This is a genomic window from uncultured Megamonas sp. (assembly GCF_958438645.1).
GTDB lineage: Bacteria > Bacillota > Negativicutes > Selenomonadales > Selenomonadaceae > Megamonas.
Map to the genome: position 1 here is coordinate 230,687 of NZ_CAUBSM010000001.1, position 57,671 is coordinate 288,357.

Annotated in this window: 49 protein-coding genes and 1 tRNA gene (2 of these 50 running past the window's edge); 19 read left to right on the forward strand and 31 right to left on the reverse strand. The window is 32.2% G+C overall.

Annotated features, from left to right (window positions below):
- A protein-coding gene (locus Q5I67_RS01115) for a trimeric intracellular cation channel family protein (RefSeq protein WP_296899325.1) crosses the window boundary here: on the reverse strand, positions 1-432 show its 5' portion. The gene continues 201 nt to the left of window position 1, outside the view; 432 of the gene's 633 nt are visible here — the first part of the coding sequence; its start codon is at positions 430-432; its stop codon lies beyond the left edge, outside the window.
- 205 nt (positions 433-637) lie between these two features.
- Between Q5I67_RS01115 and Q5I67_RS01120 the strand changes: the two genes are divergently transcribed.
- Positions 638-2,266, forward strand: a complete 1,629-nt coding sequence (locus Q5I67_RS01120; RefSeq protein WP_302486103.1) for a bifunctional UDP-sugar hydrolase/5'-nucleotidase — start codon at positions 638-640, stop codon at positions 2,264-2,266.
- 216 nt (positions 2,267-2,482) lie between these two features.
- On the opposite strand, the gene Q5I67_RS01125 is transcribed toward Q5I67_RS01120, so the two are convergent.
- From Q5I67_RS01125 to Q5I67_RS01135, 3 genes are all read right to left on the reverse strand, one after another.
- Positions 2,483-3,061 (reverse strand): hypothetical protein, encoded by a 579-nt coding sequence (locus Q5I67_RS01125; RefSeq protein ID WP_302486104.1) that lies wholly within the window; start codon positions 3,059-3,061, stop codon positions 2,483-2,485.
- Positions 3,062-3,251: 190 nt separating this feature from the next.
- The gene (locus Q5I67_RS01130; RefSeq protein ID WP_302486105.1) at positions 3,252-3,617 is read right to left on the reverse strand and encodes a hypothetical protein; all 366 of its coding nucleotides are present in this window, start codon (positions 3,615-3,617) and stop codon (positions 3,252-3,254) included.
- A 127-nt stretch (positions 3,618-3,744) separates the two neighbouring features.
- Positions 3,745-4,236 carry a YajQ family cyclic di-GMP-binding protein gene (locus Q5I67_RS01135; protein ID WP_117585011.1) on the reverse strand — a complete coding sequence of 164 codons (492 nt, stop codon included), beginning with the start codon at positions 4,234-4,236 and terminating at the stop codon, positions 3,745-3,747.
- 311 nt (positions 4,237-4,547) lie between these two features.
- Between Q5I67_RS01135 and Q5I67_RS01140 the strand changes: the two genes are divergently transcribed.
- The 5 genes from Q5I67_RS01140 (at position 4,548) to Q5I67_RS01160 (ending at position 8,041) form a co-directional block, all read left to right on the forward strand.
- Positions 4,548-5,531, forward strand: coding sequence for a zinc ribbon domain-containing protein (locus tag Q5I67_RS01140; RefSeq protein WP_302486106.1), 984 nt, complete (start codon positions 4,548-4,550; stop codon positions 5,529-5,531).
- 37 nt (positions 5,532-5,568) lie between these two features.
- Positions 5,569-5,967, forward strand: coding sequence for a hypothetical protein (locus tag Q5I67_RS01145; protein ID WP_115151070.1), 399 nt, complete (start codon positions 5,569-5,571; stop codon positions 5,965-5,967).
- Between the two features lie 25 nt (positions 5,968-5,992).
- Positions 5,993-6,280 (forward strand): zinc ribbon domain-containing protein, encoded by a 288-nt coding sequence (locus Q5I67_RS01150; RefSeq protein WP_302486107.1) that lies wholly within the window; start codon positions 5,993-5,995, stop codon positions 6,278-6,280.
- Between the two features lie 244 nt (positions 6,281-6,524).
- Positions 6,525-7,184: a DUF805 domain-containing protein gene (locus Q5I67_RS01155; protein ID WP_302486108.1), complete on the forward strand. Its 660-nt coding sequence runs from the start codon at positions 6,525-6,527 to the stop codon at positions 7,182-7,184.
- Positions 7,185-7,207: 23 nt separating this feature from the next.
- On the forward strand, positions 7,208-8,041 hold the full coding sequence (locus tag Q5I67_RS01160) for a hypothetical protein (RefSeq protein ID WP_296897801.1): 834 nt from the start codon (positions 7,208-7,210) through the stop codon (positions 8,039-8,041).
- Positions 8,042-8,108: 67 nt separating this feature from the next.
- Here the strand turns inward: Q5I67_RS01160 and Q5I67_RS01165 are convergent.
- Positions 8,109-8,195 (reverse strand) — tRNA-Leu (locus tag Q5I67_RS01165).
- 127 nt (positions 8,196-8,322) lie between these two features.
- On the opposite strand from Q5I67_RS01165, the gene Q5I67_RS01170 reads away from it, so the two are divergent.
- Positions 8,323-8,850 (forward strand): hypothetical protein, encoded by a 528-nt coding sequence (locus Q5I67_RS01170; RefSeq protein WP_302486109.1) that lies wholly within the window; start codon positions 8,323-8,325, stop codon positions 8,848-8,850.
- Positions 8,851-8,894: 44 nt separating this feature from the next.
- Here the strand turns inward: Q5I67_RS01170 and Q5I67_RS01175 are convergent, their stop codons facing one another.
- The 6 genes from Q5I67_RS01175 to metG all read right to left on the reverse strand — a co-directional run bounded on the left by Q5I67_RS01175 (position 8,895) and on the right by metG (position 15,418).
- A complete protein-coding gene (locus Q5I67_RS01175; protein WP_296897805.1) occupies positions 8,895-9,650 on the reverse strand; it encodes an exodeoxyribonuclease III in 756 nt (251 codons plus the stop codon).
- Between the two features lie 3 nt (positions 9,651-9,653).
- Entirely contained in the window at positions 9,654-10,517 is an 864-nt protein-coding gene (gene rsmA / locus Q5I67_RS01180; protein WP_302486110.1) for a 16S rRNA (adenine(1518)-N(6)/adenine(1519)-N(6))-dimethyltransferase RsmA, read from the reverse strand.
- 24 nt (positions 10,518-10,541) lie between these two features.
- Positions 10,542-11,108, reverse strand: a complete 567-nt coding sequence (gene rnmV, locus Q5I67_RS01185) for a ribonuclease M5 (protein WP_117585005.1) — start codon at positions 11,106-11,108, stop codon at positions 10,542-10,544.
- Between the two features lie 217 nt (positions 11,109-11,325).
- On the reverse strand, positions 11,326-12,315 hold the full coding sequence (locus Q5I67_RS01190; protein ID WP_302486111.1) for a 3D domain-containing protein: 990 nt from the start codon (positions 12,313-12,315) through the stop codon (positions 11,326-11,328).
- A gap of 389 nt (positions 12,316-12,704) precedes the next feature.
- Positions 12,705-13,469 (reverse strand): TatD family hydrolase, encoded by a 765-nt coding sequence (locus tag Q5I67_RS01195; RefSeq protein ID WP_302486112.1) that lies wholly within the window; start codon positions 13,467-13,469, stop codon positions 12,705-12,707.
- Complete coding sequence (gene metG, locus Q5I67_RS01200) at positions 13,469-15,418, reverse strand: methionine--tRNA ligase (RefSeq protein WP_302486113.1); 1,950 nt, start codon at positions 15,416-15,418, stop codon at positions 13,469-13,471. The genes Q5I67_RS01195 and metG overlap by 1 nt, the downstream gene beginning before the upstream one ends.
- Before the next feature lie 129 nt (positions 15,419-15,547).
- Between metG and Q5I67_RS01205 the strand changes: the two genes are divergently transcribed.
- A complete protein-coding gene (locus tag Q5I67_RS01205) occupies positions 15,548-16,555 on the forward strand; it encodes a hypothetical protein (RefSeq protein WP_302486114.1) in 1,008 nt (335 codons plus the stop codon).
- A gap of 85 nt (positions 16,556-16,640) precedes the next feature.
- Here Q5I67_RS01205 and rsmI read toward each other — a convergent pair whose 3' ends face one another.
- The 16 genes from rsmI to Q5I67_RS01285 form a co-directional block, all read right to left on the reverse strand.
- The gene (rsmI, locus tag Q5I67_RS01210) at positions 16,641-17,498 is read right to left on the reverse strand and encodes a 16S rRNA (cytidine(1402)-2'-O)-methyltransferase (protein WP_296897201.1); all 858 of its coding nucleotides are present in this window, start codon (positions 17,496-17,498) and stop codon (positions 16,641-16,643) included.
- An 18-nt stretch (positions 17,499-17,516) separates the two neighbouring features.
- Positions 17,517-18,272 carry a tRNA1(Val) (adenine(37)-N6)-methyltransferase gene (locus Q5I67_RS01215; RefSeq protein ID WP_302486187.1) on the reverse strand — a complete coding sequence of 252 codons (756 nt, stop codon included), beginning with the start codon at positions 18,270-18,272 and terminating at the stop codon, positions 17,517-17,519.
- Positions 18,262-19,089, reverse strand: a complete 828-nt coding sequence (locus tag Q5I67_RS01220; protein WP_008538724.1) for a stage 0 sporulation family protein — start codon at positions 19,087-19,089, stop codon at positions 18,262-18,264. The genes Q5I67_RS01215 and Q5I67_RS01220 overlap by 11 nt, the downstream gene beginning before the upstream one ends.
- Positions 19,090-19,118: 29 nt before the next feature.
- Positions 19,119-20,129 carry a DNA polymerase III subunit delta' gene (gene holB / locus Q5I67_RS01225; RefSeq protein WP_302486115.1) on the reverse strand — a complete coding sequence of 337 codons (1,011 nt, stop codon included), beginning with the start codon at positions 20,127-20,129 and terminating at the stop codon, positions 19,119-19,121.
- Entirely contained in the window at positions 20,113-20,472 is a 360-nt protein-coding gene (locus Q5I67_RS01230; RefSeq protein ID WP_302486116.1) for a hypothetical protein, read from the reverse strand. Before Q5I67_RS01230 ends, holB begins: the two co-directional genes overlap by 17 nt.
- A gap of 150 nt (positions 20,473-20,622) precedes the next feature.
- Positions 20,623-21,297, reverse strand: a complete 675-nt coding sequence (locus Q5I67_RS01235) for a thymidylate kinase (RefSeq protein ID WP_296923365.1) — start codon at positions 21,295-21,297, stop codon at positions 20,623-20,625.
- A complete protein-coding gene (locus tag Q5I67_RS01240; RefSeq protein ID WP_302486117.1) occupies positions 21,297-22,751 on the reverse strand; it encodes an aminotransferase class I/II-fold pyridoxal phosphate-dependent enzyme in 1,455 nt (484 codons plus the stop codon). The genes Q5I67_RS01235 and Q5I67_RS01240 overlap by 1 nt, the downstream gene beginning before the upstream one ends.
- 104 nt (positions 22,752-22,855) lie before the next feature.
- Entirely contained in the window at positions 22,856-23,011 is a 156-nt protein-coding gene (locus tag Q5I67_RS01245; RefSeq protein ID WP_302486118.1) for a hypothetical protein, read from the reverse strand.
- Positions 23,012-23,063: 52 nt separating this feature from the next.
- Positions 23,064-24,182, reverse strand: a complete 1,119-nt coding sequence (locus Q5I67_RS01250) for a type III PLP-dependent enzyme (RefSeq protein WP_302486119.1) — start codon at positions 24,180-24,182, stop codon at positions 23,064-23,066.
- A gap of 198 nt (positions 24,183-24,380) precedes the next feature.
- A complete protein-coding gene (gene tkt / locus Q5I67_RS01255; RefSeq protein ID WP_302486120.1) occupies positions 24,381-26,366 on the reverse strand; it encodes a transketolase in 1,986 nt (661 codons plus the stop codon).
- Between the two features lie 275 nt (positions 26,367-26,641).
- Positions 26,642-30,805 carry a DNA-directed RNA polymerase subunit beta' gene (gene rpoC / locus Q5I67_RS01260; protein WP_302486121.1) on the reverse strand — a complete coding sequence of 1,388 codons (4,164 nt, stop codon included), beginning with the start codon at positions 30,803-30,805 and terminating at the stop codon, positions 26,642-26,644.
- A gap of 170 nt (positions 30,806-30,975) precedes the next feature.
- Positions 30,976-34,653 carry a DNA-directed RNA polymerase subunit beta gene (gene rpoB, locus Q5I67_RS01265; protein WP_296922399.1) on the reverse strand — a complete coding sequence of 1,226 codons (3,678 nt, stop codon included), beginning with the start codon at positions 34,651-34,653 and terminating at the stop codon, positions 30,976-30,978.
- Positions 34,654-35,320: 667 nt separating this feature from the next.
- The gene (locus tag Q5I67_RS01270; protein WP_296896020.1) at positions 35,321-36,040 is read right to left on the reverse strand and encodes an amino acid ABC transporter ATP-binding protein; all 720 of its coding nucleotides are present in this window, start codon (positions 36,038-36,040) and stop codon (positions 35,321-35,323) included.
- On the reverse strand, positions 36,027-36,692 hold the full coding sequence (locus tag Q5I67_RS01275; protein ID WP_296896007.1) for an amino acid ABC transporter permease: 666 nt from the start codon (positions 36,690-36,692) through the stop codon (positions 36,027-36,029). The genes Q5I67_RS01270 and Q5I67_RS01275 overlap by 14 nt, the downstream gene beginning before the upstream one ends.
- Before the next feature lie 93 nt (positions 36,693-36,785).
- Positions 36,786-37,577 (reverse strand): basic amino acid ABC transporter substrate-binding protein, encoded by a 792-nt coding sequence (locus tag Q5I67_RS01280; protein WP_296896009.1) that lies wholly within the window; start codon positions 37,575-37,577, stop codon positions 36,786-36,788.
- A 113-nt stretch (positions 37,578-37,690) separates the two neighbouring features.
- Positions 37,691-37,978, reverse strand: coding sequence for a zinc-ribbon domain containing protein (locus Q5I67_RS01285; protein WP_008538738.1), 288 nt, complete (start codon positions 37,976-37,978; stop codon positions 37,691-37,693).
- A 312-nt stretch (positions 37,979-38,290) separates the two neighbouring features.
- Between Q5I67_RS01285 and Q5I67_RS01290 the strand changes: the two genes are divergently transcribed.
- From Q5I67_RS01290 to holA, 8 genes are all read left to right on the forward strand, one after another.
- The gene (locus Q5I67_RS01290; protein WP_302486122.1) at positions 38,291-39,748 is read left to right on the forward strand and encodes an LCP family protein; all 1,458 of its coding nucleotides are present in this window, start codon (positions 38,291-38,293) and stop codon (positions 39,746-39,748) included.
- A 127-nt stretch (positions 39,749-39,875) separates the two neighbouring features.
- Positions 39,876-41,822, forward strand: a complete 1,947-nt coding sequence (locus tag Q5I67_RS01295; protein WP_302486123.1) for an ATP-binding cassette domain-containing protein — start codon at positions 39,876-39,878, stop codon at positions 41,820-41,822.
- Positions 41,823-41,861: 39 nt separating this feature from the next.
- A complete protein-coding gene (locus Q5I67_RS01300) occupies positions 41,862-44,027 on the forward strand; it encodes an ATP-dependent RecD-like DNA helicase (RefSeq protein ID WP_302486124.1) in 2,166 nt (721 codons plus the stop codon).
- 32 nt (positions 44,028-44,059) lie between these two features.
- Positions 44,060-44,758, forward strand: a complete 699-nt coding sequence (locus tag Q5I67_RS01305; protein WP_302486125.1) for a ComF family protein — start codon at positions 44,060-44,062, stop codon at positions 44,756-44,758.
- Entirely contained in the window at positions 44,755-45,885 is a 1,131-nt protein-coding gene (locus tag Q5I67_RS01310; protein WP_302486126.1) for a CDC27 family protein, read from the forward strand. Before Q5I67_RS01305 ends, Q5I67_RS01310 begins: the two co-directional genes overlap by 4 nt.
- Before the next feature lie 45 nt (positions 45,886-45,930).
- Positions 45,931-46,524 carry a ComEA family DNA-binding protein gene (locus Q5I67_RS01315; protein ID WP_302486127.1) on the forward strand — a complete coding sequence of 198 codons (594 nt, stop codon included), beginning with the start codon at positions 45,931-45,933 and terminating at the stop codon, positions 46,522-46,524.
- Positions 46,525-46,658: 134 nt separating this feature from the next.
- Positions 46,659-48,968 carry a DNA internalization-related competence protein ComEC/Rec2 gene (locus Q5I67_RS01320; RefSeq protein WP_302486128.1) on the forward strand — a complete coding sequence of 770 codons (2,310 nt, stop codon included), beginning with the start codon at positions 46,659-46,661 and terminating at the stop codon, positions 48,966-48,968.
- Between the two features lie 24 nt (positions 48,969-48,992).
- A complete protein-coding gene (gene holA / locus Q5I67_RS01325; RefSeq protein ID WP_302486129.1) occupies positions 48,993-50,009 on the forward strand; it encodes a DNA polymerase III subunit delta in 1,017 nt (338 codons plus the stop codon).
- A 53-nt stretch (positions 50,010-50,062) separates the two neighbouring features.
- On the opposite strand, the gene rpsT is transcribed toward holA, so the two are convergent.
- Positions 50,063-50,329, reverse strand: a complete 267-nt coding sequence (rpsT, locus tag Q5I67_RS01330; RefSeq protein WP_018999578.1) for a 30S ribosomal protein S20 — start codon at positions 50,327-50,329, stop codon at positions 50,063-50,065.
- A 275-nt stretch (positions 50,330-50,604) separates the two neighbouring features.
- Between rpsT and Q5I67_RS01335 the strand changes: the two genes are divergently transcribed.
- The 3 genes from Q5I67_RS01335 to Q5I67_RS01345 all read left to right on the forward strand — a co-directional run bounded on the left by Q5I67_RS01335 (position 50,605) and on the right by Q5I67_RS01345 (position 54,545).
- Positions 50,605-51,975 carry a GDSL-type esterase/lipase family protein gene (locus Q5I67_RS01335; RefSeq protein WP_302486130.1) on the forward strand — a complete coding sequence of 457 codons (1,371 nt, stop codon included), beginning with the start codon at positions 50,605-50,607 and terminating at the stop codon, positions 51,973-51,975.
- A 108-nt stretch (positions 51,976-52,083) separates the two neighbouring features.
- Positions 52,084-53,256 (forward strand): FprA family A-type flavoprotein, encoded by a 1,173-nt coding sequence (locus Q5I67_RS01340; RefSeq protein ID WP_302486131.1) that lies wholly within the window; start codon positions 52,084-52,086, stop codon positions 53,254-53,256.
- A 128-nt stretch (positions 53,257-53,384) separates the two neighbouring features.
- On the forward strand, positions 53,385-54,545 hold the full coding sequence (locus Q5I67_RS01345; protein ID WP_193525981.1) for an MFS transporter: 1,161 nt from the start codon (positions 53,385-53,387) through the stop codon (positions 54,543-54,545).
- Between the two features lie 56 nt (positions 54,546-54,601).
- Here the strand turns inward: Q5I67_RS01345 and Q5I67_RS01350 are convergent, their stop codons facing one another.
- From Q5I67_RS01350 to Q5I67_RS01360, 3 genes are all read right to left on the reverse strand, one after another.
- Positions 54,602-55,618, reverse strand: coding sequence for a Na/Pi cotransporter family protein (locus Q5I67_RS01350; RefSeq protein ID WP_302486132.1), 1,017 nt, complete (start codon positions 55,616-55,618; stop codon positions 54,602-54,604).
- A gap of 225 nt (positions 55,619-55,843) precedes the next feature.
- Entirely contained in the window at positions 55,844-56,491 is a 648-nt protein-coding gene (locus Q5I67_RS01355; RefSeq protein WP_302486133.1) for a hypothetical protein, read from the reverse strand.
- Between the two features lie 137 nt (positions 56,492-56,628).
- Positions 56,629-57,671, reverse strand: partial view of an ABC transporter permease gene (locus Q5I67_RS01360; protein ID WP_302486134.1) — the 3' portion only. 181 nt of this gene lie beyond the right edge of the window; the window shows 1,043 of its 1,224 coding nt (coding positions 182-1,224); its start codon lies beyond the right edge, outside the window; its stop codon occupies positions 56,629-56,631.

Sequence of the window (57,671 nt, forward strand, 5' to 3'; positions counted from 1 at the left end):
ATCTCGAATAATACCACCACCTACTGCTGTTATCAAGCCTAAAGTAACAGCAAGTAGCGGATATTCTGGATAAGCATTAAATCCTATAGTCGTCCCTGTAACTGTAAAAGATGCTAAGCCTAATGTATCCGCCAACAAATACATTTTACTGAGTTTTCTTCTCGACATATATCTTAAAATTTGACTGCGATAAATAAAAAATACCATAAATGTTGTAACTGTAGTCAATACAATATACAAAGAAGTTTTAAATGAATTTGGTGGTATATTTCCCACCAAAATATCACGAATTATACCACCACCAATAGCAGTACTTAAAGCCAATACCAATATACCAAAAATATCCATTCTTCTTGATATACCTACCAATGCACCTGAAACAGCAAAAGCAATCGTTCCCGCTATTTCAAAAAACATCCATAAAAAAACCATAACTTGCCACCTTTCATTTTTAAATTTCCAACTAATATTAATTTCTGCATACATTATATAATAATAAACCAAATTAGCAAATTATCATAAATTATCACTATGATATTATTGAATATCTATATTTTTAATCATTAAATTATTATCTAAAAAACAATGTTCATATATAATATCTATATAAATATTTTTTATATAAAGGAGGTTTACTATGTCAATTTATCCATTAAAAATTCGTCAATTATTTCTTGTTTTACTTACTTTTTGTTTTATTTTTATACCAAATTCTGCATGGGCTATACAAAAAGATATCGTCATCTTATACACCAATGATGTTCATTGTGCTATCGAAGATAATCTAGGATATACTAAACTAGCTCAATACAAAGAAGATTTACAACAAGATACACCATATATTGCTTTAGTCGACGCAGGTGATGCCATTCAAGGTGCTCCTATCGGCAAATTATCCACTGGCGAAGCTATCACCAATATCATGAATAAAATAGGCTATGACTTTGCTATTCCTGGCAACCATGAATTTGATTATGGTATGGATAGATTTCTTATTTTAAACGACAAATTATCTTGCGGTTATTATAGTTCTAATTTAGTAAATACAATTACAGGAAAAAATTTATTGCCAGCTTATAAAATTTTCCAATTTGATGATAAAAAAATAGCTTTAATCGGTGTTACAACACCTGAAACTCTCAACTCTTCTACACCTGCTTATTTTCAAAATGATAAGGGCAATTTTATTTATTCCTTTAATGAAGACGCTACTGGCAAAAAATTATATACTAATATCCAAAATACTGTAGATACAGTGAAAAAACTAGGCGTAGATTATGTCTTTTTAGTAGCTCATCTAGGCATGAGTGGTATCACACCTCGTTGGAGTAGCCTTGCTGTAGCTCAAAATACACAAGGTATTGACGCTATCATTGATGGTCATTCTCATGAAGTTATTCCTACTTTTATAGCTAAAAATAAACAAGGAAAAAATGTTCTCATCACTCAAACAGGCACTAAACTTCAAAATATTGGTAAATTGACCATCACACCACAAGGTAAAATCTCCACTGAATTAATCAATGATTTAACAAAAACTAATCAAAAAACCACCGACTTAATCAATGAAGAAAAGAATAAATATGCACCTTTGCTCAATCAAATAATCGGAACAAATACAGTAAAACTCACCACTAACGATCCTAATACTAATACACGCTTAGTCAGAAATGGCGAAACAAATCTCGGTGATTTTGTAACTGATGCTTATAGAGTAATTTTAAATACTGACGTAGCAATCTGCAATGGTGGAGCAATCCGCAATGAATTACCTATGGGCGATTTTTCCTATAATGATATTTTGACAACGTTTCCATTTGGCAATATGTGTGTAGTCCTAGAAATCACAGGACAACAACTATTAGACGCTTTAGAAATGGGTGTTATCCGCTATCCTGAAGAATTTGGTGGATTTATGCAAATCTCTGGTGCTACTTATACCATTAATAGCAAAATCCCATCATCTGTAATAACTGATGAAAAAGGTAATTTCATAAAAGTAGATGGTGCTTATCGTGTTCAAGACGTAAAAATAAATGATAAAGATTTAGATTTAAATAAAAAATATACCATTGGTGGAACTTCTTATATCTTGAAATTCGCTGGCAATGGTATGACAATGTTCAAAGACAGCCCTATACTTCAAAATGAAGAACTATCCGAAACAGATGTAATTATCGAATACATTCAAAATTATCTTAATGCCACTATCGGCAATGAATATGCCAACCCATATGGTCAAAATCGCATAACAATCATCAAATAAGAAAAGCAGGTATTATTTACCTGCTTTTACATTTCATTATACACTTTTTCTATTAAACTTTTAGCCTTTTCAAAACTTTGTTCATCTTTAATAATTATTTCTAAATCACCAGTTCCATAATGCCCTATATTTCTCATATCCCTGGTAAATCCTTCTTTTAATTTAATCTTATCAACTATTAAATCAAGCCTTTTTCTTAATATATTAATTTAAAAATTAATGTTGAACTATTCCATAATCTTTATAACCGAACCAATTGCTATTTTCATCCCAGAAGAAATGATATTCTTGTGCTTTTGGATGTTTAGATATTATGCTATATGCTAAAATAAGTTCTCCATTTTCTACATATATATATCCTTCAGCATGTTTTCCTAAAGGATTATAATAATTTATTGGATTTACATATAGTTGCCATGCCTCTTTTTGTTCATCATAACCCATCAAAAGCGACAAATCTGAATCACCCATACTATTTATACTTCCCGATATAATATAAGCATATTTTCCTGTTTCTGTATCATATACTTGCTTTACTCTTACATATTTTACATTTGGTATTTGGGCAGCATAAATAGGTTCTCCATCTTTACCTGCAATTAAATATCTTTCATTATCTTTTGTCAAAAATGCAATTTGAATGGTTTTATTATTTTCTGGAAAACTAAATTCTATGCCATTACCTTCTACTTTTCCATATTTATCTGCGGAAACAGAAAATGAACTTGCATATGTTACTCCAACAAAGGCTAACATCAAGCCACAAACTAATAAACAAATACGCATAAATTTCATGATTATGCCTCCCTTATAATTTATAATTTCTACTTTTACTATACTATATATATCTAAAAAATCCTTATCCTCAAAGGACAATTTATATATTTTTTTATACTATTATGTACTAAATAAATATTATTAGTCCTTCTTTATTCTCAAAACAAAACCACTATTTAAATATTAAAATAGTGGTTTTAGCTTTCATTTATCCAACTCTAACATAATCTGCTGAATATCCTGTAGATATATTATTTAACATCATATAATTAGGATTGTTATTGTCAAAAGTTAAAGTACTTATACTACGTCCACCATTTACACTGATAGTGACAACTGTATAATTGCCATCATTAGATACACTTCTTACACTATATGAAGCTTTGCCAAAATCTCTATCCGTTATACTCATTATACTGCCATCTCTACCTTGCCATGTTCCTTCAATTAATTCATATCCACGAGAAATATTTTCTTGATAAGCATAAGCTGATTGCATAGGTATTATCGCTTCACAAAATATTACTGAAAATGCACATAAAGTTATTAAACAAAATTTTTTCAATATATTCATTTTTATTCCTCCCTTATCAACTATTATGCTACTAAAAATATTAAAATTCCATAATCTACAAAGACGAAAATCTTCACTACTAAAAATAAATACAAAAAAACCACCGCATAAAACGGTGGTTAATTTTTTATCTCATATTGATGAATTGTAAATCAATACCAAAATCGCCAGCTTTTAAAGTCTGTATAACTGCTTGCAAATCATCTTTTTTCGCACCAGAAACACGAACTTGTTCACCTTGCATTTGTGTATTAACTTTTAATTTTGTAGCTTTTATCGCAGCGATAATTTTCTTTGCATTTTCTTTAGAAATACCCTGTTTAATAGTCAAAGTCTGACGAACAGAACCTTTTGCTGCATCTTCGATTTTACCAAGTTCTAAAGAACGTAAAGATAAACCTCTCTTTGCCATGCGTGCACGTAAAATATCAATGATAGCATTTAATTTATAATCATCTTCTGCTGCGATTTTAATTGCTTTATCTTCTAATTCAATGCTTGCAATACTACCACGGAAATCATAACGCTGAGAAATTTCTTTTTCTGTTTGGTTAACAGCATTGCTCATTTCTTGCATATCAACTTGAGATACAATATCGAATGAACTATCTTTTGCCATTTATATCACTCCATTTTTAAAATTCGTGCTTATATTTTATCATATCACTAGATATAAAAAAAGGCTCTAAAAGTCCAAAAAATATAGTAAAGTTAAATATTCACTTAAATGAATTTGTTATTTATATTTTTTATCCATTACATATAAAACTCTAAACATTTTATTCCCATCAATGAATATTTCCATACAATTAGTTCATGGGAATTTATATTTTTTAGTAGCATAATTATTTTATAGAATGTATTTTTATAAACTCATATATTCAAAAAATTATCAATGATCAAACTCAATTCATAAAAGGAGTCTTTTTTATGTATAAATTCTGTACCCATTGCGGAGCTAAAATGCCTGCTGAAAATGCTTTTTGCACTCACTGTGGCACTAAATTTACTCAAATCACGCCACCACCTCAGCCCACTCAAATACCTCAACCATCTCAACAAAATACAATTTCTCAAAAACCTAATTACAATACACAAAATCAACAACCATCTACTAATAACACCCAACCTCAACAAATCAACAATGTAAACACTAATAATTTACAAATGGCTTCACAAGAATTTACTCTAGGTCAACAATATATGGATATAAACAATCCTCAACATAACTATATTAAAGCAATCAATCACTTTCAAAAATCGTCTTTACTCGGCAATCAAAATGCTAAATTTTATATGGCTATGGCTTACTTATATCAAGCTATGGATATATTAAAACAAAGTGCTCCCCTACAAAATAATCCTTCATTTTCTACTTCTACTAATAATTTTTCTTCTCAAGCATCATTTTTCCCTCAAAATCCAAATAATCATGGCAATCAACAATTTGCTTTTAGTCCAAATAATCAAGCCAATCAAAACAATGATAATAACAGCACATTAAAAAATGTTGGGAAATATGCCGCAGCTGCCGCTGTCGGTGCTATGGCTAGTTCTATGCTCCACTCTGCCTCTACAGCTAGTGCTGCACCTCATACAGATACAAATATCAACACACCAGATCCTGCTAATACAATCAGCCCAACAATAGATTCTAGTGACGATTATATTCAAACACCAGAAGAATTTGTTACTAATGTAGTTGACCCATTAAGCACAGCTAGTGAACAAATAACACCAGCTGATATAAGCGATGATGGTACAAATCATGTCGACAATTTAGATAATAACTCCGACTCCACTGCAGCACAGGAAATAGAACCTTCAACTGATGAAGATATTTCTTCAGATAATAATGGTGATGATTCTAGTATTTCAGATACTTTCAGCAATTTATTTGATGATTTATGGTAAATAAATTTAATTAAAATATTTTTAAAGGAGTTTTCATATGAATAAACATTTTAAATCTCCCAAATTAATATTACTAATAATAACATTATCTTTAATGAGTATATTAATTGCTGGTTGCGGTGATGATAAATACGTACAATCTGTAAAAAATGGAACAATGTATATGGCTCCTAATGTTCCTGTAGGTAAAGCTTTTGATCAGTTCTTTAAAAATGGCAAATGGAAATCTTTCGTTTCCGATAAAAATGATCGTATTGTTGAATTTACTGGTGATTGCAACTGGAACAATAAACCCGCAAAATTAACTGCTCAATTTAAATTATATAAAGATAATAGTTTTGAACTAGCGTATTTAGATATAAATGGCAATCCTACAACTGTTTTAGATGGATTAGATATCATGCAAAAAATACTACATCAATATAGAGCAAAATAAAATATAAATACTGTAGGTGTAAACAATGGAAAGTGTATTAAAATCATTATTTAAACATGAATTAAAAGTTATTTTAGCTCCTTATACCGATATTATTGTTATTCTATTTATAATAGGTCTTATCGGCTATGCTATTTATTATTTTTATAATAAAACTAATACAAAAGAAATAAAAAATAGTGATATTAACAATAATAATATAAATATTCCCTTAAAATGCCCTAATTGTGGTTTAGAAGTCTCTCCAGAAGATAAATTTTGTTTAAAATGTGGAACAGCTTTAACATCAAAAACCATACCATCATCAAAATAATGATAATAGCTTAAATTATTATATTAATAAAAAACTAAAATAACTTATTTTTACATTCATAACCAAATCATAATATGACATTTCTTATTAATTATTCAAAAAAAGAGGTAATTTATCTCTTTTTATTTTTTGTATAAAAATGTACTTATAGTGTCAATATCAGCCCTTATAAGAATGGTATTTTTATATTAAATGCGTTATGGTAAATTTGATAGAATTAATATTTTTAAGGGAGATGAAAATCATGGCAAAATTTTGTCCAAAATGCGGAACAAAATTAAATGATGATGCAATTTTTTGTGGTTCTTGCGGATATAAAATCCCAGAAAATGATGCTAATAATACTGTAGTTCAAACAGAAAATAATATTCATCAAGAAACTTCTGCAGAAAAAATACTAAATACAAATAATTTAAATAATGATGATATTTATATCACAGACAAAACCTTTGCAAATATGTTTTTCAAAAAAGATGGTCGTTTAAATAGATGGCGTTACTTTAAACGTATGCTATTAGTATCTATCATAAGATTTATAATCATAATCGGACTTGTTATTATTATGGCTGATGATTTTGGAAATACCTCAACAGGTGAAGATGTTTTTATCACCATAGTGTCACTTTGCTTTTTAATTCCAGAATATTTTCTAACTGTTAGACGACTTAAAGATTTAAACACTAAAGATTTATCTTGGGCATATTGGTTAGCCGGTGTAGATGCCTTATATATTATTTTTGGCGATTCAATGACCAACACAAATTCAATGACTAGTATATTTAAAACATATTTTATTTTAATTGTATATTTAGGTATCTTTTTATATCTATTATTAAAAAAAGGCACACAAGGAAAAAATCAATATGGAGCTGATCCATTAGGAATAACTGATAAAAATAAATAAAAATCAAGAAAGGATTTTCTTTTATGGGAGAAAAAATAGAATTAATATTTATATTTATCTTAACAATCGTTCTTACCATAGCAGTTTATGCTTGGTGGAACAGAAGATACACTATGGTAACCACCGGTGGCATCGAAGGGCGTGCCCAAGCACACTTTTCCAATTTATTAACTGTATTAATCGTATGCTTTGGCATAAGCTTATTTTTAGTACATGGCATTTTTAAAATATTAAGTTCGGAAATATTTTGGTTTATACTAATCGCCATCATTGGATTATATTTTTTCTTATCAAAAGACGATAAGAAAAAACTTCTTGAAAGTTTAGAAAAAAATGATCAATATCTAAAACAAATCATATATTATATGCCAGATGATAAAGGAGTAGAAGCTGAAGCCATAATATTTTATGATACAAATAATTATAATCAAAATGGAGTAAATGGCACATACTTTGAATTTTTTAAAGAAGATACTAAAAAAGAAAATATTTCAAGTGTATCTTATAAACATATAGTTTTTAAAAATGAAAACTCAGAAGATTATTGTTATATATTTGAACCAATAAAAGAATTAAATTTTCAGCCAGAAAAATATGATTTAAATAAATATACTTCAGATTATATAAGTAATATACTTACACTTTGTAAAGATAAAACTAATTCTTCAAATGATATTATTTATCTAAGTAAACACGTAAAATTCAATCCTAATTCTAATGCAATAGTAGCTTTGCAATATAATTTTATCAAAAACAATATTTTATCTACAACAAATAACGAATGGATATGTCCTAATTGTGGTCAAATAAATAATGATTTGTTTTGTGCTAAATGTGGGCAAAAAAATATTAAATAATATAAATTTTTATTCTAAACGACAAAAAAGGCTTTACGGAAAACCCGTAAAGCCTTGATTTTACTAGTGGTGCCGAAGGCCGGACTCGAACCGGCACGTAGGGGACTACGCTTGATTTTGAGTCAAGTGCGTCTGCCAATTCCGCCACTTCGGCATGCTGTGTTAAACAACATTAATATTATATCATTCTATAAATATACTGTCAATATAAATTATCGACTTAACTTAATTAAATATATCTATTATAATATTGATATATTTTAATATGAAAGGAATTTTTTATGTCTTTAAAATCCATTTTTTTCACTTTAATAATTTTTCTATCTTGTATTATTTACTTACCTTCCATAAGTTATGCTCAAAATAATGCAAATACCCAAAATACCACAACGAATACTACTACTTATTTACATTTACCAGAAAAAACTACCATGCAAATAATAAATATAGATAATTTAGACAGTAAAACTAATCATAAATACGATTTAATTAACTTCCGTCTTCACCAAGATTTAGTTGTTAACAACGAAATCATTTTGCCTAAAGATACAAAACTACAAGGTATGATTACTAAAATTCATGGCAGTAGATTACTTGGTGAAAGTGCCATTATCCGCATAAAATTAAATAAGATCACCTTAGCTGATGGCAGTATTTTAGAATTTCCTTGCGATTTAAAATTAAAAGGTGGCAAAAATTATGCTAATATCGCAAGTAGTATTATCGTTCCTTTTTCAGGACTATTATTTAAAGGAAAAGAAGTTTCTTGTCCATCTGGTAGCATAATCGAATACAGTTTTAAAGAATAAAAAATGGCAATAGGCTCATGAAATAAAGTCTATTGCCGTTTTATTTAAATATCTAATTCCAAACTAACTGGACAATGGTCACTGCCAAAAAATTCATTGTGAATGCCAGCTTCTTTTATATTTGCTTCAATATCTTTAGATACAATAAAATAATCAATTCTCCATCCAGCATTATTTTCACGGGCTTTTCGCATATATGACCACCATGAATAAATGCTTGTTTTATCCGGATAAAGATAGCGGAAAGTATCAACAAAACCTGCTTGTAATAATTCAGTCATTTTACTGCGTTCTTCATCTGTAAAACCTGCACTACGGCGATTTGTCTTAGGATTTTTTAAATCAATCTCTTTATGAGCAACATTTAAATCTCCACACATCACGACAGGTTTTTGCTTATTTAATTCAACTAAATAATTGCGAAAAGCATCTTCCCACTCCATGCGATAGTTTAGGCGTTCCAATTCTCGCTTAGAATTTGGTGTATATACGCAAACCATAAAGAATTTATCAAATTCTAAAGTGATTACACGACCTTCGTGGTCATGTTCTTCTATACCTAAGCCATAGCTTACATTTAACGGCTCTACTTTAGTAAAAATAGCTGTACCTGAATAACCCTTTTTTTCTGCACTATTCCAATACTGCTTATATCCAGGTAAATCTAATTCTAATTGATGAGGTTGCATTTTTGTTTCTTGTAAACAAAAAATATCTGCATCTAAAGTTTGAAAAGTCTCCATAAAACCTTTATTCATACAAGCACGAAGACCATTTACATTCCAAGAAACAAATTTCATAAATCATGCCTCCTGTTTTGCCATTTGTGCCAAAATATTAGCAATAGCTCCAAACTCTTCCATAGTCAAAGTTTCTCCACGACGAGTTGCTTCTATTCCAGCTTTATCTAATACATCACCAATGATATTTTTATCTACACCCATGGATTTTAGAGCATTATTTAAAGTCTTACGGCGTTGACCAAAAGCTGCTTTTACTACTCTAAAGAACATCTTTTCATCAATAAGCTCTACAGCCGGAGTCTGTCTGACTTTACAATTCACCACTACAGAATCCACTTCTGGAGGTGGCATAAAAGAACGTGGTGGTACATATAAAGCGATTTCAGGCACTGTATAATACTGCACTGCTACAGATAAAGCACCATATGTTTTACCGCCCGGCTGTGCTGCCATACGTTCTGCTACTTCTTTTTGTACCATTACTACAATATCTGTTATTGGCAAATGTTTTTCGAGCAAAGCCATGATAATTGGTGTAGTAATATAATATGGCAAATTAGCTACTACTTTAAATGGTTTATCACCCATGATTTCTGGAATATTTACTTTTAAAATATCTCCTTGAATAACACGCACATTGTCATAAGCATCTAAAGTATGTGCTAAAACTTCTGGCAATCTTTTATCTAATTCGACACAAGTAACCTCTGCTCCAGTTTCAGCTAAAGCTTGAGTCAAAGTACCGATACCTGGACCGATTTCTAATACTCTATCATTTTCCTGTACATTTGCTGCATCTACAATGCCCTGTACAATATTAGCATCTATTAAAAAGTTTTGACCTAAGCGTTTGCTCATATGAATGCCAAAACGCTGTAAAATATATCTTGTAACCTTCTTATTAGCAATAGTAGGTTGCTTCATTAATTAAAATTCCTCCAATTTTTATTATTTATTTTCAACTTCATTAATATCATTTTCTGAATTTAATTTTGCTAAGGCTTGATTAAATTCATCTCTAGTGATCCCATAATTATTTAATCTACGTAAAAAAGTTTTAGCATTAGCAAAGCCAATCCCCAAGATAGCACCTAATTTTGCCCTGCGAATACCAGAATTTGCAAAACCATTTAAGCGATTTAAAATTAAATCTGTAGCACTAAATTCATCACTAGGTTTCCAGTTCATTGTACGCACCTTAGCTAATGCTTTGCGAATAGCTTCAGGACTTGCCTGCTCTATACCGATATCATCATTTGCAGTAGCCTCTTCACAAGGAACAAAAGCATGCTTTGCATTAGGAAATCTTCTTGTTAAATATGTGCGAATTCTCTCTCCAGCTGAATCAGGATCTGTCAAAATAATAATGCCACGTTTTTCATAAGCAGCTCTAATATTTTTTATAGTCTTTGGCAATAAATTAAATCCTTCTGTAATAATGCAATCTGCCTCTACTGCTTTATTAATTGCCACAACGTCCATTTTTCCTTCTACAACTAAAACTTCTTTTATCATTAAAAACCTTCTCACTTATTTTTCAATTAAATCAAAAATTATTTTAAAAATAAACTCATATTTTTTTAGTATAACAAAAATATATCATCAAAAGCAAGTAAAAAGCTATTCTTCCCATGCAAAAAGAGCCTGTATAATTACAGACTCTTTTTGCATTTTACATTAATATATATAATTTTCTATCTATCCTACTACTTTTAATTAATTTATATAATTATTAATCTAAAATATATACTTCTACACCACGACGGCCAAAAGCTATAGCTTGAGTATAATCTTCCATACATAAATCAATCATGTATCCATTAATTGCTCCACCTGTATCAGCCGCAATAGCTTCACCATATCCTGGAATATACAAACGTGTACCAAGTGGTATAATATCTGGATCTACAGCTACTACACCATAACGAGCAGGTATACCAAGTGCCGTATATCCAGCACCGCCACCATCATACGGTAAATAAGCACTAGCTTCCATATACAACATCTGAGAATAAGATCTCAAGCCTATTGTGCTTTGTATTTTAGGCTCTGCTGTACCTTCACGAATAACCTGATCTACAGGACGAACTAATTGAGATGTTTGTACTACCTCTTCGCCTACTTTTACGCCTTTATGATATTTTTCTCTGACCAATAATCTATTTAAACCATTTCTGCCAACTTGTATTACTTCTTCATTACCACGAGCCAAAGCACTATCTGGTTCTTTAATAACCTGATAATTTTGTACTTCATCTCTTAATACTAATTTACTAGAAACATTTAATACTTTTACTTTTGCATCAGTATGTAGCTGAGTGTTTTTATCACCCTCAACAAAATACTTATCTTCATCTAAATTCATTGAAGATATTAATTCACCCACAGTTTTCTTTGTTGTTCTTACTGTTTTTATATCTCCATCAATTTCTACATTTACTGGCATAGCACGGTTGATAGTGATAACAGAATTATCTGTTATTTTATCCGTGGATACTGTATAATCATCACCATTATTTAACTTTATACCAGCCTGCTTCAATATATTCTTTGGATTATCATAGACCGTATTGACTACCATTTCATTACCATCTGCTACAATTGTTATATTTTTATTTGCTGTTACAAAACCAGTCAATGTAGCCATTGCAAAACATAAAATCACTACTACAGTTAGTTTACATTTTGTTAAATTGTGGTTTAATAGGTTTTTAAAATCCATTGAATTCCTCCTTTACGAAGAGATATTATACCAAGAATTTACACTTCTGTCAAATCTCTTCATAATTATGTAACATTTGTACTTGTAAAATTGTAAATTGTAATCTAGTAAAAAACCTTACAAACAAAGGCTCCCATTAGGATATTTACACTCAATATAAGCTGTATTTCATGTAAAAATTTTGGAATTTAAATACATTTTATTTATAAAAAAGTAAAAAATTTTTTTATAGATTTTATTTATCATTTTTCTATTTTTTTGCCATTAAATAATATAATTATTATTTATATATTTTTTATATTAATTTAATAAAATTTATATCTATTTATAAATGAAAAGGCTTTTCCTCAAATGAAAATATTCTTTCATTATAAAGAAAAGCCTTTTTCCTATAAATTAAATACAGCTATAGCATTTTTAGTCGTTTGATTTGCTACTTCTTCAAAAGAAATATTTCTAATCTCTGCCACTTTTTCTGCTATATATTTTACATATGCTGGTTCATTGCGTTTACCACGTTTTGGCACTGGTGCTAAATATGGACAATCTGTCTCTAAAAGCAATCTATCCAAAGGAATCTTGGCTACTATTTCTGGCAATTTGGCTGAATTTTTAAAAGTAAGTGGTCCATCAACACCTAAGAACCAGCCCATCTTCAATAATTCTTTTGCCATCTCATAGCTACCAGAAAAACAATGTATTGAGCCTGTAATTCCTTTTCCTTCTTTTTTCAAAATCGCCATAGTATCACCATGAGCATCACGATCATGTATGCTAACTGGCATATGCATTTGTCTTGCTACATCTAATTGACGAATAAATACTTCACGCTGAACTTCACGAGGAGCATTTTCATAATAATAATCTAAGCCAATTTCACCTAAAACTTTTACCTTTGGCAAAGTCATAAGTTCTGCTAAAGTATCATAATCTTTATTGCTTTGTATACTCAAAGCTTCTTGTGGATGTACTCCAGCTCCTGCAAAAATACCATCAAATTTTTCTGCAATTTTGATAGCATTAAATGAAGACTCCATCGTATCACCCATAGTGATAATTCTTGTTGTACCTTCAGCTTTTGCTCTAGCTATTACCTCTTGTCTATCTTCTTCATATTTTAAATCATCAAGATGTGCATGTGTATCTACTAACATTATTTCACCTTACTACCTACAGGCATTGTAGTTTCTACTACTTGAAGTTCATCGCCTTTAGAAGCAGCTAAAAGCATACCATGACTCATTACACCACGAAGCTTTGCAGGTTTTAAATTAGCAACTAAGATTACATGTTTGCCAATTAAATCTTCTGGTTTATAGAATTTAGCAATACCAGATACTACAGTTCTTTCTTCATCGCCTAAAGAAACTTGTATTTTCATGAGTTTATCTGTTTTTGGTACAGGTTCAGCAGCTAAGATTTCTACTACACGTAAATCAATTTTGCTAAAATCCTCTATACCAATCATGCCATCTTCATTTGCTTTAGCTTTTTCTGGTGCTTTTTGTTCTTCTTTTTTAGCCTTTTTATTTTCTTTTACTTCTTTTTTAGCTTCTGGTTTTTCTTCTTCGATTTCAATACGAGGGAAGAGCTGTTCTGGTTTATTGATTTGAATACCTACAGGAGTTTTGCCCCAACCTTCGATATCGCTGATGCGAATTTCATCAAAGTTTTGTGGTAAATTCAATTGAGCCCAAATACGGCGAGCTGTAGTAGGAATGAATGGCTCAATCATTACACTGATTGCACGTAAGCTTTCTACTAAATCATAAAGTACACGATTTAATTCGGCTTTTCTAGCTTCATCTTTACCTAAAACCCATGGAGTAGTTTCATCAATATATTTATTTGTACGGCTGATGAATGACCATACAAGTTTGATACTATCGCTGAGTTTCATATTATCCATATAATTTTTATATTCAGCAATAGTTTTTGCAGCATCGTCAATCAATGCTTGGTCTACTTCACGGATATCGCCAGGCTGTTCGATAATGCCTTTATTATATTTATTAATCATACTGAGTGTACGGTGTAATAAATTTCCAAGGTCATTTGCAAGGTCAGAGTTAATGCGTTGAATTAAAGCATCACGAGAGAAGTTACCATCTTGACCTAAGTTGATTTCACGAAGTAAGAAATAACGGATAGCGTCTGCACCAAATTCATCAATTAAACCGATTGGATCGATTACGTTTCCTTTGGATTTACTCATTTTGTCGCCATCAACTACGAGCCAACCATGACCATATACTTTTTTAGGAAGTGGTAAATCAAGTGCCATTAAGATTATTGGCCAAATAATTGTATGGAAACGAACGATTTCTTTACCTACGAGATGAAGGTCTGCTGGCCAGAATTTGTTGAATTTTTCTGGGTCATCTAAATATCCAATTGGTGTTAAGTAGTTTGTAAGTGCATCAAACCATACATAAATTACATGTTTTTGATCAATTGGTACAGGAATACCCCAATCAAAAGATGTACGAGAAATACATAAATCTTCCAAGCCCTGTTTGATGAAATTAATCATTTCATTTCTACGGGATACTGGTTGAATGAAATCTGGATTTTTTTCGATATATTCAAGTAAACGATCAGCGTATTTAGAAATCTTAAAGAAATATGCTTCTTCTGCTACTTCTTTTACTTCGCGACCACAATCTGGGCATTTACCATCAACTAATTGACGTTCAAGCCAGAAACTTTCGCAAGGTGTACAATATAAACCTTTGTATTCACCTTTATAAATATCGCCTTTTTCATAAATGCGTTTAAAAACTTCTTGTACTACTCTTTCATGACGTTTTTGTGTAGTACGAATGAAATCATCATTGGAGATATTTAATCTTTTCCATAAATTTTGGAAGCCAGCAACAATTTTATCTACATATTCGATAGGTGTAACACCTTGTTCTTCAGCTTTCTGTTCAATTTTTTGACCGTGTTCATCAGAACCTGTCAAGAAAAATACATCAAAATCGGATAAACGTTTATAACGAGCAATACTATCTGCAATTGTTGTACAATATGCATGACCGATATGAAGTTTTGCACTAGGATAATAAATTGGCGTAGTTATATAAAAAGATTGTTTAGCCAACAATAATTCCTCCTTTAAAAATTTGTATCTAATTTATTATACAACAAATACAAAAAAATCCATAATAAAAATATTAACCTACTAATAATCTATGGTATAATTAAAGAAAAAGTATAAGGTGGCGATACTATGAATACTATGAAATCGAAACATTTATTAATTCTACTATTATCTCTATTTGTATTTTGTTTCAGTAGCACAGCTTTTGCTAATAAAGCACAAGATGAAGCCATTGATTATCTCAAACAAGCTGTAGAAAATACCGCCAATGCTCAAAATCTGACTTATAAAATCAATTTATCTATGACAAGTCCACTTGCTGATGGTGACATTGATGTTGACGGTAAGTATTCTGAATTAATGAATACTTCTGGCAATATGGTTATTTCCTTCGACAGTTGGATAGATACTATTAAATTTAAAGCTACAACTCAATTTTATACTGAGATTACTGATAATAATTTAAATCAATATTTAAAAATGAAAACTACTCCTGTTATAAGTAATGTAAATCCTGATCAATGGTATATATCTAGTACAGCATTACCAAATAACATCAATGAAGTTTTTCTTGGTCAAAAACAATTTAATCTAGATAAAATTACACAAAATATCACTAATATCTTTATGTATGATGTAAATGAAAATACTACCAAAATTTATGTAACTTATACTAGACCTATTTTTGACGAAAGCATAAAAAAACAAATTAAAACACTTTATGCTAAAGATGACAACGAAAACTTAGCTAAATTAGATAATCTTTTAGAAAAAAATCCAAAATTAGCAGAAATCTTAGCTAAACCTAGAAAAATCTCTTACGAAATAACCATTGATAAAAAATCACTCTATATAACTAAACTAAAAACAGATTTCTCCAATAATATTCAAGAATTTGGCAATGAAGTTTTAGATAGTATTCCTGATGAAGAATTTTCCGATGTAAATGGTTATGTATTACGCAATACCTTTAAAAACTATTTAAATCTCAGTAAATTTAACTTAAACATCGACTTTGCTCATATCAATGAAACTAAAGTTGATAAAGTTCCGCAAGATATCAAGGATTCTTCTATTCCACTTCCAGAAACGAAACTACCTCAGCCAACTGAAACAACTTTACTATCTAATCTTTAATTAAATTCCTCAAAAAAAACTCTGCATATATCTTAAAATAAAAATTAAGATATATGCAGAGTTTTTGTTTTATATCATGAATATATCAATCTTCTTTTAATAAAGCTTGATAAATATCTCGTCTACTCATATTTAAAGCTTTTGCTGCCATACGCATAGCTTCTTTTTTATTTATACCCTTTTCAAGCAAATCTTGCACATATTCCACAGGTGAAATATTTTCTTTTATATCCTCTTGTTCACTTATCATTTCCTCTGTAGCACCAGATACAATAACTACAAATTCACCACGAGGTTCATTTTCATGAAAGAAATTCACTAATTCTTCTAAAGTGCCACGATTAAATTCTTCAAATTTTTTCGTAAGCTCTCTACAAGTTGAAGCTTGTCTATCTTTACCTAAAATATTCATCAATTCTTTTAACATATCTTTTAAATGATATGGTGTTTCATAAAAAATCAATGTTTCTTCTCTAAATTTTATAGACTCTAATAATTCTTTTCGCTTTTTACTTGTCTTAGGCAAAAATCCTACAAAAGTGAACTTTCTTGTGTCTATACCAGAACAAATAAGTGCTGATAGGGCTGCATTTGCTCCAGGAATAGGCGTTACTTTTATGTTTTCTTGAATCGCAAGTTGTGCCAAATGAGTCCCAGGATCTGCAATTCCAGGAAGGCCCGCATCACTTACAACGGCGATATCTTGACCTTCTTTTAATTTTTCTATTAGCTCTGGTCCTTTTTCAAATTTATTATGCTCATGATAACTTGTAAGAGCTGTATGAATATCATAATGTGATAATAATTTTCGTGTATTTCTCGTATCTTCAGCCGCTATCAAATCCACTTCATTTAAAATTCTAACTCCACGATAAGTCATATCTTCTAAATTTCCAATAGGTGTAGCTACTAGATACAAACAGCCATATTTATTTTCTATCATATATATTCACCTCGCATCTTACAATCTATCTGGATAATAATATTCCATCAATTTTTTTGTATATTCACCGTTATCCTCATGAACGATAAGTGCTGGCTCCACACTCAATCCACCAGGAGCACCTTCTTTGACTCCTTCAATCAAAACAATGTTTGGTGCTTTTTCTCGCTTTGGTTGTACTAATTGCAATCTTTTTGCTTCAATATTGTATTTATGAAAAGCTACCATGATTTCACCTAATCGCTCTGGCAAATGTACCATAGCAAAACGGCCTTTTCGCTTCAATACGAAACTGCCTGCTCGAACTACATCATCAAGTGTAGCAGTTATTTCATGTCTAGCTCTTGCCACTCCATCTAAAATATTTAAATGACCTTGATTTATTTGACGATAAGGCGGATTAGACACGACAAAATCCATAGATTGAGGTCTATAGTATTCTTTTATCTTGCATAAATCTCCTTCTTGAACACAGATTTTATCTTGCAATTTATTCATTATCATATTGCGTTTGGCAATTTCACAAGTTACAGGATTTATCTCCAAAGCGTCCATTTTCATCGCTCTATTAGATAATAATAAGGGAATAACTCCTGTTCCTGTGCCTAAATCTAATCCTCTAGCATTTTTACGTACAGTTACAAAATGTGCTAATAATACAGCATCAATAGAAAAACAAAACTCTTTGTTATTTTGAATTATTTTCAATCCGCCAGCTAATAAATCATCTATACGTTCATTTTCTTTTAATCTTGAATTCCAATCAGATATCATCGTCATCTTTTTCTACAACATCTTCCCATGAAGCCACAATTGTTTTCTTAGAGTCTAATAATACAGTTACAGTGCGTTTTTGCATATTGATAGAAATAGCTTTTCCTTCGCCTTCCATAGATACTACACGACTGCCCTGTTTTGGTGGAGCAATAATACTATTTTGTTTACAACAACCTTGATATAAATCATTTTCATATTTTAAACAACACATCAAACGGCCACAAATACCAGATATTTTTGTCGGATTTAAAGATAAACTCTGGTCTTTTGCCATGCGAATGGATACAGGTTCAAAATCGCCCAAGAAAGTAGCACAACAAAGTGGTCTACCACAGCAACCTATTCCGCCTAATAATTTTGCTTCATCGCGTACGCCAATCTGACGAAGTTCAATGCGAGTATGAAATACTGCTGCTAAGTCTTTTACTAATTCCCTAAAGTCAATTCTACCTTCAGCAGTAAAGTAAAAAATTATCTTATTCACATCAAGTGTATATTCTACGCTGATGAGCTTCATTGGCAATTCACGCAAGCGAATTTTTTCTTCACAAATAGCATATGCTTCTTTTTCCTTTTCGCTGTTTTCTGCCAATTTATCAATATCTTCTTGTGTTGCTTTTCTTTGTACGTCTTTTAATGGCTGTACAACTTCTGAATCTGGAACATCACGAGGCCCTATAACTACTGTTCCAAATTCAACGCCACGAGCAGTTTTTACTACTACACCATCACCTTGGGCTAATTCCAATCCACCTAACCCAAAATAATATATTTTACAAGCTTTTTTAAATCTTACACCTACAACGGTCTGCACAAAGTGCCCTCCTGTCTATTTATTTCTCGTTATTTATTTTGCCAGTCTAAAATAAATTTTTGCAAGATAAGTTTTATATCAGCATTAGAATTTAATCGCTTTAAAATATCTTCTACCAAAGTCAATTTTGCCAATAAATCGACTTCATTATATTTACCTTGTAAATTTAACAAGTCTTCTTTTATATCTTGATTGTAAATAATATCTATATCTTTATTTACCTTTATCAGTAATAAATCCCTCAATAACATCTGCAAATGACTCATTATTTCATTTATTTTTTCTCTATCCAAATTTGATAATTCATCAATAAACGACCAAATTTGTTTGATTGAAAAATCTTCTTGAAGACAAGACAATGCCTTTTGCCTTAAGGCTAAAGCGTCATCATCAATAAATTGCATAGCTTTTAAAATACTTCCGCCAGATAATCTAGCAATAATCATTGCTTTATCTTGCGTTATATCCATTTTTTGTTGCAAAACCTTTGCTACTTCCTGATAATTTAAAGGAGCAAAATATATTTTCATACAACGCGATAAAATCGTAGATAATATCATATCTTTATTTGAAGTAATTAAAATAAAAAACACTTCGCCTACTGGCTCTTCTAGAGTCTTAAGCAAACTGTTTCCTGCTGTATCGTTCAAATATTGAGCATCATTTATAATCACTACTCGTCTATCCGATAAATATGGGGATAGTGCAATTTGTGATTGCATTTGACGTATCTGCTCAATTTTAATTAATTTTCTTGTTTTACCTTCTGGTTCTAAAAAATAATAATCTGGGTGGTTTTGTTCATCAAACATCTTACAAGAATTACAATAACCACAAGCTGTATTATTTTCTTTAAAATTAGGACAAAGTAGTGATTTAGCTAACATTTTAGCCATTAATAATTTGCCAATACCATCAATTCCTGAAAATAATAAGGCATGAGGTAATTTCTTTTCTTGCAATAATAATTGTAAATCCGCTTTTATTTGCTCATGCCCATAAATATCTTGCCAACTGCTCATCTTAATTAATATAAACAAACTTATTTAATAGTTCATTTATCTGTTCATGATACTGTGATAAAGATACTGTATCTTCATTTTCAATACATTGATTGATATTTAATAATAAATCATCTACTTTATTTGCATAATCATATAAATTATACTGCGGTAAATCTTCTTTTACAGAATTTGTCACCACAATATAAAATTGTCTTACAGCTAAGGTCACAAAATCCTTAATAATTGCCTGATAAACTTGCATCTGTTCACTACTAGGATTTTGTAATAATAATTTATACTCGTCATCTACTTTTATGCGTTGCATCTGCATCATAGAATAGAATTCATCATTTAACATACTATTCTTTTCTTGACTCATATTGAACATCCTTTACTCTTACATATATTTAGACAGCAAAATTTTTTTATTAATAAAAAAGTTTTAGCCATAATTTATTTTTTATGACTAAAACTTAGTATATCATAAAGCTCTTTAATTATAAAGTTTATCGACTTTTATCTACTATTTTTATTTAATCAAACCTTGGATTTTTTGCCAAACATCTTCATGAATTTCTTCTATAGTTCTCAATTGATTATCTCTAGCACATTCAACGATATCCCAATCATAGCGATTTGCCATTTCCTGATAAACCTCATGGCATTTTTCTAAATAATTTTTATCTTGTTCATGGATATCTTTTTTGCGATTATCTTTTTTGGCTCTATTATCAATCAACTTATTGCTTATATCTGGTGGCATATTCAAGAAAATAACTTTATCTGGCACTGGAAGTCCCATTTTCGTAAATTCTGTATCCCAAAGCCATGATAAAAATTCATCACGCATTTTGCTATCTTCTATTTTTACAGCTTGATGAACCATATTCGATGTAGTATATCTATCCGCTAAAATAATAGTGCCTTCTTCATAATCCTTTTTCCATTTCATGCGATATGAAGCATATCTATCCACAGCAAATAATACTGAAGCAGCATAAGCATTTACATCATCTACATGACCGCCAAACTCACCTTGTAAATACATTTTCACTGGAGTGCATGCTGGACTTTCATAATCTGGATACTCTATTTTTTTTACCTTATAACCCGCTTGATTTAATCTATCATATAAAAGCTTAGTCTGTGTAGCTTTACCACAACCATCACCTGCTTCAATGATTATGAGTTTTCCTTTCACTATTATTCCTCCACTATATTAATATTTTCTAAATTCATATCTTCTGGGCCTATTATATGACCTCCATTTTGCTTTTGCAACAATACATAGTCAATAATTTCTTGACTTATTTCTTCACCTGGATAAATCACAGGTATTCCCGGTGGATAAAATGTGATCAATTCCCCAGCTATCTTACCTACACTTTGTGCAAATTTTACTTTTTTCGTCTTAGCAAACATTGCCTGTCTTGGCGATAAAACATAACGAGGAATACTTGGCAAATTAATCTGCACCAATGGAATCATCTCTTTATCCTGAAAAGATTTTGCCAATTCTTGCAAAGCATGTAATAAATACGCACATTCTTTTTCACTATCAGCATAGGAAATAATAAATAATAAATTATACATATCAGATAATTCACATTGAATCTTATATTTATGTCGTAAAATCTGTTCTGCCCGAGCACCGCTTATTCCTAGCTTACGCACACAAACAGTTATTTTTGTCACATCTAAATCATATTTGCCTTCACTGTTCATATACTCACGGCCAAAACAACTTAGATTTGGAATTTTATTAATTTGCTCACGTAAATCTTCCGCTAATTGCACAGCCCTACCGACTAAATCTTTACCTTCCATTGCCATTTGTCTGCGTGCTACATCAAGTGAAGCCAATAATAAATAATTAGGGCTTGTCGATTGCACTAGACTACACATTTTATTAAAACGCTCTACATCTACGCGTTGTTTTTTCATATGCAATAAAGATGTTTGCGTCATTGAACCCACGATCTTATGCGTACTTTGGGCAACAATATCTGCCCCTGCGGATAATGCTTGCATTGGAAGTTTATCGCAAAAAACTAAATGTGGCCCATGTGCTTCATCTACCAATAATAACATATTATTTTCATGCACCAATTTAGCTATACTTTGTATATCCCCTGCCACTCCATAATATGTAGGATAAACCATTATTACAGCTTTAGCATCTTGATTTTCACGTATTACTTTTTCTAATTCAGTTTTCGTAATGCTCATAGCAATACCCAAATTTTCATCTATTTCCGGCTGAATAAATACAGGTATTGCTCCAGCCAAAACCAAACCACCAAGTACAGAGCGATGTGCATTTCTAGGTATTATTATCTTATCTCCAGGATTTACAGCCGTTAAAATCATCGCATGAATAGCACCTGTCGTTCCATTGATAAAAAATCTAGTTTCATCTGCACCATATAAATCACTTGCCAAATCCTGTGCCTGTTTTATACAAGTAGACGCCCCATGTATATCATCTAATTCTTCCATTAAAGATACTTCCATCTTAAGTCCTGTATCTGTTATCATTTCACGAAGTTCATTTGCAGCACCTTTGCCTTGTTTATGTCCTGGTGTATGAAAAGCCATCGCTTTATCTTCAATATATTTTTTCATTGCTGTATACAAAGGTGTATTATTTTGCTCCATTAAAAAACCTCCTTTAAAAACTAAATCTAGTATATCATAAAAAAAATTCCTATATAAAAATATAGGAATTTTAATTTCAAAATCGCTAAATATAAAAATAAATATTATTTTTTTCGTCTACCTGCTATTATCATTCTAACAATAGTCACTACTACAAATGCTCCTACTAAGCCTAACATCACTTCCATAAAAGAACTATATCCTTTTTGACTTTCTGGAGACATTGTAAAAAAGACACCACATAAAACTAAAATAATCACTAATAAATTAGCAATAGATGCTTTACTTATGGTTTTTCCTCCTCTCAAAATACTATTCTAATGCCACTGTCTTTGGTAAAGAAAATCCATTAAAAGTCGTAGCCGATACTTTACTATAAGCTCCAGCATTTAAGGCTATTAATAAATCTCCTTCATCTAATTGTGGACAATACATTTCTTTTTTTATTATATCCAATGAATCGCAACTCGGACCTGCTATAGTGGCTTTTTCATCAGCATTTTTTTCATCTTTCAATGATATTATATCATAATTCCAATGATCAAATAAAATTCCTGAAAAAGAACCATATATGCCATCATCTACATAATACCATTGTTTGCCTTCACGCATTTGTTTACCAATTATTGAAGTAATTACATTTACGGCACTACCACAAATATATCTACCAGGTTCAGCCCAAACTTCTACATCTTCAAAATCAGCTAAACAATCATTTATACTTTTCATGATTTTTTCTGCATCGACATCTTTGTCTAAACATGGTACAGGTAAACCGCCACCAATATCCATATATTTTATATCAATACCATTATCACGAATTTTATCTATTAATTCTCGTACTAAAGAAAAAGCTTTTTTATATGAATTCATAGAGAGAACTTGACTTCCCACATGAAAACATATTCCATTTGCTTTTAAACCGTTAGCTTTTGCATAATTCAATAAATCTAAAATCTTTGTCTCATCTGCACCAAATTTTATATTTAAATTTACAATAGCATCGGATTGTTTAATCTTCACACGAGCTAAAACTTCTGCATCTGGTACATATTTTTTTATTTTATCAATTTCATTTTCACTGTCAAAAGTAAATCGCTTTATACCCACCTTACTGGCTTCAATCAGTCCTTCTATTGTTTTAACAGGATTAGCATAAATCATTCTTTCTCCTGATACACCCATTTCAGACAATAGCCTTATCTCTCCGGCTGAAGCGACATCAAAATTAGAGCCTAATTTTATCAGCTTCTCTAAAATACACTTCGCTGAATTAGCTTTAATTGCATAAAAAACCTTCAACCTTGGTATATGTTTGCACAATAAATTATAATTTTCTTCAATATGCCCTACAGAAATCACCTCTAATGGTGTAGCATATTTTTGTGCTAACATTGTAGCTTTTTCTTTTGTCAGTTTAAAACTTTTCATAACACTCCCCTTATTCTTCGCACAGTATCTTTGATGTGCATTAACAAATGATGTTTATAAAACGCATTTTATAAACTTACAACATTATACTACTTTTCAACTGAAATTGTTATAAGTTTTTATAAATTTTATGTAAAAATACAAAAAAGACGATTGCCATAGACAATCGTCTTTTTCTATAAAAATATTTACTGTTTATTAAAGAACAGATTTAACAGTATTTACAACATTTTCAGTAGTGAAACCGAATTTTTTGAATAAGATACCAGCAGGAGCAGAAGCACCGAAACCATGCATAGTTACTACAGCACCATCTAAACCTACATATTTACCCCAACCAAAATCAGTACCAGCTTCTACAGCTACACGAGCACGAATAGCTTTTGGAAGAACTGCTTCTTTGTATTCAGCAGATTGCTGTTCGAATAAGTCTACGCAAGGCATACTTACTACACGAACATCAATATTTTCTTTTGCTAATTCTGCTTTAGCATCTAAAGCTAAAGATACTTCAGAACCAGTTGCAATGATGATTGCATCTGGAGTTTCTTTTGTGGAGTCAGCGATTACATAACCACCTTTTAATGCTTCTTTAGAGCTACCAGGAAGCTGTGGTAAGTTCTGACGAGTTAATACTAAACCTGTTGGAGTAGTTTTGCTTGTTACAGCAAGATACCAACCAGCAGCTGTTTCTGTAGCATCAGCTGGACGGAATAAATTGAAGTTTGGTAAAGAACGAAGCATAGCATATTGTTCTACTGGTTCATGTGTAGGGCCATCTTCACCAACACCGATACTATCATGAGTGAATACCATTGTTACAGGTAAGTTCATCAAGGAAGCTAAACGAAGCATTGGTTTTGTATAATCACTGAATACGAAGAATGTAGCACCATAAGAGATTAAGCCACCATGTAATTGAATACCATTTACGATAGCTGCCATAGCGAATTCACGAACACCAAAGTGTAAGTTTCTGCCAAGATAATCATCTTTGCTGAAATCACCAGCATCATTCATATGTGTTTTATTTGAAGGTGCAAGATCAGCACTACCACCAAAGAGATTTGGTAATCTATCTTTTAAGCGGTTAATCATTGTACCAGAAAGAGCACGAGTTGCTACTGCTTTATCTTCATATGCCCAGAATTCTTCATCTTCAAGAAGACCTTTAGCATCAACTTCACCGAAGTATTTATCCCAAAGAGCTTTTAATTCAGGATATTTTGCACAGTAATTAGCAAAGAGTGTATTCCAAGCTTCTTCAGCTTTAGCACCATTTTCAGCTAATTTATTGTAGTTATCATAAACTTCTTGTGGAACATAGAAAGGTTCTTCGCTTTCCCAGCCTAAGAATTCTCTCATAGCTTTTACATTATCTACACCAAGAGGTTCACCATGAGCGGAAGCTTTACCTTGTTTTGCTGGGCAACCATAGCCGATTTGAGTTCTAACAGTGATGAAAGAAGGACGAGTTTTATCAGCTTTTGCTTCTTCAATAGCTTTGCCGATAGCTTCTAAGTCGTTACCATCTTCAACAGTGATAGTTTGGAAACCAAATGCTTCCATGCGTTTTTGTACATTTTCAGTGAAAGCAATATCTGTGCTACCTTCGATAGAAATTCTATTGCTATCATAGATAACGATTAATTTATTAAGACCAAGTGTACCTGCTAAGGAGAATGCTTCAGAGGAAATACCTTCCATCATGCAGCCGTCACCGCCGAGTACATAAGTATAATGGTCAACAACAGGGAATTCTGGTTTATTAAAAGTTGCAGCCAAATGAGCTTCAGCCATAGCCATACCAACAGCCATACCCATACCAGCACCGAGTGGACCAGTTGTTGCTTCAACGCCTACAGTATGACCGTATTCTGGATGACCTGGAGTTAAAGAGCCATCTTGACGGAAGTTTTTAAGATCTTCTATAGTTAAGCCATAACCAAACAAATGTAAAAGAGCATAGAGCATAGAAGAACCATGTCCACCAGATAAGATAAAACGATCACGATTAACCCATTTAGGATTTTTAGGATTGTGGATCATATGTTTGCCCCAAAGTTCATAAGCAACTGGTGCACAGCCAAGAGGAAGGCCTGGATGTCCGGAATTTGCTTTTTGTACTTCATCTGCTGCTAATACACGAATGGCATTAACTGATAAATTATTAATGTCTGTCATTTTTACTACCCCTTTTTTTATTTAGGATTTATATATATTTTTATATATTTTTAAAAAATTTATATAACTCTATATACTTCCTAATGTTGTATTACAACTTTATTTAACAAAAATACAACTTATCTAATCAAACAAATTTATTATAATGGATATTTCAGTTTTTTTCAACAAATAGATTTATAAACTAGCAAAAAATCTTTATTATGCAACTTTTTTTATAATAAATTTCACCCAAAAGAAAAAGCAAGATACTCTAAAGTATCTTGCTTTTTATCTTATTCTGTTACAGTAGCTTCTTCTTGTGCTTTATGTTCAGCAGCCTCTAAATCAACTACATTAATATTTCTATATCTACTCATACCAGTACCTGCTGGAATTAATTTACCAATGATAACATTTTCCTTAAGACCGATAAGTGGATCAACCTTACCTTTAATAGCTGCATCAGTAAGAACACGAGTAGTTTCTTGGAATGATGCGGCAGATAAGAAGGAATCTGTTGCCAAGGAAGCTTTTGTAATACCTAAGAGGATTGGACGAGCAACGGCTGGAATACCGCCTTCTTCAATAGTTTTAGCATTTGCAGATTCAAAACTATTGATATCAATATATTCACCAGGGAGGAAATCTGTATCACCAGAATCTTCAATTTTAACTTTATGAAGCATCTGACGAACCATAACTTCGATATGTTTATCGTTGATACCAACACCCTGAGATTTATATACTTTCTGTACTTCGTATACGAGGTAACGCTGTGTTTCACGTAAGCCACAAATACGTAAAATATCATGTGGATTAATAGAACCTTCAGTGATTTTTTCACCTGGCTTAATTCTTGCACCATTTTTAACGATGAGACGAGAACCATATGGAATTAAATATTCTCTAGATTCGCCTTCATCTGGTGTAATAGTAACCACACGCATTTCTTTATCTTCAGAAATGAGTACAGTACCTTCAATTTCTGCAATAATAGCATGATGTTTTGGTTTTCTTGCTTCGAACAATTCTTCAACACGTGGAAGACCCTGTGTGATATCTTCATCACTGGCAACCCCACCGGAGTGGAATGTACGCATTGTAAGCTGTGTACCAGGTTCACCGATGGACTGAGCAGCGATAATACCAACTGCTTCACCCACTTCAACCTGATTTGCTGTAGCAAGGTCTTGACCATAACATTTAATGCAGACACCAAGCTGAGATTTACATGTGAGTACGCTACGAATAGAAACTTTTTCACGTACTTTGCAAATTGCTTTAGCAAGAGCAGGTGTAACTGTTTCGTTAAGGGAAGCGATTTTTTCACCAGTAGCAGGATCGATAATATCTTCTGCTAATACACGTCCTACGATACGATCTTCAAGAGATTCGATGATACCGTTACCTTCTTTAATAGCTTCAACTTCGATACCGCGAATATTGTTATTGCGAACTTTAACTTCTTTCGCATCGCTATTTAATACAGCTTCGATATATTCTTCTGTAAGTGGTGTATTTGCAGGAATGATTTCTGCACCTGTGCTATCATAAACAGCATCAGTTGTATTTTTACCAAGCATTTCATGCATCATAGCATGTTTGATGGATTTACGTACATTTTCTTCAGGAGCACCAAGAGCTATTGTTTCAGTGGACATAGAGTTGAGTCCTTCATAAATAGCGGAACCTTTGAGTACGATTTCGCTAACATTATGTTCACCAATAGTATTGAGAGCTTCTTCATCAAGTGTAGTATCTGCAGTATAAAGAACTTCTCCAGTTTTTGGACTAACGATATCATTTGCAAGCACACGGCCTTTTAAGCTATCGCCAAGTTCTTTGATTGCAGCACTAGAAGATGCAGCAAGTTTTGCACGTTCACGTACGAGGTTAATACCTACAACGTCACAGTCATCTTCACGAACGATAACGTCTTGAGCAACGTCAACAAGACGACGAGTGAGGTAACCAGAGTCAGCTGTTCTAAGTGCTGTATCGGCAAGACCTTTACGAGCACCATGAGAAGAAATGAAGTAATCAGACACTGTTAAGCCTTCACGGAAGTTTGCTTTGATTGGTAAGTCGATGATTTTACCAGATGGATCAGCCATAAGACCACGCATACCAGCGAGCTGACGCATCTGCTGTCTGTTACCGCGGGCACCAGAGTCAGCCATCATGAAGATATTATTGAATGTATCCATGTTAGCCATCATCGCATCAGCAACGTCATCTGTAGCATCGCTCCAGAGTTTTACAACTTTCTTATAACGTTCATCTTCAGTGATAAGACCACGATTATAGTCGCGTTCAACACGGTTAACAACTTTTTCTGTAGCTGCCAAAATTTCTTTCTTTTCTGGTGGAACGATGATATCGGAGATAGCAACTGTCATACCAGCAAGACAAGCATAATGGTAACCTAAGTTTTTAACATTATCAATTACTTCAGCAGTTTTAGAACCACCAAATGTTTCAAAGCATCTAGCAACTAATTTACCAAGTTCTTTTTTACCTGTTTTATAACCGAGATACCATTGTCCAGAGTTACCACCATGAACAATAGCTTCTTTAGCATCGCTAGCAAGTAAGTTTTTAATATAACCAGCATCAACAGCTGTATCTGCTGGAACAATTTCTTTACCTTCGCTATTAACGATAGGTTCAGCCATTTTCTTACCTTTTAAGCTTTTAATTAAAGCTTCACGAGCTTCTGGTGTATCAGCTTCTAAAGATACTTTTGTTACTTGATAGAAGTCACGAATTTCAGGCGGAAGAATTTCATTGAAAATCATACGACCAAGAGTTGTTTTTACAAGGCCATATCCTTCCATACGAACCTGAATTAATGCTTGTAATTGAAGATTTTTATGTTGATGAGCTAAAATAGCTTCATTTATACCAGTAAAGATTTTACCTTCACCCTGTGCATGAGGACGAAGAATAGTTAAATAATAAGAACCAAGTACCATATCCTGAGATGGAGTGATAATTGGGCCACCATCTTTTGGTGCTAAGATATGGTTAGCAGCAAGCATTAAAATACGAGCTTCTGCTTGAGCTTCTGCTGAAAGTGGAAGGTGAATAGCCATCTGGTCACCATCGAAGTCAGCATTATAAGCTGTACAAGCAAGTGGATGTAATTTAAGTGCACGACCTTCTGTGAGTACAGGTTCAAAAGCCTGAATACCGAGACGGTGAAGCGTAGGGGCACGGTTTAAAAGAACTGGATGTTCTTTAATAACTTCTTCTAATACATCCCAAACTTCTGGACGGATACGTTCAACCATGCGTTTTGCAGATTTAATATTATGTGCAAGTCCAGAATTTACAAGTTTTTTCATTACGAATGGTTTGAATAATTCAAGAGCCATTTCTTTTGGTAAACCACATTGATGAAGTTTAAGTTCAGGACCTACAACGATAACGGAACGACCAGAATAGTCAACACGTTTACCTAATAAGTTCTGACGGAAACGACCTTGTTTACCTTTGAGCATATCACTTAAAGATTTGAGTGGACGGTTACCAGGACCTGTTACAGCACGGCCACGACGACCATTATCGATAAGTGCGTCAACTGCTTCTTGAAGCATACGTTTTTCATTGCGTACGATGATATCTGGTGCACCTAAATCCAATAAACGTTTCAAACGATTATTACGATTGATTACACGACGATATAAATCATTCAAATCAGATGTAGCGAAACGACCACCATCTAATTGAACCATTGGACGTAATTCTGGTGGAATAACTGGTACTACATCAAGAATCATCCAAGATGGTTTATTACCAGATTTACGGAAAGCTTCTACTACTTCTAAGCGACGAATAGCACGAACTTTACGTTGACCGCTAGAAGTACGAAGTTCTTCACGTAATTCTTTATTCATTTTATCTAAATCTAACTCTTCTAAGAGTTGTTTTACCGCTTCAGCACCCATGCCTACTTTGAAGCTAGAGCCATATTTATCATAATATTCACGGTACTCGTTTTCAGATAAAAGTTGTTTTTTGATAAGTGGTGTATCACCTGGATCTAATACTATATAAGAAGCAAAGTATAATACTTTCTCTAAAGAACGAGGTGATATATCTAAAATAAGGCCCATACGACTTGGAATGCCTTTAAAATACCAAATGTGAGATACTGGTGCAGCGAGTTCTATATGACCCATACGTTCACGACGTACTTTAGCACGAGTTACTTCTACGCCACAACGGTCACAAATAATACCTTTATAACGAATACGTTTGTATTTACCGCAATGACATTCCCAATCACGTGTAGGACCAAAAATTCTTTCACAGAACAAACCATCACGTTCAGGTTTTAATGTACGATAGTTAATAGTTTCTGGTTTTTTTACTTCGCCATAAGACCATTCACGAATCTTTTCTGGAGAAGCTAGTCCTATGCGCATAGAATCAAAATTATTTACATCTAACAAGGGGCTGTCACTCCCTTTCTTTAAAATTCAGCCTTGCATCTGTTAAAAACTTTTATCACTAATAAACAGCCAATAAAAGCTACCTACTTACTATATTACTATTTTAATTTATTGATTAAGAGCATTTATATAGATAAATGCTCTTAAATCAATTAAATTAAACCATTATATTATTCATCAAAATTATCTGTACCAAGATCAGCAATAATATCATCTGCTGGTTCTTCAGTAGTATAATCATCATCTACTACATTTTCATCAGAAACGTCTGTTGTTACAGCTTGTCCATAAGATTCTTTAGTAGCTGTTGCATCCATATCTAATTCTTTTGCAGTTTCATTGATATCATCTTCAATATCATTGATCATGATTTCTTGTGCATCTTCAGAAAGAACCTTGATATCAAGACCAATACTTTGTAATTCTTTAATTAATACTTTAAAGGATTCAGGAACTCCTGGTTCAGGAATATTTTCACCTTTTACAATAGCTTCATATGTTTTAACACGTCCAACAACATCGTCAGATTTAACTGTTAAAATTTCTTGAAGTGTATAAGCTGCACCATATGCTTCGAGAGCCCAAACTTCCATTTCCCCGAAACGCTGACCACCAAATTGTGCTTTACCACCAAGAGGCTGTTGAGTAACGAGAGAGTATGGACCAGTTGAACGAGCATGGATTTTATCATCAACAAGGTGATGAAGTTTGAGCATGTACACGCAACCTACTGTAACAGGATTTTCGAAAGGTTCACCTGTACGACCATCATATAAAATAGTTTTACCATTATCAGAGAAGCCAGAAGCTTTGAGTGTTTCAAATACTTCGTTACCTTTAGCACCATCAAATACTGGTGTTGCAATATGAATACCAGCAACATCTGGTTTTGGCATACCATTTTTATCAAAATCATAGCCGATTGCACGTAAACGAGATTCTACAGTAGGATCTCCTGCTTTAATCTGCATACCGAGTTCACGAACAGCCATACCAAGATGAGTTTCAAGTACCTGTCCAATATTCATACGCGAAGGCACGCCTAATGGGTTAAGCACGATATTTACTGGAGTACCATCTGGTAAGAATGGCATATCTTCTTCACGCATAACACGGGATACAACCCCTTTGTTACCATGACGACCAGCCATTTTATCGCCGACAGAAATTTTACGTTTCTGAGCAATATATACACGTACCAATTGATTTACACCAGGTGGTAATTCATCGTTATTAGCACGATTGAAGATTTTAACATCAACAATTCGACCAGATTCACCATGTGGAACACGAAGAGATGTATCACGAACTTCACGGGCTTTTTCACCGAAAATAGCACGAAGTAATCTTTCTTCTGCTGTGAGTTCAGTTTCACCTTTTGGTGTAACTTTACCAACTAAGATATCGCCTGCACGAACTTCCGCACCGATACGAATGATACCATCTGCATCGAGATCACGAAGAGCGTCTTCTGCTACATTTGGAATATCTTGTGTGATTTCTTCAGGTCCAAGTTTTGTATCACGAGCATCGCATTCATATTCTTCAATATGAATAGATGTGTAAATATCTTCTTTTACGAGTTTTTCACTTAATAAAATCGCATCTTCGTAGTTATAACCTTCCCAAGGCATATATGCTACGATAACATTATAACCGAGTGCTAATTCACCATGATCTGTTGCTGGACCATCTGCGATAGGTTCTTTAGCTTCTACATGATCACCTTTGTACACGATTGGTACTTGGTTCATACATGTACCTTGGTTAGAACGTAAATATTTTTGTAATTTATAATGATCGATTTCACCAGTTTCGTCAGCACGAACTTCAATGAAATCTGCTGTTACACGAACAACTTCACCTGCATGTTTTGCAAGAACCATAACACCAGAGTCGCAAGCTGCTTTGTATTCCATACCAGTACCAACAAGTGGAGCCTGTGTTCTGAAAAGAGGAACAGCCTGACGTTGCATGTTCGCACCCATGAGTGCACGGTTAGCATCGTCGTTTTCGAGGAATGGAATCATTGCTGTAGCGATAGATACAATCTGTTTTGGTGATACGTCCATGTAATCTACACTATCTGCATCAACAAGCATTGTTTCTTCATGAACACGAGCTGTTACACGTTTAGCTTTAAACCAGTTATTTTCATCTAATGGTTCATTGGCTTGTGCAATTACTAAATCATCTTCTTCATCAGCTGTTAAATAACGAACATCTGTTGTTACTTGTTTATTAACTTTATCGACTTTACGATAAGGTGTTTCCATAAAGCCAAATTCATTAATACGAGCATATGTTGCAAGGGAACCGATAAGACCGATGTTTGGACCTTCTGGCGTTTCGATAGGACACATACGACCATAGTGGGAGTTGTGTACGTCACGAACTTCGAACCCTGCACGTTCACGGCTAAGACCACCAGGACCAAGTGCAGATAAACGACGTTTATGTGTAAGTTCACTAAGTGGATTATTCTGGTCCATGAACTGAGACAACTGGCTAGAACCAAAGAATTCTTTGATTGCTGCTACAACAGGACGAATATTTACAAGATTTTGAGCTGTTATTACGTCATTATCTTGTGTATTCATACGTTCTCTGATTACACGTTCCATACGAGATAAACCAATGCGGAATTGGTTTTGTAAAAGTTCACCAACAGAACGAATACGACGATTTCCTAAATGGTCGATATCATCTTTATGTCCATGACCATCCATTAAGTTTAATAAATAGCTAATGGAAGCAATGATATCATTGATAGTAATTGTACGATGATGATATGGCAATGTACGAGAACAAATCATTTTTATTCTGTCATGATTTTTATCTTTTACATAAACAATTGCATGTTCATCTTCACCAAAGATATTATTTTCCTGTTCAACAGTAATACCTTCAACCATGGATGCTTCAATTACAACATCAGCAGGAACTAAAACTTCGCCTGTTTCTTTATCTACTAATGGTTCAGCTAATTGTTTACCTAAAATACGACGTTTCCAACCTAATTTTTTAGTTAGTTTGTAACGTCCTACAGTTGCTAAATCATAACGTTTTGGATCAAATAAAAGTTGTTCTAGAAGTTGTTTAGCATTATCTACAGTAGGTGGATCACCTGGACGTTGTCTTTTGTAAATTTCTACTAATGCTTCTTCTTTTGTTACTGTATTATCACGGTCTATAGTGTTTCTAATGCGTTCATCATTATCAAATAAAGACATAATAGCATCATTTGTACCATAACCTAATGCACGGATTAATACTGTAGCTGGCAATTTACGATTACGGTCAAGACGAACAGAAATCACATCATTTAAATCTGTTTCAAACTCTATCCATGCACCACGATTTGGAATAACTGTGGCGTTGTATAATCTTTTACCAGTAGGATCAATATTTTCTCCATAATAAGCACCAGGAGAACGAACGAGCTGACTTACGATAACACGTTCCGCACCATTGATGATAAATGTACCTGTTTCTGTCATGAGTGGAAATTCACCCATGAAAACGTCCTGTTCCTTTACTTCGCCAGTATCATTATTAACCAGGCGTACATTGACATGTAGAGGAGCAGAATACGTAGCATCGCGTTCCTTACATTCATCAATATCATATTTTGGTTTTCCTAAATGGAATCCTTCAAACGATAACATGAGATTTCCTGTAAATCCCTGAATTGGAGAAATATCATGGAAAATCTCCTGTAATCCTTCCTTCATAAACCAATCATAAGAATTTCTCTGGATATCCAGAAGATGAGGCATATCCATAACCTCTTTGATTTTGGCATAGCTATACCTGGTCCGTTTACCAACTGAGACAGGATTGAACATTAAAATCTTCACCCCTCAAACCGAATTGAAACTAATATTAACATAGGAACAAAGTGTTTTCTTATCTTTCGCTTACTTATTAACTATTACTACACATTAAACGTTAAAAAGGCAAGGCACTTTTTCTTTTTAAAGACCTTGCTTTGTAATTGCCAAAGATATTCCTTTGTACACCTCATTCACTCCAAAAAATATATAAAGTCATAGAAATAACTTTATATTTCTATAACGTAATCAAAGATATTGACATTCTTTATCTTGTGATAAATATTTAATCACATAATCACCAAGATAAGATTTTTAAGAACTAAAAATTTCATTCTTAAAGGAACTGTCAAAAATCCCTTTGTAGCTTTTAAATATAAAACACTACATTATTTTACGTTTTTAAAGAACGTTAACTTAATAGGTTTGTTATTTTAACTTACCTAAAATCTAACATATTTGCTATATATTTCTTATATTTTTAATAAAAACTGTTTACAATTATGTTAAATTTTTTGAACGTTGCCCATCATAGACTGATTTTCATTTGGCTTATTAAACTAAAATCTAAGACAAATAATCACACGTCCAGTAATAATAAATTATATCATACTAGTTTATAAGCGTCAATCAAATATTATAGCTTAAAATACTATTTAAACTATAATATTTGATTTTAATCTTAAAGAATTTTAGATAAAAATAATTTTGTACGTTCTTGTTTAGGATTTTCAAAAATTTCTTTTGGTGTTCCCTCTTCAATAATACGACCTTCATCTACAAATAGCACGCGGTCTCCCACTTCGCGGGCAAAGCCCATTTCATGAGTAACAACGACCATAGTCATACCTTGCTTTGCTAATTTTTTCATAACATCTAAAACTTCTGTTACCATTTCTGGATCAAGAGCTGATGTTGGTTCATCGAAAAGCATAACTTTTGGCTTCATCGCAAGTGCACGAGCAATAGCAACACGCTGTTGCTGACCACCAGAAAGTTGACTTGGATATGCTTTTGCTTTTTCTTTTAATCCAACTCTTTGTAATAAATCCATAGCTGTTTCGACTGCTTCACTGCGAGAAATTCCCAATACCTTCATAGGAGCAAGTACAATATTTTCTAATACTGTCATATGTGGAAATAAATTAAAACGCTGGAATACCATACCGATATTTTCACGAATTTTATTAATATCTGCATGTTTATCAAGCTTCATATTATCTACAGTGATATCTCCACTTGTAGGTTCTTCTAAATAGTTCATGCAACGAAGTAGTGTAGATTTACCAGAACCACTTGGCCCAATTATAACTACCACTTCTTTTTCTGCTATGGAAACATCTACACCTTTTAATACTTCTATATGTCCAAAGGATTTATGCAGATTTTTAATTTCTATCATCAACTTGGTACCTTCTTTCTAAATATGCTACAAAACGAGAAATAGATAATGTCATTACTAAATAAATCAAAGCAACACAAACCCAAATTTCTAAAGAAGCATATGTTCTAGCAATAACCAATTGACCACGACGAGTCAATTCTTCAAAACCAATAACGGATACTAATGATGAATCTTTCAATAAAGCAATGAATTCATTACCTAATGGTGGTATTACACGTTTAAAAGCCTGTGGGATAATTATATATCTCATCGTCTGGAACCAAGATAAGCCCAAAGAACGACCAGCTTCCATCTGACCATTATCGATAGATTGTATACCAGCTCTAAAAATTTCAGCTACATATGCACCACTGTTGATACTACAAGCAGCAATAGCAGCTACAAACGGATTCATTTTTATACCTGTTAAAACTGGTAGAGCAAAATATATCAAGAAAATCTGTACTAATAAAGGTGTTCCACGCAAGAAATCAACATAAATAGCTGCTAACCATTTAATTATTTTTATTTTACTAATACGAGCAACGCCAACGAACAAACCAATAATAATACCTATTGCTACACTAAGTGCTGTAATTTGAATTGTAAAGATAGCACCTTCTATAAGCAATGGAAAAGCATTAATAATAATATCAAATTTAAAATCCAAAAATAAAACCTCCTCACTTTCTTCTGTTATAGAAAAAGGACACTGACCATCAGACAGTGTCCTTCTAGGTTACTATGTTAAATACAAAATCTATTATTTAGCAGGTTTTGTGCCAAACCATTTTTCATAGATTTTGTCATATTCACCATTTTCTTTAAGAGTTTTTAATGCTGCATCTACTTTTTCTTTTAATTCTGTATTACCTTTTTTCATTGCAAAACCATATTCTTCAGAAGTGAGTTTGTCATCTAAACGTTTTACATCAGTATCTTTAGTTTTAGCAATATAGTAATCATTTACAGGAAGGTCATTGATAACTGCATCAACGTTACCTGCTTTTAATTCCATAAATGTATCAGCAGAACTATTTAAAGCTTTTACATCAGCACCTTCGATTTTCTGTGCTTCTTCCATGCTAGTTGTACCAATTTGTACAGCGATTTTTTTACCTTTTAAGTCAGCAAAACCTTTGATATCATTGTTATCTTTTGGAACAACAATAGTAAGACCGGAAGTATAATAAGGATCAGAGAATTCTACCTGATTTTTACGTTCGTCATTGATAGTCATACCAGAAGCAATTATATCAATATTACCAGATTCCATAGCAGGAATTAAACCATCAAAGTTAACATTTTGAATTTCAGCTGTATAACCCATTTCTTTAGCTACAGCTCTAATTAAGTCCATATCAAAACCTTGATATTCAGTACTACCATTTTCATCTTGGAATTCAAATGGAGCAAAATCAGCATTTGTACCAACGCGTAATACTTTTTCACCACTTGAAGCTGTTTTATCAGAACTATCTTGTCCACAGCCAGCAAAAAGTGCACTTACAGCAAACATACAAAGAGCACATAAAGTTAATAGTTTTTTACTCATTATGTAACTTCCCTTCTTTAAAATTATTATAAAATAAATAATATAATTGATAATTGCATCTAATCTTAAAAAAGGCCCGGAAAATTCCGAGCCTCCTTGCCGGTTAAGACAAATTATTTATTGCGTCTAGCGTTAAAGCAGTCACGGCAATAAACAGGACGATCACCTTTTGGTTCAAAAGGAACCTGTGTTTCTTTTCCGCATTCTGCACATTCTACAGTATACATTTGACGTTGTTCTTTTCCGCCTTCACGTTCGCGACGTCTTTTATCACGGCATTCATGGCAACGTGCTGGTTCATTTTCAAAGCCTTTTTCTGCATAAAAAGCTTGTTCTCCTGCACTGAAAACAAATTCCTTACCACAATCTTTACATACTAATGTTTTGTCTTGAAAATCCATTTTTAAAACTCCTTAAAAAGTTCGATTAAGCCCAAGCCGTTTTATCCCATAAGTGCATGATTTCCACGTCATTTTTCATGTTAGAACAAAAAAGCTACTTGCTTCTTTTAGTATAAAGTTTTATCTAATAAAAATCAAGCAAAATTTGCCTTTGCAATGCAAAATTATAAAAAATTATCTCGATTTTTTCGTATAATTATACATGTAATTTATAAATATTTATTTTTATATAAATTGAAATGATATTTTATATTTGATATACTAACTTAGTTAGTATATTGCATAATTTAAGTGAATATAGGAGTTTTTATTTTGGAAAATAAAATAGATGACAAAAATACACAAAATACAACTAATAACAATACTAAAAAAAATAAAACAACAGATAATGATATAGATAATCTGAACACTCCAGATTGGGTTAGTAGAGATTGGCGAGAAAAAAATGAACCACCTTTACCTCCTCCACCTCAAAAAATTTATAAAAAGAAAAAAAATTATAATCGACTCATTGCTTTAATTATTATTTTACTATTGATAATTGCTGGAATTGTTTTTGCTAATTATGATTCTTCCTCTGATAATCCACCAACTGTAACTTCAAATCAAACTAATGCTTTAAATATCATGATCATGGGTGTAGATAGACGTGCTGATGATGTCGGTCGCAGTGATACATTAATGGTTTTAACATATAATCCAAATGAACAAAAAGCTTCCTTATTATCTTTGCCACGTGATACTAGAGTACATATCGAAAAAAATGATTATGACAAAATAAATCACGCTTACGCTTATGGTGGTCATGAGCTTACGCAAAAAGTAGTGGAATCATTTTTAAATGTACCGATTAATTATTATGTTCTTATAGATATCCAAGCTTTTGAAAAAATCATTGATGCCGTAGGTGGTGTAGATATTGATGTAGAAAAACGTATGTACTATGAAGATCCTTGGGATGATAACGGGGGACTTATAATTGATTTACAGCCAGGACTCCAGCATTTAAATGGTAAAACAGCTATTCAATATGTACGTTATCGTGATGGTGAAGGCGATATTGGTCGTATAAATCGCCAACAAAAATTTATGAAAGCTTTTCTTGCTCAAGCAATATCTCCATCTGTCTTACCTAAATTACCTGATATTATGAGCAATATTTCTTCTGCTATCCAAACTAATATGCCATTAAATGAAATGATTAGCCTAATATCCAGTTTGCCTACAATCCAACAAAATGGATTATCTTCCGATATGGTTCCGGGGCAACCTGCATATATCAAAGATATTAGTTATTGGATACCAGACATTGCTAAAACTAGAAATTTAATTGCTAACAATATGGGAATTACTTTAAACGAAACAGCTCAAAAAGATACAGAAGCAACCATAAAAGCATATGAAAAATCTTTGCCTAAAGGTTTAAAAATGGGTGATAATACAACAGAAACTTCTTCAACCGAAGAAAAATCTACTACTCAAGAAAAAGTTGAACCTGTAAAAAATGAAGATATAACTGTTCTAGTCATAAATTCTAGTGGTATCAATGGTGCTGGTGCCGAAGTTGCCGATATTTTAAAACACAAAGGATTTAAAATTTCCAGTGTTGAAACAGGTAATACTTCTTCTCGAGAACATACTACTATCATGGCTAATGAAAATGAATTGGATTGCTTCTACGGTATGCCATTCACTTGTACTATTATGTCTGGAGGAAGCTCTGGACAAGCAACTGTCAATATTGGTTTAGATTACCAAAAACAAAATTAAATTATTTTAGATTAAATCTTGCTACATCTTTATAGGGTAGCAAGATTTAATTTATCTAGGTCTATAAATCTAAAATTTAAAAATTAAATTATATTACACAGTTATAAATTATAAAGGAAGTGTTATTTTGGGAATTTTACGCATTCAAGATTTAGGAAAATCCTTTGGCATAGAAGAATTATTTCACAATGTTACTTTTGATGTAGCTCGTGGCGATAAGATTGGTTTTGTTGGCCCTAACGGTGCTGGTAAATCCACTTTAATGAAATGTCTTTTAGGTATTGAAGAATATGATACAGGGCATATCAGTATTGATAGTGTAGATACCATCGGCTATATGCAACAGCAGTCAGATTTCACTCATGATAATTTATATGATGAACTCTTATCTGCTTTTGCTGATATTATCGCTCTCGGACAGAAAAAAACTACATTAGAAAAGCAAATCGAAAATTTAGATGATGATGATAAACTTGAAGACTTAATGAAGGAATATAGCCGTATTTCTGATAAATTCGAACAATTAGGCGGATACGATTATGAAAGCCGTCTTCGTCGCGTTGCCTTTGGTCTTGGCTTTAGTGAAGAAGATTTTCCCAAAAATCCAACATTATTTTCAGGTGGTCAACGCACTCGCATTTGTCTAGCTAAAGCTTTACTTCGTGAACCAGATTTTCTCTTTTTAGATGAACCAACGAACCATCTAGATATTGAAATGATTGAATGGCTCGAAGGTTTTTTAAGCAATTATAAAGGTGGCGTACTTTTAATTTCTCATGACCGCTTTTTCTTAGATAAAGTTGCCACTAAGATTTTAGATTTAGAAAATAAAACAACTGTTTTATATGATGGCAATTATTCTACTGCCATGAAAGTAAAAGCTCAAAGACGAGCTGCCCTAGAATCTGCCTATGCTAAACAGCAAGAACATATCCGCGAAACAGAAGAATATATTCGTCGTTATAAAGCAGGTGTCAAAGCCAAACAAGCTAGAGGACGTGAAAAACAATTACAACGTTTAGAACGCATTATTTTACCGCCACAAAAATCAGGTTTCAATTATTTTATGTTCCATAAACCAGAAGAATGTGCTCAACGTGTAGCTGAACTTGATGATGTATCTGTTAGTTTCGGCGATCATAAAATCTTTGAACATCTATCATTATTAATTCGCAAAGGTGATGGTGTTGCTATTGTAGGCCCTAATGGTGCTGGTAAAACAACTTTATTGAGATTACTTTTAGGCGAATTACAATCTCCTACAGGAAATATTAAAATCGGCAGTCGTGTAAAAATCGGCTATTATTCCCAGCAACATGAAGGTCTTTGCCCTAGCAATACTGTTTTTGATGAAATCTTATCTTCATTTGGTTTAAATGATGAACAGGCTCGCCACTGTCTAGGTGCTTTCCTATTCAAAGGCGATGATATTTATAAATTAATCGGCGATTTATCCGGTGGAGAAAAATCTCGCTTGGCTTTATTAAAATTGATGTTAACTGGTGCAAATTTCCTCGTAATGGACGAACCTACAAACCATTTGGATATTCCTGCTAAAGAAGCTATTGAAGAAGCGATGATGGCTTTCCCTGGTACATTTATCGTCGTTTCCCATGACCGTTATTTCTTAGATAAAGTCACTAACTTCACTTGTGAATTAGAAAACGGACATTTAACAGAGTATAATGGAAATTATAGCTATTACCGTGAAAAAAAATTAGAAATGCAAAAAGAACTTGAAGCCAATCAAGAAACTCCAAATAAAAAAGCTAGTACTGAAAATAAAGCTACTCCTAAAGCAAAACAAGAAAAAGCCAAACCTAAAAATGCACATGTAGCATCTGCTATGAGCAGTGAAAAATTAACCATGATGATACAGCGTTGCGAAGCTACTATCGCTATGTTTGAAGCTGAATTAAAAGGCTTAGAATATCAAATGAATGATCCAGCATTGCAAGCAGATCCTAATAAAAGTCATGAAATAGCTACAGCTTATGCTCAAAAAGAACAAGAACTAGAAGAAAAATATATCGAATGGGATAAATTAACCGAAGAATTAGCAAATAAAGCATAAAATAATAAATTTATCATAAATAATAGAAAGGCTTTACTTATGGAAAAAATATGTGGAACAGTCGATACGATTATTTTTGCCAGTCAAGATAATCGCTTCACTGTTTTAAAATTATCACCAGAAAAACTTTCTACACAGATAACAGTTACCCTAAATGGCATGGCTCCGCTAATTGGGCAACTATTGGAAATCGAAGGAGAATGGGTAAAGCACCCTAAATTTGGGCAACAATTTAAAGCTACGACTTACAAAACTGTTGCCCCTACAGAAATATCCGGCATTGAAAAATTCTTAGCTTCTGGAGCGATCAACGGCATTGGCCCCGCCATGGCAAAGAAAATAGTCGCTGAATTTGGCGAAAAAACTTTAGAAATAATTGCTAAATCACCAAATGAATTATTAAAAGTTCCTGGTATTGGCAAAAAAACAGCAGAAAAAATATCCGCTTCTTATCTTGAACAAAGCGAACTCACTGAAATCATGGTTTGGCTAGAAAATCATGGTATATCCAATACTTATGCAGGTAAAATCTTTGCTAAATATGGTTCTTTTGCGATAGATATCATGGAAAAAGATATTTATCGCTTATTTCAAGATATCGAAGGTATAGGCTTTTTAACAGCTGATAAACTCGCTTTTAATCTTGGCATACAAAGAGATGATAAACGACGCATAATCTCAGGCATAGATTATGCTTTAATGCAACTTTGCAACAATGGTCATTGCTGTATACCTGAAATGGCTCTTGTCGATAAAACAGCAAAAATATTGCAAGTAAATAATCAAATTATCTTCACTATTTTAAAAGAACGCATTGATAATGGCTCTTTAAATACTGAAATAGTCGGTGGAGAAACTTTAATTTATCCGCCATACCTTTATTATGCTGAAAAAAAAGTCGCTACACGTTTACTTCAATTACATCAAGCAACTGAGCCTTTATCAGAAGATAATCTTTCTTTATTTATCAAAGTATGGGAAAAAGACAATCAAATCCAACTTGCACAAAAACAAAAAGAAGCCATCAAAGCTTGTCTTCATCATGGAGTTTTAGTACTCACTGGTGGTCCTGGTACTGGTAAAACGACTGTAATCAAAGGTATCTTATCCATATTAAAAGCCCAAGGATTAAAAATTCGCTTAGCAGCACCAACTGGACGAGCTGCAAAACGCTTAAGCGAAACAACAGGGCAAAAAGCTTTGACTATTCATCGTTTATTAGAAGCAAATAATTTAGCTCAAGATGATAATTTACAATTAGGTTTTAGCAAAGATATTGATGATCAATTAGATGCTGACGTCATCATCTTAGATGAAGTTTCTATGGTGGATATAGTCCTCATGCACCATTTTCTGAATGCCGTACCAGATGGTTGTCGCATCATCTTAGTCGGTGATACAGACCAACTCCCTGCTGTAGGCCCTGGCTCTGTGCTTAAAGATATCATCCGTTCGCAAAAAATCCCTGCCATTCGCTTAGATGAGATTTTCCGCCAAGCTCAAACAAGCATGATTATCCAAAATGCACATATCATAAACGCTGGTAGATTACCTGACCTTCGTAAACAATACAGCGATTTTGTCTTTTATGAATTAAATGATGATACTTCCATTACACAAAAAATCCTTGATTTATGTACTAAAGATTTACCTCATGAAGGTTTTGATGTTCTGAAAGACGTACAAGTTTTATCTCCTATGCATCGCTTTTTATGTGGCGTAGAAAATTTAAATCTAATGCTTCAAGAACAATTAAATCCTAAAAAAAATCAAGATGAATTAAAATATTCTTCACAAACATTCCGCGTTGGCGATAAAGTCATGCATATTCGCAATAACTACCAAAAAAACGTATTTAATGGCGATATTGGTTTTATCAAAGATATCAACAACGAAAAATTAACTGTAGATTATTTTGACCATATCGTTACCTATGAAAAAAATGAACTGAACGAATTAACTCTAGCTTATGCCTCAAGTGTGCATAAAAGTCAAGGCAGTGAATATAAAGTAGTCATCATCCCTCTATCAACTAGCCACTACATCATGCTTCAACGAAATTTACTCTATACGGCTATCACCAGAGCAAAGCAAAAAGTCATCATCATTGGCTCGAAAAAAGCATTGATGACTGCTATTCAAAGCAATCGAACACAAAAAAGATATACACTGCTTGCTGAACGTTTAGCCCATAAATTAATTTAAGCTATTTTATTTTTAGAAAAGAGTTCTTTATCATGTTAAATAATATCTATCAAGCTATTATGCAATTTCTATTTCCTAGCCATTGTCCTTCTTGTAATGCCTATGTAGAACAAAAAGGTATGTGGTGTCCTTCTTGTTTAGAAGAAATTATCCGCAATGAAAATCTAGCTTATGATAAAGATATTCGGCAATATATTTCACCTATTATAGCTATAGGTAAATACGATAAAGGACTTAAGAATTTAATTCACGAATTAAAATATCAAAATAAATTTGCCACTTTAGCTTATTTAAAACCATTATTTTCATATTTAGATAAAGACTGGGATTTTTCCACTTATGATATGATAATCCCAGTACCCCTACACAAAAATAAATTAAAAAAACGTGGTTTTAATCAAGTTGAAAAAATTTTTAAACCATGGATTGATCAACATCATTTTAATTATTGCGATATTCTTGAGCGTACAAAACAAACTAAATCGCAGTATCAATTACTCCGCCATGAACGTCAAGAAAATTTAGCCAACGCTTTTACGTTAAAAGATTATGTTGATGTAAAAAATCGCAAATGTCTATTGATTGATGACATATTCACCACAGGCAGTACGCTGAAAAATTGTGCTATGGTTTTAAAAAATCACGGTGCTAAAACTGTAAGCGGTTTAGTATTAGCTAGTCAAGCCAATATCACTTTACCTATAAACTCTTCAAAGGAGGTATTTTTTTGAAAAAACGTCCAAAATGGTTTCAACAAACCTCTTTTACTCAACCGACCTCATCTGCTGATATTTCTTATTCAGTATTTAAAAATCTCTATCCATCATCTACTCCAAAACAAAATATAAATATAGCAAAAACTTCTTCAAAAAATTCTCCATCATCATCTACATCAAATATAAAAAATGAGATTTCTCCTAAAGAAAAACAAAAAATTGAATTTCTTTCAAAAATACATCAATTTAAACACCAAAAGCAATATGAAGAAGCACTATCTCATATTCAAATACTATTTGAAAAAGATAATGTAGATAATGATATAATCTACGAATTAGCTGATACTTATTTATGCTTACATGATTATGAACGAGCTTTCAATTGGATACAAAAATTTAAAACACAGTTTCCTCAAGATTGTCGTAATCTACTTTTAGAAATCCAACTCTTATTGGCTCATGGAAAAAAAGAAGAAGCTTTAACCACACTAAATCGTCTATTATCTAATAAATCTACTTTAAACGATGAAAAAGACTATCAACTTTTGGATATGATTATTGAAAAACTCAAAAAAATATTTAAAGCTGATAAATTAATGCGTCGCTGTCCTAATCTAAATATTTACCAAAAAAAGCGTAGACAATCCTTAAAGACACAAAAGCAAAAAAATTCTGTTACTCAAGATTTAACTGTTCATCAATCCACTGTTATCAATAGTGCAAAAGGAGTCATCATGCCTGATACTAATACCAATATAAATCCAGCCCTACAAAATACAATCAATCAAATTTGGGATATGCAAATAGCTAATAAAGAAAATATCTCTACTATTTTAACCACACCTTGCGAACAAGTGAGCCAATGCATCATGTCTCAAGTCTTATCTTATAAGAAAAAACTTTGGCTATTTAATTATCTAGCTGATATTTTCCGCACACACAATAATCTGCAATCAGCTATTTTCTTATTACGTCAAGCTTTACTTTTAGATGATGAAAATGATTTCATCTTAAAAAATCTTGGCTATCTACTTTGTCAAAATGGCGAATATCCAAACGCCTTAGTAGTATTAAAAGATATTAAACATAAAGATTTCGCTGTACTTGATTTAATCACTAAATGCCAAGATTTAAAAAATTAATATTTTCTTTTGCTTTTATAATCAGAAAGAATGATTTATATGCCTATGTATAAAAAATCGCTACTTATTTTATTTTGCATCGCTCTATTTGCTAGTATTTCAACTTTTTATTATCTGTACACACAAGAAGATACTACTCCTATTATCACCGATAATACGCAAACACAGACTCAAAACAATCAAGAAGATACTACAATCACTGTCTATGTCTCCGGCGAAGTCAATTCCCCCGGTTTAATTGAATTGCCCAGTGATAGTCGCATTGCTGATGCAATCAAAGCCTGTGGCGATTTTACACCACTTGCAGATAAAACTAAAATCAATTTAGCTCAAAAAGTAACTGATGGTATGCAAATTCAAGTGAGCAGTAAAACACCTGTCAACAATTCTAATGAACAGGTAAATGATACTAATTCCAACATTCCTAGTAATAATAATTCATCTTCTAATTTAATCAATATAAATACTGCAACAAAAGAAGATTTAGATACTTTACCTGGAATTGGCCCTGCAACTGCTCAAAAAATCATTGATTACCGCCAAGAACATGGCAATTTTTCTTCTATCGAAGATATCAAAAATGTCAAAGGTATCGGTGAAGCTAAATTTAACAAAATGCAAGATAAAATTTGTACTTAAAATCTTTTAAATCTAACAAATGATTTATTTTATTTTTAAGAAGGCATATTATGATTAAAATACATTATGGGCAATCGCCCTTACTTTTTATTAACTTTATAATTCTGTTCTACAGCTTAGGTGTGTATATGACGATGAAATCCCCTGAAATTTCTAAGTCATATACACACCTTTTTTGTTTAATTATAGTAAATCTAATACTAGCCTTCTATTTTACTTTGCGTAAACATAAACTTACATTTTTATTATATCTTATTTTATTTTTCCTTTTAGGTGTGATGCGTTATCTCTCTTTTACCTTCATTGCCGACAACAATATAAAAAATTATGATAATCAAGAAATTACTTTAACTGGCATTATCTGCCAAATGCCTAAAATCCGCCAAGACAGTGCTGGTATATATCATTTAACATATGTTGTTGATACTAAATCCATCAAGCAAAAGGAAGAAAAGCCTACTACAGGAAAAGTTTATCTCTATCAAAAGCAAAAAAATCTAGATAATCTTGCTAAAATCAATGATACAATTTCTGCCACAGGTACTATCCGCCTAATCCAAAATTATCACAATCCCAATTTAGTCGATCGTGAGCTTTCTGCCCAAGAAGAAGGTATCTATGCTACTTTTTCCATTGGCAAACAAAATTTAAAAATATTAAATACATCTGATAAATTCTCGCTTCAAGAATTTTGCTATCAAATCGAGCAATCTTTTTTGCAATCTATGTATCAAACAATGCCTGAAAATGATGCTAATATGATTTTTGCTATGCTGTTTGGTGGGTATAATAATATCGAAAAAAATATCTTAGAAGCTTATTCCATCACTGGTATTATTCATATTCTTTCCGTATCAGGCTCTCATATCAGCTTGATTTCTCTATTTTTATTATCTTTAGGTAAATTTTTACATCTACCTCGCTTTTTAAATCTAATCTTATTATTAATCCTCATTATTTTTTATACCATTTTATGCGGTGCTAATGTACCTGTTGTGCGTGCTAGCATAATGGGCTTGCTTAGTATTATTGCTCTATATCTTGAGGAAAAATCTACGGCTCAACATTTATTGAGTATCATCGCTTTGATTTTATTGCTCTTTGATCCTCTATTATTATTCAATATAAGTTTTCAGCTTTCATTTGCCTCTACAGCTGGTCTTGTCTATTTAATGCCCATATTACGCTCTAAATTAAATAAATTAAAAATGCCTCCACTATTAACAGATAATCTAGCTTTAACCATGAGTGCTCAAATCTTTGCTTTTCCTATTATCGTTTGGTATTTCACCAGTTTATCTCTTAGCTCTCTATTAGCCAATTTAATCATTATTCCCCTATTGGAAATTCTTATCATCTTGGGTTTAATCGCCTTCATCTTAGGCTTTATTTTTCCCTTTATCGCTAAAATTTTATTTATTTTTGCCAGCTTAATCTTAAACATAAGCAATGAAGCAACTTTTTTACTCACCAAAATTCCCTTTGCTAGTATTTATGTACCGCCATTAAATTTTCCAGCTATTTTAATTTATTATTCCCTTATTTTTATAATTTTAAACATCAAAATTCGCAGATATTTATATTCACTTTTACAAAAATATAAATTTATCACTTATATCTGTAGCATTAGCCTGATTATTTTTTCTGGTTATTTAATGATAAAACCTTCTCCCCTACAAATACACTTTATTGACGTAGGTCAAGGTGATGCTTGTCTTATCATCACACCCCATCAACATAGCATCTTAATTGATACAGGTGGCTCTATTAATTCTGATTTTGATATCGGCTCATATGTAGATTTACCTTATTTACGTCATTATGGTATCAATAAATTAGATTATCTGATTTTAAGCCATGCTGACGCTGACCATAGTGGTGGAGCTAGTTCCATTTTGCAAAAAATACCTGTAAATCATTTAATTATCTCTGATGAAGATAAAGATTTATATGCTAAAATTTTAAAATTACCACCTAATAGTCCTTTACTTGCAAATGCTACTATTGCTAAAGAAAACACTTCATTTATTTTAGAAGATATTCATTTCCAATTTCTTCAAAATGATGAAAAAGAAAATTTAAAATCTAGTAATGATAGTTCAAATGTACTAAAATTAACATATCACAATTTTTCTGTATTATTTACAGGTGATTTACCGCAAACACAGGAAAAATATTTATTAAATAAAAATATAGCCTCTACAATTTTAAAAGTCGCTCATCATGGTTCTAAAACTTCTTCTTCACAAGAATTTTTAGAACATATACGACCTCAATTAGCTATCATTTCTGTAGGCAAATATAATAGTTTTGGTCACCCTAGCAAAGAAGTTCTCGATAGATTAAATAATCTGCCTACAAAAATTCTCCGCACAGATGAAAAGGGGGCTATCGTAATTTATACTGATGGCTATAATTTTTCTTTAAAAACATTTTTAAATTAATATATTTTAAGCAAAGGATTTCCTATGAAATATAATGACGCATTAAAACAATTACAAACTAAACAATTTAAATCAGTCTATTTAATCACTGGTGAAGAATTATATTTAGCTGAAAATTATCTCAAAAAATTACTGACTTTATTAAATCCACAAAACGATAAAGAAGCTGTTCAATATTTTGATAGTACAGCTGATACAAAAGCTATTTTACAAGCATTAGATAGTTCTCCTTTTTTCAGTGAACATAATATCATCATTGCTAAAGACTTAAAGATATTTCAAGATAGATTGTCCGCTAAAGATAAAGAAGATGAACAATTATTTTTAGATTATATCGCCAATATGCCCGATTATAGTATATTGATTTTACAATATAACTTAGGCAAAATTGATAAACGCAGAAAACTCATTAAAACTATCGAAAAATTCGGCACTATAGTAGAATGTGAAGCTATAGCTTATTGGAACATCAATGACTGGCTCAATGCTCGCCTTCGCGAGTTAAATCTCCGCTTTGATCGAGAAGCTTATGCTTATTTTTTAGAAGCTATAAAATCCATGGAAAAAATCTCCCTTGGTTTTTTAGACCAAGAATTACAAAAACTCACGCTCTATCCGCAAAAAACACTTATCAATCGCCAATTTCTTGAAAATAATTTTTCTAGTATTCCTGAGATTTCTACCTTTCGCCTTTGGGAAGCTTTAGGCAATAAAGATATTGCCACTGCCTTAGAATTATTTACCATTCAACAACAAGCAGGCATACATCCACTGCGTTTATTAAAATTCTTAGCTCGTCAAATAGACCAGCTTTGGCATGTAAAAATTTATCTTAGTGAAGGTCAATCTACAAAGCAAATAGCCTCTATTTTAAAACTACATCCATTTATCACTGAAAAAATCATCAAACAAGCTCAAAATTTTGGTTTAGATAAAATTCAACAAACAATTTCTGAATTAGCTGATATTGATTATAAATTAAAAACAGGCTCTAATGAGCCTGCTTTAATTGAAAACTTACTTATAAAATTTTGCTCTTAAAAACGAAAAAGGACTGCTTTCTTTTGGAAATCAGTCCTTACTTTGATTAGCAATTATTTGCTTAAGCTGTTTACTCGGCGAGCTAAACGAGATTTACGGCGAGCTGCACAATTTTTATGGAATAATCTGTTAGCAGCAGCCTGGTCTATTTTTTTGCATGCGATTACAAGTAATGCTTTTGCTTCTTCAGCATTGCCAGCAGCAACAGCATCAAGAACTTTACGAGAAGCAGTTTTTATAGCAGATTTAGCAGAAACATTTTTTGCACGACGCATAGCATCTGTTTTTACGCTGAGAATAGAAGATTTAATGTTTGGCAAGAAATTCACCCTTTCATCATTATAATTGTACCAAAATAGTTTATCATGTTATAAAACAATTTGCAAGATGGCTAGATTAAATACTATGTATTCAATAGCTAGACGCGATATATATTGTACCACATAAAGCTCTAAAAAATCTAGTCTTTCTTAAAAAACATTTAAAAATTTTAATTTTTTTCTTGACTTGGAGTCAAATCTCAGGTATATAATTTCTTTAATTATTTCTTAATATTATATTACATTATTTAATTTAAATCGAAGGGCTTTTATTTATGAAAAAAACATTCCTATTTATTATCTTAATTTTAATGACTTTAAGTTGGCATCTATCCATGCTAAATAATCAATCCATTATTTCACATGTACAAGATGAATATTCCACCGAAAATTCATCGCCTCAAAATCTCTCTCTAGAAGCACCATTGACCGCATTATCCCATTATCCCAAACAAGGACCTAGTACAAATATGCCACTTTTAGAATGGAAAGAAGATTTGAATGCTGTATATTATGAATTAGAATTATTCGATACTATTCCTGATGATTTAAATGATGAAGAATTATCTTCTAAACATTTATATTATACAGCTTCTGTCTATACAAATGCTAAACAACTTGATTTAACACAAATAGTGCCAAAGGCTTTAGACGGCAAAACGCCTCTTTATTGGCGTATTCGCTCTATGGATATTGACCACAATCCCATCACTAAATTTTCAGCTTTAGAAGAATTTTATGCTATCAATCAAGCACCTAAAATGAATACACCTATACCACATGTTATTTATAATGAAAAAAATGGCACTACACTTCTCTATCCTGTATATTCTTTTATACCTAATGCCAATGCTACTCAATTTGAAGTAGAAGTAACTGATAATATCCCTGAAAATCCTAATGGCACGGCACCTTCTAAATATCGTATTTTCTCCAAAATAATTACAGGTGGCGAACTTTACGATGAAAAACCTCGTATTGGTACTTTTTATTGGCGTGTACGTGGATTAGATGATGATGGTAATCCTGTTGGCGTTTATTCTGACGCTCAGATATTTAGAAATGAACCTCAAGATAATTGGAAAATTGGTATTTTCGGTGATAGTATCAGCCATGGAGGTGGTCATCTATCCTTTGGCCCTGCAGATTGGGCATATAGTTATGCTTATTATTTAGACTTTCCTACTATTAATTTATCTTGTAGCGGAGATACCAGTGAAACTATGGTACAGCGTTTTGATGATGATGTCTTGCCATTCCATCCACAATATTTATTAATCATGGGTGGAACTAATAGCCTTCGTGCTGGTATGCCTGCCGAAAACGTAATCAATGATTTAAAAACAATTCAAGAAAAATGTTATGAAAATAATATCACACCTATACTGCTCACTTTAGCTCCTATAAATCCTCAGAATATAAAAAAGGTCTTTGATGAAAATACCTCTGAAGTATGGCAATATAATTTAAATTTAGTCAACGATTTCATTCGCACACAACCACATATCGATACAGCAAAAGCTTTAAATAGCCCTCCTATCCTTCCTACAAAATATGCAATGGATGGATTACATGGTGATGTAATTGCCAAAAAAATCTACGCCCAAGAAATAAATGATAATATTTCTCATTTTATTGACAAATAAGCATATCCATATGTTGTAATTATAGTTTTGAAATTGTATAATAATTACTGTAAATAAACAACTTGATTTTTAATTTCTATAAAACCATATTTACAGGAGGAAAATATCTTGAAAGCTACTAAAATATGTGATGATATTTACTGGGTAGGTGCCATTGATTGGTCTGTTCGTAATTTTCATGGCTACGAAACTGGTCGTGGCAGCACTTACAATGCCTATTTAATACTTGATGAAAAAATCACATTAATTGATGCTACTAAAAAAACTTTTAGTGATGAAATTTTAAGTCGTATTTCTTCTATTATCGACCCAGCAAAAATTGATTATATTGTTTGCAATCATTTAGAAGCTGATCATTCTGGTTCTTTAGATGCCATCGCTCAAAAATGTCCTAATGCTACTATTTTTGTCAGCCAACCAAATGGCTTAAAGAATATTGCCAAATTCTGTGGTGAACATAATTACCAAGGTGTAAAAGCTGGCGACAGTATAAATATTGGTAAACGTACATTAAAATTCGTTCCAGTTCCTATGCTCCATTGGCCAGATAGCATGGTTACTTATTGTCCAGAAGAAAAAATTCTTTTCTCTAATGATGGTTTTGGTCAACATCTCGCTACTAATGAACGTTTTGATGATGAAGTTGACTATGCTGTTTTAATGCATGAAGCCAAAAAATACTATGCTAATATTCTAATGCTCTATGGTCGTCAAGCTCAAACAGCACTCAAAACAATTGCAACTCTTGATGTTAATATGATTTTAACTGGTCATGGCATTAGTTGGCGTAAACATATTAAAGATATTTTAGATTTATATACAAAATGGAGTAACTTTGAAGCTGATGAGCACAAAGCTGTTGTAGTATTTGACAGTATGTGGAATTCTACAGAAATCATGGCCAAAACAATAGCCGAAGCATTCCAAGCTAAAGGTATTTCTGCTAAATTCTTCGATTTAAAAACAAATCACTATTCTGATATCGTAACAGATATCCTCGATAGCAAATATATAGCAGTCGGTTCTCCAACTTTAAATAATGGTATGATGCCAAATGTTGCCTCATTCTTATGTTATCTTAAAGGTTTAATGCCTAAGAAAAATGATCGACAGGCTTTAGCTTTTGGTTCTTATGGCTGGGGTGGACAAAGTATTGCTCTCGTACAAAAAGAACTTGAAGAAGCTGGTCTTAATATCTTCCATGATATGATTCGCATAGCTAATCAACCAACACAAGAAGATTTAGATAATATTTATAATAGTATCATTGAAAAACTTTAAAATAAAAATGACCTCCAATAGTTTTAAATAAAAATCTACTATTGGAGGTTTTTGTTATTTCCAGAATAAAATAATACATATTGATGATATAATTAATCTTTATAAAAATATATAGAGGTGATATTTATATGATAAATTCCCATTCAAGACATAGAGATATTATCTTAATTTTAATTGCTAGCTTTTTTTATATGACTAGTCCTATGCTCATAACTCCAATTATTGCTGGATTTTCAGAAACACTTGGTGCCAATGGTACTACTATGGGGCTGATTGGTGGCATTATGAATATTTGCTCTTTAGTCAGTCGACCTATCATCGGCATATATGCTGATAAAATTAGTAAGTATAAATTATCTTTTTGGGGCATAATTTTTATCATAATTTCATGTCTAGGTTATATACTGGCTACTAATTCATTTATCATTGCCATTGCCCGCATTATTAATGGTCTTGGCTTTGCCTTATGTTCTACTTGTATGTCCACCTGGATGTCAGATTTATTGCCCCAAGAAAAAATCGGCTCAGGCATGGGTATATACGGCACTATGAACGCTTTAAGTATGGCAATTGCTCCAGCTATTGGTGTATATATCTATCAAAACTTTAACTATACAATAGCATTTTCACTTGCTCTATTTACAGCCATAATTTCTATCATAATTATTCAATTTGTAAAAGATAAAGATGAACCTATCATCACTACTAACACTAATTTTAAATTGGAAATTATTGATAAAAATGTAGTTCCCATTGCTTTCATCATGATGATGTTTGCTATTCCTTATTGTGCTACTCAATCTTTTCTTGTAACTTATGTCGAAGCTAAACAACTGGATATCCATATAAGTTTATTTTTTCCAGCATATGCTATTGCTCTACTTATACTCCGTCTAAGTCTAAAAAGTCTCTTTGACAAACTTCCTTTCGGTATATTTTTTACCTCTAGTATAATTTGTGCTTCACTATCTATCTATTTTCTTCATGCAATGCAAAATAATTTTGATATGCTTATCGCTGCTATATTCATGGCAGGTGGAACAGGTATTATCAATTCCGTTTGTCAATCTACAGCTTTATTATTAGCACCTAAAAATAAACGTGGTCTAGCTAATAGTACATTTTATATTGGCATAGACTTAGGTATGGCACTTGGACCAATCATAGCTGGTATCTTTTATGAACATTTCTCGTTATATTTATTCTATCCACTATTTTTCTTTACTATACCACTAGCTATAATAGGATTTTTCTTTTACCATCAAAAAGTTAAAAATATTATAAACTAAAATTCCAAAGAAAAAAGCGAAGAAAAAATTCTTCGCTTTTTATATTATTTATTATATTAAACAGCTTCAGATTTAACTTGTTCTGTAGATAGAGCTGGTTTTCTATCTGGAACAATAAAACAAACTATTTTTACCATTAACGGAATAAGTGGCAACCATAATAATGTATTAATTAAATTAAATGAAGTATGTGCATTAGCAATCTGACGGGAAATTACAGCTGTTTCTGGGCCAACTGGAGAAATATACATTACAAATTGAGTAAACAATGGTAATATACATAAGAATAAAATACTTCCTGTAATATTGAATACGCTATGAGCTACAGCTGTACGTTTTGCATTTTTAGATTGACCAATAGATGCTAATAATGCTGTAATCGTTGTACCAATATTATCTCCTAATAAAATAGGCAATGCACCTTGAAGTCCGATGATACTGTTGCCATCTACACCTGCTTGAGAAGCAAAATTCTGTAATACAGCGATTGTAGCACTAGAACTCTGTACGATAACAGTCATAACTGTACCTAATAATAGACCTAAAATAGGATTATCATGAACACTAGCAATAAGTTCTGTAAAAATCGGTGCATTTACAAGTGGTTTCATAGTAGAACCCATGATTTCAATTCCTGCAAATAATAATCCAAAGAAAAATACTGTTTGACCAATATTCTTTAATTTCTCTGTTTTAGCAAAGAAATAAACCACAAAACCAATAAATACTATTGGCCAGATATAATCACTTAATTTAAAAGCGATTAACTGTGCTGTCATTGTTGTACCAATATTTGCACCGAAAATAATGGAAATTGCTTGTGGCAATCTCATTAAACCTGCACTAACAAAACCGATAGCCATTACAGTCGTTGCACTAGAACTTTGCAACACGCATGTAACTAATGCACCAGCTAATACACCTACAACTGGATTTTTAGTTAATACGCTAAGTACATAACGCATTTTCTCTCCAGCCATATTTTGTAAACCCTGGCTCATCATATTCATACTGTAGATAAATAATGCTAAACCACCTAATAATTCAAAAGCAATTTTCAAACCCTCACTCATTGAGTATTCCTCCAAAATAATTTTCTAACACATAATTTCAAAATAAAATTTACTTAATTGCTATTTAAATTATATAAATAAGTAAGTCTACCTTTCCAGTAGAAAAAAGTAAAATAAATGTAAAATCTATGTAAAATCTTTTTTCATAATATCCATATAGAGATTCTATTTATTTAAATAAAAAAATAGATGTAATCGAAAATCCGATTACATCTACTTCTTTTCTTAAATAAAGTATTTTGTTTTAAATTCTTCAATTTGAGCTTCATCTAATGGTCTAATTTCACTCAAGTAAGCGATTTCTACTTTACTACCATCAGATTGTACACCTTCTAAATATACAACACCATAACCTTTAGCTAAATACTGAATCATACCTTCTCCAGTTTCTTCATTATAAATTTTAATGCCAATACAATCATCAAAAGTACCCATTGAAGTAACTACTTTATATTTGCCCAATAAAACAATATTTGTAGAATCTCCACCAGTATAAATCTTTGGTTGCTTTGAGTTTGTCTGTACTGTTCTAAAATTTTGTAAATATGGCATTTCCTGTCGTTTATTTAGCACAACTTCTGATACTTTATCTTCACTGCCAATAACTCTTTTTACTAATAAAGGCTGTAATACTTTCTGATTTTCTTTATCTACAATACAAGTGCCTTGATAATAATTAACTTTATTGCCTTTATTTTGCTCATCAAAGTTAAATGTAGCTAAATAAAAATTATCGTCTTTAAAAGGTGCTGCCAATACATTAATTGTACCAGTAGCTTGCTGATATTCTCGCAAATCTATATTCTTAGGAGAAGCTAAAGCTACCGCTTGAAATGTTAATAAAACTACAAAAACTACTAATAATCTTTTCATTTAGATAGCCTCCCTTTATTCATCACTATAATATATATCATAATTATATAATTCGCTACAATACTAAAAAATACCTTTTATCAAAAAATTTTTTACAAAAATAAAGACGAATATTTTATTATTCGCCTTTATTTATATTATTCATAACGAAGTGCTTCAATAGGATCCAATTTTGCAGCTTTTCTCGCTGGATAAATACCAAAGAATAAACTTATACCCACAGAGAAAATAAATGATATAAGAATTGGTTCTATCGTAATAACTGTTGTAAATCCACCAAATTGAGCTATCGCCGTAGCTAAACCAACGCCAACACCTACACCAATTAAACCACCTATAATCCCTACGAATACAGCTTCAATTAAAAACTGAAACATAATATTATTATATGTCGCACCTAAAGCCTTACGAATACCAATTTCTCTCGTTCGTTCTGTTACAGATACCATCATGATATTCATAATGCCAATGCCACCAACTAATAATGATATGCCAGCTACACTACCTAATAAAAGTGTAAGCATCGTACTTGTACTAGTCATCGTTTCCATTATACTAGTCAGATTTCTTACAGTGAAATCATCTTCTTTATCTCCTGTAATTTTATGGCGTTGTCGCATTAAATTTTCAATTTCAGCTTGTACAGAATCCATTTTATCCGCTGATACTACTTGTACACTTATTTGCTGTACATAATCTATAGCCATTATACGCGTCATCGCTGTTGTTAATGGTACAATTACTGTATCATCTTGGTCTTGACCTACACTTGATTGACCTTTGCTTTCCAAAATACCTATTACTTTAAATGGGTCATTATTTATACGAATATTTTTCCCTACAGGATTTACATCTTCACCAAATAAATTGCTCGCTACTGTAGTACCAATAACTGCTACACGAGCACGACTTTCAACATCTTTTTCTGTAATGAACGTACCATTTGCTATACTCAAGGAACGAATATACATATAATCTGGTATTACACCCACCACTTGTGTATTCCAGTTTTGATTACCATTTACGATTTGATAATTCCTTTGTACCTGTGGTGAAACATATTCTACATCTTTTATTTTCTTTTTTATAGCTTCGGCATCTTCTAATTTTAAACGCACATTTGAACCTGCAGCCTGACGAACACCTGCTGCATTTTTAGTTGCACTAGCATTGATGATTA

Excerpts from the sequence above, each read along its gene's own strand:
- Q5I67_RS01120 (WP_302486103.1), top strand. The coding sequence starts at position 638 with ATGTCAATTTATCCATTAAAAATTCGTCAATTATTTCTTGTTTTACTT.
- Q5I67_RS01125 (WP_302486104.1), bottom strand. The coding sequence starts at position 3,061 with ATGAAATTTATGCGTATTTGTTTATTAGTTTGTGGCTTGATGTTAGCC.
- Q5I67_RS01130 (WP_302486105.1), bottom strand. The coding sequence starts at position 3,617 with ATGAATATATTGAAAAAATTTTGTTTAATAACTTTATGTGCATTTTCA.
- Q5I67_RS01135 (WP_117585011.1), bottom strand. The coding sequence starts at position 4,236 with ATGGCAAAAGATAGTTCATTCGATATTGTATCTCAAGTTGATATGCAA.
- Q5I67_RS01140 (WP_302486106.1), top strand. The coding sequence starts at position 4,548 with ATGTATAAATTCTGTACCCATTGCGGAGCTAAAATGCCTGCTGAAAAT.
- Q5I67_RS01145 (WP_115151070.1), top strand. The coding sequence starts at position 5,569 with ATGAATAAACATTTTAAATCTCCCAAATTAATATTACTAATAATAACA.
- Q5I67_RS01150 (WP_302486107.1), top strand. The coding sequence starts at position 5,993 with ATGGAAAGTGTATTAAAATCATTATTTAAACATGAATTAAAAGTTATT.
- Q5I67_RS01155 (WP_302486108.1), top strand. The coding sequence starts at position 6,525 with ATGGCAAAATTTTGTCCAAAATGCGGAACAAAATTAAATGATGATGCA.
- Q5I67_RS01160 (WP_296897801.1), top strand. The coding sequence starts at position 7,208 with ATGGGAGAAAAAATAGAATTAATATTTATATTTATCTTAACAATCGTT.
- Q5I67_RS01170 (WP_302486109.1), top strand. The coding sequence starts at position 8,323 with ATGTCTTTAAAATCCATTTTTTTCACTTTAATAATTTTTCTATCTTGT.
- Q5I67_RS01175 (WP_296897805.1), bottom strand. The coding sequence starts at position 9,650 with ATGAAATTTGTTTCTTGGAATGTAAATGGTCTTCGTGCTTGTATGAAT.
- rsmA (WP_302486110.1), bottom strand. The coding sequence starts at position 10,517 with ATGAAGCAACCTACTATTGCTAATAAGAAGGTTACAAGATATATTTTA.
- rnmV (WP_117585005.1), bottom strand. The coding sequence starts at position 11,108 with ATGATAAAAGAAGTTTTAGTTGTAGAAGGAAAAATGGACGTTGTGGCA.
- Q5I67_RS01190 (WP_302486111.1), bottom strand. The coding sequence starts at position 12,315 with ATGGATTTTAAAAACCTATTAAACCACAATTTAACAAAATGTAAACTA.
- Q5I67_RS01195 (WP_302486112.1), bottom strand. The coding sequence starts at position 13,469 with ATGTTAGTAGATACACATGCACATCTTGATGATTTAAAATATGAAGAA.
- Q5I67_RS01205 (WP_302486114.1), top strand. The coding sequence starts at position 15,548 with ATGAATACTATGAAATCGAAACATTTATTAATTCTACTATTATCTCTA.
- rsmI (WP_296897201.1), bottom strand. The coding sequence starts at position 17,498 with ATGATAGAAAATAAATATGGCTGTTTGTATCTAGTAGCTACACCTATT.
- Q5I67_RS01215 (WP_302486187.1), bottom strand. The coding sequence starts at position 18,272 with ATGATATCTGATTGGAATTCAAGATTAAAAGAAAATGAACGTATAGAT.
- Q5I67_RS01230 (WP_302486116.1), bottom strand. The coding sequence starts at position 20,472 with ATGAGTCAAGAAAAGAATAGTATGTTAAATGATGAATTCTATTCTATG.
- Q5I67_RS01240 (WP_302486117.1), bottom strand. The coding sequence starts at position 22,751 with ATGGAGCAAAATAATACACCTTTGTATACAGCAATGAAAAAATATATT.
- Q5I67_RS01250 (WP_302486119.1), bottom strand. The coding sequence starts at position 24,182 with ATGAAAAGTTTTAAACTGACAAAAGAAAAAGCTACAATGTTAGCACAA.
- tkt (WP_302486120.1), bottom strand. The coding sequence starts at position 26,366 with ATGACAGACATTAATAATTTATCAGTTAATGCCATTCGTGTATTAGCA.
- rpoB (WP_296922399.1), bottom strand. The coding sequence starts at position 34,653 with ATGTTCAATCCTGTCTCAGTTGGTAAACGGACCAGGTATAGCTATGCC.
- Q5I67_RS01270 (WP_296896020.1), bottom strand. The coding sequence starts at position 36,040 with ATGATAGAAATTAAAAATCTGCATAAATCCTTTGGACATATAGAAGTA.
- Q5I67_RS01280 (WP_296896009.1), bottom strand. The coding sequence starts at position 37,577 with ATGAGTAAAAAACTATTAACTTTATGTGCTCTTTGTATGTTTGCTGTA.
- Q5I67_RS01285 (WP_008538738.1), bottom strand. The coding sequence starts at position 37,978 with ATGGATTTTCAAGACAAAACATTAGTATGTAAAGATTGTGGTAAGGAA.
- Q5I67_RS01300 (WP_302486124.1), top strand. The coding sequence starts at position 41,862 with ATGGAAAAAATATGTGGAACAGTCGATACGATTATTTTTGCCAGTCAA.
- Q5I67_RS01305 (WP_302486125.1), top strand. The coding sequence starts at position 44,060 with ATGTTAAATAATATCTATCAAGCTATTATGCAATTTCTATTTCCTAGC.
- Q5I67_RS01315 (WP_302486127.1), top strand. The coding sequence starts at position 45,931 with ATGTATAAAAAATCGCTACTTATTTTATTTTGCATCGCTCTATTTGCT.
- Q5I67_RS01320 (WP_302486128.1), top strand. The coding sequence starts at position 46,659 with ATGAAATCCCCTGAAATTTCTAAGTCATATACACACCTTTTTTGTTTA.
- holA (WP_302486129.1), top strand. The coding sequence starts at position 48,993 with ATGAAATATAATGACGCATTAAAACAATTACAAACTAAACAATTTAAA.
- Q5I67_RS01335 (WP_302486130.1), top strand. The coding sequence starts at position 50,605 with ATGAAAAAAACATTCCTATTTATTATCTTAATTTTAATGACTTTAAGT.
- Q5I67_RS01345 (WP_193525981.1), top strand. The coding sequence starts at position 53,385 with ATGATAAATTCCCATTCAAGACATAGAGATATTATCTTAATTTTAATT.
- Q5I67_RS01350 (WP_302486132.1), bottom strand. The coding sequence starts at position 55,618 with ATGAGTGAGGGTTTGAAAATTGCTTTTGAATTATTAGGTGGTTTAGCA.
- Q5I67_RS01355 (WP_302486133.1), bottom strand. The coding sequence starts at position 56,491 with ATGAAAAGATTATTAGTAGTTTTTGTAGTTTTATTAACATTTCAAGCG.